This is a genomic window from Bartonella vinsonii subsp. berkhoffii ATCC 51672, from assembly GCF_902825225.1.
Classification (GTDB): domain Bacteria; phylum Pseudomonadota; class Alphaproteobacteria; order Rhizobiales; family Rhizobiaceae; genus Bartonella; species Bartonella berkhoffii.
The window spans coordinates 57,672-115,342 of record NZ_CADEAK010000002.1; the positions used below are offsets into that span (position 1 = coordinate 57,672).

The 57,671-nt window shown below is 40.7% G+C and carries 58 protein-coding genes and 5 pseudogenes (2 of these 63 cut by a window edge); 26 read left to right on the forward strand and 37 right to left on the reverse strand.

Annotated features, from left to right (window positions below):
• Positions 1–65, reverse strand: partial view of a DUF1013 domain-containing protein gene (locus tag J7R10_RS01185; protein WP_010705773.1) — the 5' portion only. Its footprint begins 649 nt before the window's first position; 65 of the gene's 714 nt are visible here — the first part of the coding sequence; it begins with the start codon at positions 63–65; its stop codon lies beyond the left edge, outside the window.
• A 394-nt stretch (positions 66–459) separates the two neighbouring features.
• Between J7R10_RS01185 and J7R10_RS01190 the strand changes: the two genes are divergently transcribed.
• Complete coding sequence (locus J7R10_RS01190; protein ID WP_010705774.1) at positions 460–1,206, forward strand: YebC/PmpR family DNA-binding transcriptional regulator; 747 nt, start codon at positions 460–462, stop codon at positions 1,204–1,206.
• Between the two features lie 406 nt (positions 1,207–1,612).
• Here the strand turns inward: J7R10_RS01190 and tolB are convergent, their stop codons facing one another.
• The 8 genes from tolB to ruvC form a co-directional block, all read right to left on the reverse strand.
• Positions 1,613–2,938, reverse strand: coding sequence for a Tol-Pal system beta propeller repeat protein TolB (tolB, locus tag J7R10_RS01195; protein WP_010705775.1), 1,326 nt, complete (start codon positions 2,936–2,938; stop codon positions 1,613–1,615).
• Positions 2,939–2,978: 40 nt separating this feature from the next.
• Complete coding sequence (locus tag J7R10_RS01200; protein WP_010705776.1) at positions 2,979–4,268, reverse strand: cell envelope integrity/translocation protein TolA; 1,290 nt, start codon at positions 4,266–4,268, stop codon at positions 2,979–2,981.
• Between the two features lie 88 nt (positions 4,269–4,356).
• Positions 4,357–4,806: a protein TolR gene (gene tolR, locus J7R10_RS01205; RefSeq protein ID WP_010705777.1), complete on the reverse strand. Its 450-nt coding sequence runs from the start codon at positions 4,804–4,806 to the stop codon at positions 4,357–4,359.
• A gap of 12 nt (positions 4,807–4,818) precedes the next feature.
• The gene (gene tolQ, locus J7R10_RS01210; protein WP_026501456.1) at positions 4,819–5,532 is read right to left on the reverse strand and encodes a protein TolQ; all 714 of its coding nucleotides are present in this window, start codon (positions 5,530–5,532) and stop codon (positions 4,819–4,821) included.
• A 139-nt stretch (positions 5,533–5,671) separates the two neighbouring features.
• Positions 5,672–6,106 carry a tol-pal system-associated acyl-CoA thioesterase gene (gene ybgC / locus J7R10_RS01215; RefSeq protein ID WP_010705779.1) on the reverse strand — a complete coding sequence of 145 codons (435 nt, stop codon included), beginning with the start codon at positions 6,104–6,106 and terminating at the stop codon, positions 5,672–5,674.
• Between the two features lie 217 nt (positions 6,107–6,323).
• A complete protein-coding gene (ruvB, locus tag J7R10_RS01220; protein ID WP_010705780.1) occupies positions 6,324–7,415 on the reverse strand; it encodes a Holliday junction branch migration DNA helicase RuvB in 1,092 nt (363 codons plus the stop codon).
• A gap of 13 nt (positions 7,416–7,428) precedes the next feature.
• Complete coding sequence (gene ruvA, locus J7R10_RS01225) at positions 7,429–8,046, reverse strand: Holliday junction branch migration protein RuvA (RefSeq protein WP_010705781.1); 618 nt, start codon at positions 8,044–8,046, stop codon at positions 7,429–7,431.
• Positions 8,043–8,552, reverse strand: coding sequence for a crossover junction endodeoxyribonuclease RuvC (gene ruvC / locus J7R10_RS01230; RefSeq protein ID WP_010705782.1), 510 nt, complete (start codon positions 8,550–8,552; stop codon positions 8,043–8,045). The genes ruvA and ruvC overlap by 4 nt, the downstream gene beginning before the upstream one ends.
• Before the next feature lie 567 nt (positions 8,553–9,119).
• Between ruvC and J7R10_RS01235 the strand changes: the two genes are divergently transcribed.
• On the forward strand, positions 9,120–9,479 hold the full coding sequence (locus J7R10_RS01235; protein ID WP_010705783.1) for a helix-turn-helix domain-containing protein: 360 nt from the start codon (positions 9,120–9,122) through the stop codon (positions 9,477–9,479).
• A gap of 107 nt (positions 9,480–9,586) precedes the next feature.
• Here the strand turns inward: J7R10_RS01235 and J7R10_RS01240 are convergent, their stop codons facing one another.
• Both J7R10_RS01240 and J7R10_RS01245 read right to left on the reverse strand, forming a co-directional pair.
• The gene (locus J7R10_RS01240) at positions 9,587–10,105 is read right to left on the reverse strand and encodes a DUF1465 family protein (protein ID WP_010705784.1); all 519 of its coding nucleotides are present in this window, start codon (positions 10,103–10,105) and stop codon (positions 9,587–9,589) included.
• A 165-nt stretch (positions 10,106–10,270) separates the two neighbouring features.
• The gene (locus J7R10_RS01245; protein ID WP_010705785.1) at positions 10,271–11,416 is read right to left on the reverse strand and encodes an OpgC family protein; all 1,146 of its coding nucleotides are present in this window, start codon (positions 11,414–11,416) and stop codon (positions 10,271–10,273) included.
• A 112-nt stretch (positions 11,417–11,528) separates the two neighbouring features.
• Here J7R10_RS01245 and J7R10_RS01250 point away from each other — a divergent pair, with 112 nt between their 5' ends.
• The 12 genes and pseudogenes from J7R10_RS01250 (at position 11,529) to J7R10_RS01305 (ending at position 20,107) form a co-directional block, all read left to right on the forward strand.
• Complete coding sequence (locus tag J7R10_RS01250; protein WP_010705786.1) at positions 11,529–12,239, forward strand: thiamine phosphate synthase; 711 nt, start codon at positions 11,529–11,531, stop codon at positions 12,237–12,239.
• 820 nt (positions 12,240–13,059) lie between these two features.
• Positions 13,060–13,374 carry a hypothetical protein gene (locus tag J7R10_RS01255; protein WP_010705787.1) on the forward strand — a complete coding sequence of 105 codons (315 nt, stop codon included), beginning with the start codon at positions 13,060–13,062 and terminating at the stop codon, positions 13,372–13,374.
• 342 nt (positions 13,375–13,716) lie between these two features.
• Complete coding sequence (gene relB, locus J7R10_RS01260; protein ID WP_010705788.1) at positions 13,717–13,908, forward strand: type II toxin-antitoxin system RelB family antitoxin; 192 nt, start codon at positions 13,717–13,719, stop codon at positions 13,906–13,908.
• Positions 13,908–14,081 (forward strand): type II toxin-antitoxin system RelE/ParE family toxin, encoded by a 174-nt coding sequence (locus J7R10_RS01265; RefSeq protein ID WP_208436374.1) that lies wholly within the window; start codon positions 13,908–13,910, stop codon positions 14,079–14,081. The genes relB and J7R10_RS01265 overlap by 1 nt, the downstream gene beginning before the upstream one ends.
• The gene (locus J7R10_RS10310) at positions 14,075–14,197 is read left to right on the forward strand and encodes a type II toxin-antitoxin system RelE/ParE family toxin (protein WP_210160690.1); all 123 of its coding nucleotides are present in this window, start codon (positions 14,075–14,077) and stop codon (positions 14,195–14,197) included. The genes J7R10_RS01265 and J7R10_RS10310 overlap by 7 nt, the downstream gene beginning before the upstream one ends.
• A gap of 319 nt (positions 14,198–14,516) precedes the next feature.
• On the forward strand, positions 14,517–14,873 hold the full coding sequence (locus J7R10_RS01275; protein ID WP_010705789.1) for a helix-turn-helix domain-containing protein: 357 nt from the start codon (positions 14,517–14,519) through the stop codon (positions 14,871–14,873).
• 145 nt (positions 14,874–15,018) lie between these two features.
• Positions 15,019–16,071: a tetratricopeptide repeat protein gene (locus tag J7R10_RS01280; protein ID WP_010705790.1), complete on the forward strand. Its 1,053-nt coding sequence runs from the start codon at positions 15,019–15,021 to the stop codon at positions 16,069–16,071.
• 176 nt (positions 16,072–16,247) lie between these two features.
• Positions 16,248–16,615: pseudogene (locus J7R10_RS01285) on the forward strand (helix-turn-helix domain-containing protein).
• 318 nt (positions 16,616–16,933) lie between these two features.
• Complete coding sequence (locus tag J7R10_RS01290; protein WP_155806780.1) at positions 16,934–17,110, forward strand: hypothetical protein; 177 nt, start codon at positions 16,934–16,936, stop codon at positions 17,108–17,110.
• A gap of 138 nt (positions 17,111–17,248) precedes the next feature.
• The gene (locus J7R10_RS01295) at positions 17,249–17,647 is read left to right on the forward strand and encodes a hypothetical protein (protein WP_010705792.1); all 399 of its coding nucleotides are present in this window, start codon (positions 17,249–17,251) and stop codon (positions 17,645–17,647) included.
• A 1,080-nt stretch (positions 17,648–18,727) separates the two neighbouring features.
• Positions 18,728–19,300, forward strand: coding sequence for an elongation factor P (gene efp / locus J7R10_RS01300; protein WP_010705793.1), 573 nt, complete (start codon positions 18,728–18,730; stop codon positions 19,298–19,300).
• Between the two features lie 15 nt (positions 19,301–19,315).
• Positions 19,316–20,107, forward strand: a complete 792-nt coding sequence (locus J7R10_RS01305) for an inositol monophosphatase family protein (protein WP_010705794.1) — start codon at positions 19,316–19,318, stop codon at positions 20,105–20,107.
• A gap of 207 nt (positions 20,108–20,314) precedes the next feature.
• Here the strand turns inward: J7R10_RS01305 and J7R10_RS01310 are convergent, their stop codons facing one another.
• The 4 genes from J7R10_RS01310 to J7R10_RS01320 form a co-directional block, all read right to left on the reverse strand.
• Positions 20,315–20,512, reverse strand: a complete 198-nt coding sequence (locus tag J7R10_RS01310; protein ID WP_026501453.1) for a hypothetical protein — start codon at positions 20,510–20,512, stop codon at positions 20,315–20,317.
• Between the two features lie 112 nt (positions 20,513–20,624).
• Positions 20,625–21,089: a hypothetical protein gene (locus tag J7R10_RS09770; protein WP_026501452.1), complete on the reverse strand. Its 465-nt coding sequence runs from the start codon at positions 21,087–21,089 to the stop codon at positions 20,625–20,627.
• Positions 21,090–21,499: 410 nt separating this feature from the next.
• Positions 21,500–21,955: a hypothetical protein gene (locus J7R10_RS09775; protein ID WP_244427527.1), complete on the reverse strand. Its 456-nt coding sequence runs from the start codon at positions 21,953–21,955 to the stop codon at positions 21,500–21,502.
• A gap of 419 nt (positions 21,956–22,374) precedes the next feature.
• A complete protein-coding gene (locus J7R10_RS01320) occupies positions 22,375–24,165 on the reverse strand; it encodes an ABC transporter transmembrane domain-containing protein (protein WP_010705795.1) in 1,791 nt (596 codons plus the stop codon).
• A 187-nt stretch (positions 24,166–24,352) separates the two neighbouring features.
• Between J7R10_RS01320 and rpmE the strand changes: the two genes are divergently transcribed.
• Positions 24,353–24,574: a 50S ribosomal protein L31 gene (gene rpmE / locus J7R10_RS01325; RefSeq protein ID WP_010705796.1), complete on the forward strand. Its 222-nt coding sequence runs from the start codon at positions 24,353–24,355 to the stop codon at positions 24,572–24,574.
• Positions 24,575–24,879: 305 nt separating this feature from the next.
• On the opposite strand, the gene J7R10_RS10205 is transcribed toward rpmE, so the two are convergent.
• The 5 genes from J7R10_RS10205 to tkt form a co-directional block, all read right to left on the reverse strand.
• Positions 24,880–25,005 (reverse strand): hypothetical protein, encoded by a 126-nt coding sequence (locus J7R10_RS10205; protein WP_275039555.1) that lies wholly within the window; start codon positions 25,003–25,005, stop codon positions 24,880–24,882.
• A 58-nt stretch (positions 25,006–25,063) separates the two neighbouring features.
• Complete coding sequence (locus J7R10_RS01330) at positions 25,064–26,095, reverse strand: class I fructose-bisphosphate aldolase (protein ID WP_010705797.1); 1,032 nt, start codon at positions 26,093–26,095, stop codon at positions 25,064–25,066.
• 121 nt (positions 26,096–26,216) lie between these two features.
• Positions 26,217–27,413: a phosphoglycerate kinase gene (locus J7R10_RS01335; RefSeq protein ID WP_010705798.1), complete on the reverse strand. Its 1,197-nt coding sequence runs from the start codon at positions 27,411–27,413 to the stop codon at positions 26,217–26,219.
• A gap of 342 nt (positions 27,414–27,755) precedes the next feature.
• On the reverse strand, positions 27,756–28,763 hold the full coding sequence (gene gap, locus J7R10_RS01340) for a type I glyceraldehyde-3-phosphate dehydrogenase (protein ID WP_010705799.1): 1,008 nt from the start codon (positions 28,761–28,763) through the stop codon (positions 27,756–27,758).
• 175 nt (positions 28,764–28,938) lie between these two features.
• A complete protein-coding gene (gene tkt, locus J7R10_RS01345; protein WP_010705800.1) occupies positions 28,939–30,945 on the reverse strand; it encodes a transketolase in 2,007 nt (668 codons plus the stop codon).
• A 328-nt stretch (positions 30,946–31,273) separates the two neighbouring features.
• Here tkt and J7R10_RS01350 point away from each other — a divergent pair, with 328 nt between their 5' ends.
• Positions 31,274–31,549 carry a DUF4164 domain-containing protein gene (locus tag J7R10_RS01350; protein ID WP_010705801.1) on the forward strand — a complete coding sequence of 92 codons (276 nt, stop codon included), beginning with the start codon at positions 31,274–31,276 and terminating at the stop codon, positions 31,547–31,549.
• 12 nt (positions 31,550–31,561) lie between these two features.
• Positions 31,562–31,939, forward strand: a complete 378-nt coding sequence (locus J7R10_RS01355; RefSeq protein ID WP_010705802.1) for a cell division protein ZapA — start codon at positions 31,562–31,564, stop codon at positions 31,937–31,939.
• A gap of 678 nt (positions 31,940–32,617) precedes the next feature.
• Here J7R10_RS01355 and J7R10_RS01360 read toward each other — a convergent pair.
• From J7R10_RS01360 to J7R10_RS01375, 4 genes and pseudogenes are all read right to left on the reverse strand, one after another.
• Positions 32,618–32,976, reverse strand: a pseudogene (locus J7R10_RS01360) (helix-turn-helix domain-containing protein).
• Between the two features lie 506 nt (positions 32,977–33,482).
• Positions 33,483–33,719 (reverse strand): annotated as a pseudogene (locus tag J7R10_RS01365) (pyruvate kinase alpha/beta domain-containing protein); the annotation flags it as partial.
• Positions 33,720–33,787: 68 nt separating this feature from the next.
• Positions 33,788–35,224 carry a pyruvate kinase gene (pyk, locus tag J7R10_RS01370; RefSeq protein WP_010705803.1) on the reverse strand — a complete coding sequence of 479 codons (1,437 nt, stop codon included), beginning with the start codon at positions 35,222–35,224 and terminating at the stop codon, positions 33,788–33,790.
• Complete coding sequence (locus J7R10_RS01375; protein WP_010705804.1) at positions 35,221–35,784, reverse strand: DUF1036 domain-containing protein; 564 nt, start codon at positions 35,782–35,784, stop codon at positions 35,221–35,223. The genes pyk and J7R10_RS01375 overlap by 4 nt, the downstream gene beginning before the upstream one ends.
• Positions 35,785–36,014: 230 nt before the next feature.
• On the opposite strand from J7R10_RS01375, the gene J7R10_RS01380 reads away from it, so the two are divergent.
• Both J7R10_RS01380 and J7R10_RS01385 read left to right on the forward strand, forming a co-directional pair.
• Positions 36,015–36,275, forward strand: a complete 261-nt coding sequence (locus J7R10_RS01380; RefSeq protein ID WP_004862771.1) for a DUF2312 domain-containing protein — start codon at positions 36,015–36,017, stop codon at positions 36,273–36,275.
• Positions 36,276–36,825: 550 nt separating this feature from the next.
• Positions 36,826–37,292: pseudogene (locus J7R10_RS01385) on the forward strand (GNAT family protein).
• Positions 37,293–37,572: 280 nt separating this feature from the next.
• On the opposite strand, the gene J7R10_RS01390 reads toward J7R10_RS01385, so the two are convergent.
• From J7R10_RS01390 to J7R10_RS01400, 3 genes are all read right to left on the reverse strand, one after another.
• Positions 37,573–39,432 (reverse strand): ABC-F family ATP-binding cassette domain-containing protein, encoded by a 1,860-nt coding sequence (locus tag J7R10_RS01390; RefSeq protein ID WP_010705805.1) that lies wholly within the window; start codon positions 39,430–39,432, stop codon positions 37,573–37,575.
• On the reverse strand, positions 39,432–39,851 hold the full coding sequence (locus J7R10_RS01395; RefSeq protein ID WP_010705806.1) for a membrane protein: 420 nt from the start codon (positions 39,849–39,851) through the stop codon (positions 39,432–39,434). The genes J7R10_RS01390 and J7R10_RS01395 overlap by 1 nt, the downstream gene beginning before the upstream one ends.
• A 102-nt stretch (positions 39,852–39,953) precedes the next feature.
• A complete protein-coding gene (locus J7R10_RS01400) occupies positions 39,954–40,589 on the reverse strand; it encodes a thiamine diphosphokinase (RefSeq protein ID WP_010705807.1) in 636 nt (211 codons plus the stop codon).
• Between the two features lie 135 nt (positions 40,590–40,724).
• Between J7R10_RS01400 and J7R10_RS01405 the strand changes: the two are divergent.
• Positions 40,725–42,268: pseudogene (locus J7R10_RS01405) on the forward strand (M48 family metalloprotease).
• A gap of 184 nt (positions 42,269–42,452) precedes the next feature.
• Here J7R10_RS01405 and J7R10_RS01410 read toward each other — a convergent pair.
• Complete coding sequence (locus J7R10_RS01410; RefSeq protein WP_010705808.1) at positions 42,453–43,364, reverse strand: RNA polymerase factor sigma-32; 912 nt, start codon at positions 43,362–43,364, stop codon at positions 42,453–42,455.
• 177 nt (positions 43,365–43,541) lie between these two features.
• On the opposite strand from J7R10_RS01410, the gene J7R10_RS01415 reads away from it, so the two are divergent.
• From J7R10_RS01415 to J7R10_RS01430, 4 genes are all read left to right on the forward strand, one after another.
• A complete protein-coding gene (locus tag J7R10_RS01415; protein ID WP_187287697.1) occupies positions 43,542–43,706 on the forward strand; it encodes a hypothetical protein in 165 nt (54 codons plus the stop codon).
• Positions 43,707–43,938: 232 nt separating this feature from the next.
• A complete protein-coding gene (locus J7R10_RS01420; RefSeq protein ID WP_026501447.1) occupies positions 43,939–45,501 on the forward strand; it encodes a hypothetical protein in 1,563 nt (520 codons plus the stop codon).
• An 18-nt stretch (positions 45,502–45,519) separates the two neighbouring features.
• A complete protein-coding gene (fdxA, locus tag J7R10_RS01425) occupies positions 45,520–45,858 on the forward strand; it encodes a ferredoxin FdxA (RefSeq protein ID WP_010705810.1) in 339 nt (112 codons plus the stop codon).
• 305 nt (positions 45,859–46,163) lie between these two features.
• Positions 46,164–46,745, forward strand: a complete 582-nt coding sequence (locus J7R10_RS01430) for a CarD family transcriptional regulator (RefSeq protein WP_010705811.1) — start codon at positions 46,164–46,166, stop codon at positions 46,743–46,745.
• Positions 46,746–47,340: 595 nt separating this feature from the next.
• Here the strand turns inward: J7R10_RS01430 and rpmF are convergent.
• Entirely contained in the window at positions 47,341–47,520 is a 180-nt protein-coding gene (gene rpmF / locus J7R10_RS01435; RefSeq protein WP_010705812.1) for a 50S ribosomal protein L32, read from the reverse strand.
• 380 nt (positions 47,521–47,900) lie between these two features.
• Between rpmF and J7R10_RS01440 the strand changes: the two genes are divergently transcribed.
• A complete protein-coding gene (locus J7R10_RS01440) occupies positions 47,901–48,803 on the forward strand; it encodes a polyprenyl synthetase family protein (protein ID WP_010705813.1) in 903 nt (300 codons plus the stop codon).
• 12 nt (positions 48,804–48,815) lie between these two features.
• On the opposite strand, the gene J7R10_RS01445 is transcribed toward J7R10_RS01440, so the two are convergent.
• Complete coding sequence (locus J7R10_RS01445; protein WP_035000850.1) at positions 48,816–48,998, reverse strand: hypothetical protein; 183 nt, start codon at positions 48,996–48,998, stop codon at positions 48,816–48,818.
• Positions 48,999–49,254: 256 nt separating this feature from the next.
• Positions 49,255–50,496: a flavodoxin-dependent (E)-4-hydroxy-3-methylbut-2-enyl-diphosphate synthase gene (gene ispG / locus J7R10_RS01450; RefSeq protein ID WP_010705814.1), complete on the reverse strand. Its 1,242-nt coding sequence runs from the start codon at positions 50,494–50,496 to the stop codon at positions 49,255–49,257.
• 238 nt (positions 50,497–50,734) lie between these two features.
• On the opposite strand from ispG, the gene J7R10_RS01455 reads away from it, so the two are divergent.
• Entirely contained in the window at positions 50,735–51,019 is a 285-nt protein-coding gene (locus J7R10_RS01455; protein ID WP_010705815.1) for a hypothetical protein, read from the forward strand.
• Positions 51,020–51,484: 465 nt separating this feature from the next.
• On the opposite strand, the gene J7R10_RS01460 is transcribed toward J7R10_RS01455, so the two are convergent.
• The 6 genes from J7R10_RS01460 to atpA all read right to left on the reverse strand — a co-directional run.
• Complete coding sequence (locus tag J7R10_RS01460; RefSeq protein ID WP_010705816.1) at positions 51,485–52,489, reverse strand: HlyD family secretion protein; 1,005 nt, start codon at positions 52,487–52,489, stop codon at positions 51,485–51,487.
• Between the two features lie 46 nt (positions 52,490–52,535).
• The gene (locus J7R10_RS01465; RefSeq protein WP_208436370.1) at positions 52,536–54,164 is read right to left on the reverse strand and encodes an MFS transporter; all 1,629 of its coding nucleotides are present in this window, start codon (positions 54,162–54,164) and stop codon (positions 52,536–52,538) included.
• 23 nt (positions 54,165–54,187) lie between these two features.
• Positions 54,188–54,601, reverse strand: coding sequence for a F0F1 ATP synthase subunit delta/epsilon (locus tag J7R10_RS01470; protein ID WP_010705818.1), 414 nt, complete (start codon positions 54,599–54,601; stop codon positions 54,188–54,190).
• A 72-nt stretch (positions 54,602–54,673) separates the two neighbouring features.
• Positions 54,674–56,290, reverse strand: a complete 1,617-nt coding sequence (gene atpD / locus J7R10_RS01475; protein ID WP_010705819.1) for a F0F1 ATP synthase subunit beta — start codon at positions 56,288–56,290, stop codon at positions 54,674–54,676.
• Between the two features lie 19 nt (positions 56,291–56,309).
• Complete coding sequence (locus J7R10_RS01480) at positions 56,310–57,221, reverse strand: F0F1 ATP synthase subunit gamma (protein ID WP_010705820.1); 912 nt, start codon at positions 57,219–57,221, stop codon at positions 56,310–56,312.
• A gap of 20 nt (positions 57,222–57,241) precedes the next feature.
• Positions 57,242–57,671 carry the 3' portion of a F0F1 ATP synthase subunit alpha gene (atpA, locus tag J7R10_RS01485; RefSeq protein WP_010705821.1) on the reverse strand. The gene runs 1,106 nt beyond the window's last position, so only the last 430 of its 1,536 coding nucleotides appear in the window; its start codon lies beyond the right edge, outside the window — the gene reads right to left on this strand; it ends in the stop codon at positions 57,242–57,244.

Below are 57,671 nucleotides of genomic sequence, written 5' to 3' on the forward strand. Positions count from 1 at the left end.
GAAAGAGCAGTGTTATCAACCAGCCAAACAGCTGTCGCTTTGGGCATCAAAAGTTGCGTTGCCATCTCTATAATATCCTCTCACTTTGCCTCTTTATAGCATTCTTGAGGCAGGTTATTGCTCCCTGTAGAGCATTAGAACTTTTTCTTACACGTCAGGCTTTTTCACCCACTCTTCAATTTAAAGCAAGATATGGAGTAAACCATTTTAGGAGTAAACCATTTTTGCCATGAAATTATATTCTTTATAGCCTGATTTTTCATGAACGACAAGACATCTGTCCTGTAATGATCCTCAACAGAGTGTCTTTACCTTTAAAGTGAATTTTCTTATAAAGGGTTTATTTGATCACTTATACCCTCTGTTGCGGCATATTTATTCTGAGAAAAGAAGTCTTTGATCACCTTAAATCAGGAGAAACCCAACAGGAAGACACGCCTTTAAACTGGAAAGAAAACTATGGCAGGCCATTCACAATTTAAAAATATTATGCACCGTAAGGGGCGTCAAGATGCGATGCGCTCGAAAATTTTTTCTAAACTTGCACGCGAAATTACAGTTGCAGCCAAACAAGGGGCACCTGATCCAGCCATGAACCCGCGTTTAAGGCTTGCCGTTCAGAATGCCAAGGCCCAGTCGATGCCGAAAGACAACATTGAGCGCGCTATTAAAAAAGCTTCAGGCAATGATGTGGAACACTATGATGAAGTGCGCTACGAAGGATATGGTCCAGGGGGTGTTGCCGTCATTGTCGAAGCTTTAACTGATAACCGCAACCGCACCGCTTCAAACGTGCGCGCGGCCTTCACGAAATCAGGCGGAGCCTTAGGAGAAACAGGTTCTGTAAGCTTCATGTTTCAGCGAATTGGTGAAATCATCTATAAGCCCGAAGCAGGAACAGCAGACAGCATCATGGATGCCGCAATAGAAGCTGGTGCAGAAGATGTGCAATTAGAAGAAACAGGACACCATATTACTTGTGCCTTTGAAGATATTGGCGAAGTTTCTAAAATGCTTGAAGCAAAACTTGGTGAAGCAGAATCGATCAAAACCATTTGGAAAGCCTCCACCCTTGCGCCAATAGATGAAGAAAAAGCTTTATCCGTTTTACGTCTTATTTCGACATTAGAAGAAGATGATGACGTACAAAATGTTTATGCTAATTTTGACGTCAGCGAAGAGATTTTAGCAAAACTCTCTGGTTAATCCCTCGACAATGATCCTCCATGCAATCATCCCGTATGCAACAATGATTGCGCGCGCTCTTGTGCAGAAAACATTCTACACTGCTTACAACACTGTCATTGGCCCTTCATTGTTGCTGCAACATAAACAAAGCCCCGCTTCAAGAGTGGGGTACTCTTATACAGACTCAAAAAAAAACTTTAAAAAAATACAAAAACTTCTATCAATTTTTTCAAGAGCCTCTTTATCTGAAAGCATTTTCCCCACGAAGCTCCACCACCATCAAACCACAGCAAATGAAGTGTAAAGCTTACAATGACTTCAGATCAACCACTTAATAAATGCAACAAATCACCATTCTTCAGCTTTAAAGATGATTATTGCATAGACTTTCGCATTGTTTTTTCTTCAACGGCTCCTTTTATTGTTATTGCATATTAAGCAATGGCGACCATGCTGGATCAGAAGCATCATTGGGCGTATCGACTTGGCGTTCATTGCGTCCAGTAATGTCAATGGTATAAAGCTTGGGACCCATGCCCGGATTTTTGCGAAAGAACATCAACACACGCCCATTAGGAGCCCAAGTTGGTCCCTCATTGTGAAACCCTGTCGTTAAAATCCGTTCTCCTTGTCCATCAGGGCGCATAACACCAATGGAAAATTGTCCCTCTGACTGTTTTGTAAAGGCGATATAATCACCCCGTGGTGACCAAATGGGCGTAGAATAGCTCCCTTCATTTGAGGAAATACGCTGAACATTGCTCCCATCCGCATTCATTGTATAGATTTGTGGCTTTCCGCTACGATCAGATGAAAAGACGATTTGTGTCCCATCGGGTGAATAAGAGGCTGATGTATCAATAGCCGAAGTTATTGTAAGCCGCGTCATTGTACGGGTACGTAAATCCATAGTATAAAGATTTGCACTCCCATCATTTTGCAACAAACTCATAATCACTTTTTGTCCATCAGAAGAAAAACGTGGAGCAATTGTCATATTGTCAAAGGTTCCTATCAACTCTCTTTGCCCCCTTTCAATTTGTTGAAGATAAACATGGGGCACTTGATTATGTGGATAAGCCATATAGGTAATTTCTTGTCGTTTGGGTGAAAAGCGCGGTGTGAGAACCAACTCACTCCCATCAGAAATATAGACAAAATTTGCTCCATCTTGATCCATAATCGCTAAGCGTTTAATACGTGCATTTTGGGGACCCGTTTCATCTATAAAAACAATTCGCGTATCAAAATAACCGCTTTCACCTGTCATCTCACTATAAATCTCATCGGCAATCATATGTGCAACACGCCGCCAATGTTCTATAGCAGTATAAAAACGCCGTCCTTTGAGTTGTCGTTGTCCAAAAACATCCCATAAACGAAACTCAACTCTCAACCGGCCATCAACTTCCCTTATCACTTGTCCGGTGACCAACCCCTGCGCTTTTATTTTTTTCCAATACGTAAAACGCGGTTGCCTGTTGGGATTAGTAATTTTTTTAAAAAAAGACGCCTTATCAAGCGATAAAAAAAGTCCTGATCGTTCAAGATCATCTTTCACCACAGCTGCTATTTTCAACCCTATCGAATCATTTGAAATAAAATCCGTGATAGCAATAGGAATAGGATTAAAGTCAGCACTAGAAATAGTGCCTTTCAGTTGTGCATGAACCGGTGAAAAACTCGAAAACCACAAACAACACGTGACGATAAGCCAAGAAAAAAAATTATGTCTCGTTATAGTTATCATGGAATGTATCCTTTCATTAAGAACAAAACATATCTGTATTTCATCGCGTTATTTCTTGAAGGGGATCAACATTAAAATCGAAACCTTGCCCCCACAAATCATATTGATCACGTGGAAGATCAGCATAAGGTTGACATGAAAAAACAGCTGCATACACCTGTCTTATCATAATGGCTTGCTGGCTCTCAGCACCGCTTAAAGGATCAATAATAGGATCTCCCATAACCATTCCTTGACGGTTTAGGTAAAACCGCAAACGCACAACCGGACGGTTTTTTAAATCACCTCCAAGCGCTACAAGTTTAAGCTTCTGTTGAATGCACCCCCCAGCAATACTGACCAATGTTTGTGCCATTTTTGTGGTGTCACCCATATTTTTTCTTGCTCCCAAAGCTTCTGGTGATCTAGAGCGTTTTGCCCCCCCTCTTTGCGTGCGTGCACGATTCAGCAGATTATTTTCCTCACTTGCCAAAATATCTTCAATTGTTTGGTCTTTTATTTGCTGGTTTTGTTTTTTTATTTCTTGTGCACTTTGAGATGTGGATTGTTTGGGTGATTTTGGTTTGGATTGTGGAAGAGGAAAATTATCTGGCAACGTTATGGGGGAAATTTGCTGGGGGGCTGGTTTTATAGATGTTTTGGATATCGTTGGAGCCGGCTCTTGTGGCAATGTTTTCTCTTTATTTTCAGATGTTTCTAAAGGTGCCTCTGGCTTTAACTTCTGAGCATCCTCTTGAGGCATCTCCAAAGGTGCCTCTGGCTTTAACTTCTGAGCACCCTCTTGAGGCATCTCCAAAGGTGCCTCTGGCTTTAACTTCTGAGCATCCTCTTGAGGCATCTCCAAAGGTGCCTCTGGCTTTAACTTCTGAGCATCCTCTTGAGGCGTCTCCAAAGGCACTTCTATTTTTGGAGGCGTTTGTGTATTTTCTTGTGATATTTCTTGCTCTGTAAATTCTGGTAAAGGCTTTTCCAACGGATTCTTTTCTCCTGATGGCGGAGGTGTTGCTTCAATAGGCCGTGGTTTTTCATCCTGTCTAAAGGGTGCGAGACTATCGAGCAGCCCTTCTCCAAAATGACGCGCAACTTCTTTCTCTTGTGGTTTAGTGGTTGGTTTCACTGCTGGAATTTCACGCACAGGAGCATTCACTGCTCCTTTTTGAGAAGACAGCTCTTGCGTTAAAGGAGCAAGAGTAATCGGAATTGCCTCCAATTGCTGTGGAAGGGAAACAGGACTGATGAAATGCCCCCCCGCCCAACTAAGCAAAACCACATGTCCTGCAAGGGATAAAGTCAAGCTTCGTTTCATGCTATGATAAGAGCCTTTGTTCATCTCCATACCTTGCGTTTTTTAAAAACTGTCTGTTTCTTTGCAGATAAGATGTATTTTAAAGACAACATGTGACATGTTCATCATCAGCTTATTGCGCCAAACTAGCCAAAGCCACTTGTGAAAAACCTGCTTTTTGAATATCGGCAAGCAGTTTTAACACTTGTTGATATTCAACAGTTTTAGCAGCACGTACAAAAAGACGCCTGTTTTTTTGTGCAGGCTCAGACTCCAATTTGGCTTTAAGTTGTGCAATGAGAACTTCCGCTGTCTCGTAATAGTCTTGATTAATGGCGAAGCGCCCTTGCGCATCAAGGGAAACCGTGAGAGGGGTATCTTGCGTTTGCACGGGTCCAGCTTGACTACGCGGCAAATCAAGAGGAACACCGTTGACCAAAAGAGGAGCAGAGACCATAAAAATAATCAACAACACCAGCATGACATCAACAAACGGTGTCACATTGATCTCACTCATCAATTGACGATGCGAATAATGCCGCCTGCGTGTATTTTTTGAAGAAGAAGCAACAGAAATTCCCATGGAGTATTCCTCTTATAATGGTGAATGCACTGTGAGGGTTTCATCAATACGCCGTGAGACAATGGTTGAGAATTCATCAGCAAAATTTTCTATTTGTGCAATAATCCGCGCACTTTCATGGACCAGTTTGTTATAGGCGATAACCGCTGGAATTGCTGCAAACAAACCGATGGCGGTAGCCAAAAGTGCTTCGGCAATACCTGGAGCAACAATGGCCAATGACGTGTTTTGAGAGGCAGAAATAGAAAGAAAGGAACTCATAATTCCAATGACTGTTCCAAAAAGACCAATAAAAGGTCCCGCCGATCCCAATGTCGCTAAAAAACCTAATTTTGATTCTATTTTTGCACTTTCACGCCCCAGCGTGAGATCCATAGCCTTATCAATTCTACTTTGTAGACTTATCGATGTATGAATTCCTTTTTCGAGGGATTTTTTCCATTCCACCATTGCTGCCATAAAGACCGCAGATATGCTATTGGTGCATTGACTTTTACATTCTGCATAAAGATCTTCTAGCGCCTTACCTGACCAAAATACGCGCTCAAATTGTTTTATTTCACGCCGTATTCTCCGATAGGTAAAGATTTTATCAAAAATAATTGCCCAACTCCATACAGAAGCGAGCAGCAGTGCAATCATAACAGCTTTAACAATCCAACTTGCTTGCATAAACAAATGCAATATTCCCATCATTTCTGGATTCGTTAGTTCTATATGTGGCATCATTTTTGTCCCCTTAAAGGTTCATTTATGAAAATTTAATAAAGCAGATTGTTTTATAGTTTCTAAATTTCAGAAAAAAATTTCAGTCCCTCTTTGGTTAAAGAGCCCATACAATCCCCCTTTTTGAACAGCAACCATTTTAAACAAGAATTGTTGAAAAAAGCCCTTTAGGTAAACGACGTGGTTTTCCTATCTCATTAATGAGGGCAATTTCAACTTTTGCTGTTACCAACATCACATCTCCCCGCATAATACATTGTTCCATAAAAAAGCGTGCTCCTTGAATGCGGTTAATTCGTGTTTTGACTGTTAAAAGATGATCGATTTGTGCTGATCGTAAAAAATTGATTTCCATATGGCGGACCACAAAAAACAGTTTTTCACCTTCAATACCTGATGCTAACATCTTGTTATTAAAACCTGTATCCCGTAAAAATTCTGACCGTCCCCGTTCAAAAAATTCGAGATAGCGTGCATGGTAAACCACGCCAGAAAAATCTGTATCAGCAACATAAACGCGCACTTGAAAATCATGAAACGGGTTTTCATGATCTTTTAAAAAAGATGTTTCCATCATCTGCTCCATCTCATAAAATTGTTTGGAAGGGTAAATTGTCTTCTATCAACGGGGAGTTGACCGCATTTTTGTGTTAAAATCGTGGAAGTAAAAGCATAAAATCCCGAATAGCCTAGCAGCCCTGCGCTTGTTTTATAAGCATTCTTTATAAGTATTCTCCCCCAAATAGTGTATCTTTTTATCTCTCAAAAACATTTATCACTTAAGAGATGTTTCAGTCATCTTCTTCATCCCATAAAGTTTTTTGGAGAGATGAAGTGTCTTGTATATCGAGCAAAGTGCGTTTTTGTGTTGCAGTTGTGGAAGCTGGAGCACAAAGTCCTAAATGGCTCCAAGCTTGTTCTGTAAGAATTCGCCCACGAGCTGTGCGCTGAATAAAGCCCTGTTGAAGAAGATAGGGTTCAATAATATCTTCAATGGCATCGCGCGGTTCTGAAAGAGCAGCAGCAATTGTTTCAATCCCCACGGGGCCTCCTAAAAAAGTTTCCGCAATGAGGAGCAAATAGCGACGATCAAGGGGATCAAGCCCAAGGTGATCAACTTCAAGACGCGAAAGGGCTTCATCGGCAACTTTACGGTCAATTTTCTCTGCTCTTTTGACCAGAGCAAAATCACAAACCCGTCGTAATAACCTCCCCGCAATGCGTGGCGTACCACGTGCACGGCGTGCAATTTCATGGGCGCCATCATTACTTATCTGGACCGAAAAAAGCCGCGCATTGCGTTGAACGATATATTCTAATTCCTCTATGGTATAAAAATTGAGACGGATTGGAATGCCAAAGCGGTCTCGTAATGGGGTGGTTAACAAGCCCAAACGCGTGGTTGCAGCCACCAAGGTAAATTTAGCAAGATCAATTTTTACGGAACGGGCTGCGGGACCTTCACCAATTATAAGATCCAGCTGATAATCTTCCATAGCTGGATAAAGAATTTCTTCAATTGCCGGACTTAAACGGTGAATTTCATCAATAAAAAGAACATCCCGTTCTTCTAGATTGGTCAACAGGGCAGCCAAGTCCCCTGCTTTAGCAATAACTGGTCCTGAAGTAGAGCGAAAATTCACCCCTAATTCTTTCGCCATAATCTGTGAAAGCGTTGTTTTTCCCAATCCAGGGGGACCAACAAACAAAACATGGTCGAGCGCTTCTTGGCGTGCTTTTGCTGCTTCAATAAATATTTTCAAATTTGCCCGTGCCGCTTCTTGACCAATAAAGTCATCAAGCACTTGTGGTCTTAAAGAACGATCTGGATCGTTAGGGAGAGGCATGGCACCCAAAAGGCGTTGATCTTCATCTTTATGCATTGTTACCTTTTACTCAAGTGGAAGGAGAAAGCAATTTGAGGCTATGGCGAATAAGCAGAGCAGAGGAAACGTTTTCTCCTTCAAGATCCTTCATAGCTAAAGCAAGCGCACGGGCTGCTTTATCACGTTCAAAACCAAGATTGATCAAAGCAGAAAGCGCCTCGTTGGTTGGTTGATGCGCCATTTCTATCTGAGGCATTGGAGCAGTATGGAAAGCATTGTCATTGAAGGGAAGTGCTTTGCTTTTGAGTTCACCAACAATTCTTTCACTGACTTTTTTACCAACGCCTGGAGCACGACTAATCATAGCAATATCGTTTAATGCAATGGCTTGTGCAAGTTCATCTGTTGATAAAGTCCCCAAAATTGCCAAAGCAACTTTAGCCCCCACACCAGGCACATTTTGCAGCAAGCAAAACCACTCTTGTTCTGCTCTTGTAGCAAAACCAAAAAGGCGAATAGCGTCTTCACGAACATGTGTTTCAATAAAGAGACTTATACTCTCACCAAGAGCGGGTAAAGAAGGACGCAGCCGATTTGACACAAAAACCACATAACCCACACCGTGAACATTTACAAGGATATGATCATCAAAGATATGTTCAAGAGTCCCTTTTAATTTACCAATCATGCTGTAATCCTTGAACGATGAGAAATGCTGCTGCGGTGCATGCTATGGCAAAGAGCAAGCGCAAGTGCATCAGCCGCATCATTATTGTCAAATTCAGCACGAGGAAGCAAAACTTTTACCATCATATGAATTTGTTCTTTAGCACCATGACCAACACCAATAACTGATTTTTTTACTTTATTTGGCGCATATTCAAAAACGGGAAGATTTGCTTGTGCTGGAACAAGCAGAGCAACAGCACGCGCTTGACCAAGTTTTAAAGTAGCCGTAGCATCTTTATTAACAAACACGTGCTCCACAGCCGCTTCATGGGGCATAAATTGATGCACGATCTCTGAAAGTCCCCTATAGAGCTGACAGAGTCTGGAAGCAAGGTCACAGCGTACGTTAGAAGAAACCGTCCCTGCTGCAATGAATTGAAGGCGATTTCCGGAGAGATCGATGACACCCCATCCTGTATGCCGTAGTCCGGGATCAATGCCTATAATACGAATCGTCTCTACCATAAATTCGAAGTCTATACACTTTTGCTATGTTTGAACAGATGCACTTAAAACAAAGAAAAAAGAGAAAAAATACGCCTTCTTTAGCGATGTGTAAACCTCATGGACACGTCTCGATGAAGCGAGACATCAGACTTCACGAGGCATTATCTGTCATAAGTTCTAAGTCTATAAACCTTCTCCACACGTAAACAAAGGAACATACCAATAAGACAGAGGGAAGAAAGAAAAGAGATTGAAATGCCTTGAGCCAAGCGTAGCGCTAAAGACAGAACCTCTCATGAAAAACTGTAAATTACAGAAACTTTTTTCATTTTTATTGTAAATCCCTTGAAATTCCTTTATGACTGTAAAGGTGATTTTGGTCGTATACGCAACGGCCTATAGGGACTTGAAAACCCGAAACCTAAACATTAAATGAGTCCGCTTTGCGGGTATCCCAGAATTCCGGGAGTTTTTGCTATGTCCAGGTGCGATAAGCACTAAAAGCAAAAAGCTGAGTTAGGTTCAGTGTTTTCAAGCTCCCGGAATACCAACGCGAGGGCGCTCGCAACCGGTGGGGGGCATGAAATGCAAGCCAAAAACCTTTTTCACGACATTTTTATAGGCAAAAAAATTCGTTTTAAGCGAAAAATGTTGAAAATGTCTCAGAAAGAATTAGGGAACCACTTGAGGATAAGCGCACAACAAATTCAAAAATATGAAACAGGATTAAATCGTATAAGCGCTGGACGTTTGAACGAAATTGCCAATATTCTCAATGTACCACTTTCCTTTTTTTACGCGGAGATCCTCACAAAACAACCGCCCCCATACCATCATGATGAAATCGTCTCGAACAAAGAAGAATATCTGCTTTTAAAAAGCTTTAGAGTTCTGAATTCTCTCAAACAAAGAGCAATTTTACAGTTAATCTCTGATCAAAAGTAAAACCTAAGCAAGATCAACACGCAAAAATGTTACCGCTTTTCTCACCAATTTTGATGGATGCGGATTTTGGTGTGATGTGGAAGACAAAAAACGCGGTACAAAATTCTCTAAGAACGCCGAAATGCTGTTTTCAGAAATTCGATTTGTCTTCCTACGGGATTTTCCTCTTCTAAGAGATGAGGCAGTCCGTCTTCTTTATTGGTGCGCATATATTGCATACGCGCTTCGAGACGAAGGGAACGTGCAACAAAATTGCGGAAGACTTCTGGTAATTCTTGCCAATGCGCACTTTCTAATTCCAGTGTTGGTGTATGAAGTGATACTTTTGCAATTTCTTTTTGTATTTGTTCTGGTGTCATTTCCCCTTCACGCTCTGCGCGAAGAAGGAGGAGTTGCGAAGCAATTTGCATCAGCCGTGTACTGAGAAACATAGCTTCTTTTGCATAAAGAGCAGAAATTTCTGCTGAAAGAGTTCGTGCAGCCAATTTTCCTTCGGTGTCGATATAGGTTGCAGTTTCTTCAATCAAAGTCATCGTCTCCTCATAGAGGCGATTAAAGGCATTTTCAAACGCACTATGTTCAATCATGATGATGGGCTCATCATCGGAATGTTTAGGTGCACTCACGCTTTATACTCCCAATATCCTCACAAAGACTATGATACTCAACGAAGTGAGAATTAAAAAGTTTCTTTACTTTCTATAATAAATCGTTTTTTTACTGAGTACCTCTTTTAAAACGCTTGCGCAATGTGCTTCTTAAGCTAAGGTTAACGCATCTTAAGAGCAGGACTACAAGCTAATAGGTTTCTTTGCAGAAAACCGCTGTAAAGAGCGACGTTTGTCACAATAATAAGCGACCCCAAATTGCGCTATAATACCACTTACAATAAGGAGAGTATCGGAAAAAAACGTTCCTGTCATCACTGTTTTTAAAACTTGTCCAAACATAGCAAATACTGTTCCGGTCACAAAGACTGGTAAACTATGTTTTCCTAAGATTGCTAAGGGATGTTGTGGTGAGACACGAAAGCACGCACTCAAGCGCGGCAAACAGAGGAACAGCGTTGCTAAAGCAATCACATGGAGCAGACGCGGCAAGCTTAAAAAAGTTTTATTAAAATTCATCAAAGGGGAAGAAGACCAGCCAAACCACTCTATAACACCCCACCAATTCAAGCGAACCCATAACAACGAAAGCAAAAGATAGCCAACAGCAAGCACAAGCCAAAAAGGCTGACAGACGATAGTTTTTCCTTGTTTAAGAGAAAAAGTGCTTATTAAGCCTATGACAAACAAAAATTGCCAAGACAAAGGATTCAAAAACCACTGTCCTGGTAAAGGATAAGAAGGTGGAGCAATCTCATAAACTCCACAGAGGAGATAGAGCATGAATGACCCCAAAAGCAGCAACCCTTTTTGTTTACAACTCCAATAAAGGAGAAGAGGTGCAAAAAACATCAGAGTAATATAAAGGGGAAGAATATTGTTATATCCCAATTGATGCCCAAAACTTAAGATGCTCAAAAAAGCAACAAAAGGTTGGGTATAAAAGAGGCCCACATTATTCATCATTAAAAGTTGCTCTGTACGCCATAATAAAAAGGCTCCTAAAAAAAGGCTAAGCGTTACAAAAGTTGTAAAAAGGTAAGCTCCATAAAGCTGTAAAGCTCTTTGCCAAAGTTTGCGGACAATAAAAACAAACGACTTCTGATAGAGGCGCGCATGAAAACTTAATCCAAGCGAAACACCTGAAAGCAAAACAAAAACTTCTGCTGAATCAGAAAAACCAAAGTTTTTATGTGTGATATGTTCGTATAAGGTTCCGGGAATATGGTTGATGAAAATCGTCAATAAGGCTAAAGAACGAAAAACATCAATGCCTGCATCACGATAAGAAGGATGTGTTTTATGCTTAACAACGGTTTGGACACTCATAAACGGACCTCCATACGCAACAAAAGAGATCATTCGCTTTTAGCAAAGCGCACTTATATGATGAAATTTTATTTTTAAAAGTCAAGTTTATTTTTTAAATCAAGGACTTTGCATGACAAAACAAAAAAATAAACCGCTTGAATCACATCCTCAAACGGAATCTTATCCTCAATTGGTTTTGACATTAGATGTTCGACGGTCTTTAGATCCTGAGCTTTTGCGCCAACTCTTAAAAACCCCAACTTCGCAAACCCAAAGCACACAAACCCAAAGTTTGCAAATAAAGTCTTTTGCATGCGTTATTCTCTATGATTCCCAAGATGATGAAGCTTTTCTACAAAAACGCGCTCAAATCTATGGAGAAGATATTCAAGGAAATGATATTGCTCTTCTCATTGCGGGTGACAGCCGCATTGCAAGACGAATAAAAACGGATGGCTTGCATGTAGAGGGTGATTTTAGCACTCTTGCAAACCTTGAAAATCAAAAAAAGGAGCAAAAAATCATAGGTTTTGGAAATGTGCGCAATCGCCATAGTGCCATGCTTGCTGGAGAAGCCGGCGTGGACTATCTGCTGTTTGGAAAACTTGGTGCTGATAAAAAACCACATGCACACCCGCGCAATGTGCAGTTAGGACAATGGTGGGCAGAAGTGATGGAAATCCCTGCCATTGTTCAAGCAGGAAGTGATTTTGCAAGTTTTGATGAAGTGCTCAAAACTGCTTGTGAATTTATCGCTGTCGAAGAAATCATTTTTACCCATGACAATCCCTTGATAATACTTGAAATGATGAAAGAAAAATGTAAAAATTTTCCCTTGTGATGCGGAGGAAGCATACATAAATAAAGCGTTTATAAAAATCCCACACGCTCATCCCTGCAATATCCAGTAAACACAGTGATAAGCAAAGGCTATAAAAATCCCTGCCATTGTTCAAGCAGGAAGTGATTTTCCACTCTTTGATAAAATCTTAAAAGCTACATATGAGTTCATTACTGGGGAAAAATCACTTTGGCATACGATAACCCCTTACCTTTACTTAAAAATGATAAAAATAAGGGAGAAACCAAAATACTTTCAAAAAACAGTACACTGCCTCAAATTAAATTAGATTTTTTAGTTAGAACTATACTTAATATAAATGATATAGAGTATTGAATATAAAAAATTTAATTAATTTACATTGTAAATGTCAAAAATCAGTAATTATATGACATTAGTCAGCATTAATATTATATAGGTCAAAATTTCTATATTGTAAAACTAGGGGGGACATAATGAATAAAATACAAACCAACAACGCATTTGCTGCAATAGAAGATCCTATCTATTTTCAAGTTCAATATAATAAAATTTTTTCTTTATTTGTTAGTAGATTTGATTGGAAATGTGATTTTTTTAAATGAATGCCTTTCTACATAGAAAAAAACCTTTTTATAGATGGTAAGTTAGGCCTCTTTAAAGAATGAAACACATGGTTACGTACTTTTACCATGTGAAGCTCAATCACAAAAAACAGATGCTGAATCAGAAGAATACAAATGTAGCGGTGTGGGGTATTCAAAAACAGTTAATAAAGAAGATATTGTCATTCTTAGAAATGATACATCTAATACTATTCCATCCTTGATAGCTAAAGAATATGCACATAGAATATGTCGATATAAATAAAGCTTGTATAGTTAAAATACAAGATGCAAATATAGTGATTAATAAGGGAAGTCTTGAACAAAATCTAAAAGCGTTGTCGTTGTATAGACAAGCTTTATTTAATGAAGTTTTTACAAGGTTAGGATTAAAACTTATAAAAGAAGCACAAAATTTAGAAAAAGAACTTAATTTTAAAAAATGTTTACAGGCAAGAAAAGATTTTGTAAAAAATTGTAAAGATCGCTTTAATTTTGAAATTAGTTTCAGTGATCAGAAATTATGTACATTTCTTTCAAGAATCATGTAAAAGACACAGTTTCCAAACTTACTCAACGATTAATAGACTCTGGTTTTACTATTAATAAAGATCAACTCCCTTATGCATTAGTTTAAATTTAAACAACGCCCACTGAGGGTTTGAAACAACTTCCTGAATATAAAGATGAGAGAGATTTTTTCGATTTTAAAAATGGAGAAAGAATTGGAGTATTCCAGCGGGGAATATTGAATCTCTTTCCGTGAAAGAGCAACTTATATAATAAGTTATCGTTTAAACCAAAAGAGTATTGAAAAATTTATGGACAACAGAGTGTGGATATATAATAATGATAGCATCTAAAATGGGGGAAAATGGAAAGGAAATACTATCATGAAAAGTACCCTTTCTCCGTTCTTCTCAGAGTTTGAAACCATTGAACAGGAAAACAGCTATACTACGTGGTTCCGTGAAAAAGCAGCAATGAGCCTTGCAAATCCATACCCTGCACTTGCACATGATGAAGTTATGGCTGAAATGGAAACTATCATAGAACAGCTTGAAGCTGAACAGAAGAAATTCTAATGCTACCAGTTGTCTGGTTGCCTTCGGCGCGCGATGATTTACCTCAAATTTTAACTTACATTGCGCAGGAAAATCCGCCTGCTGCTGCGCGGCAAATGAAAAAACTTCGGAAGCTTGTATCCTACCATTGTCCGAACATCCGTACCTGTATCGCCAAAATGAGAGGGTGCTAGGATTGCGAGAAATCATAGCGCATCCGAACTATCTCATATTGTACCGAGTAACGGCAAGGAAAATTGAAATTGTTACCGTAGCACACGCCCACCGTGAATTTCCACTCTCCTGTTGATTTAATTGCAAAACACATCACCTCTCCGTTTTAAGAAACTATAAATTACAGAAACTTTTTTCATTTTCATTGTGAATTTTCTGAAATTCCTTTATGACTGTAAAGGTGATTTTGGTCGTATACGCAACAACCAATAGGGAGCTAAAACCCCTAAGCTCTAGCGTAAAATGAACCCACTCTGTGGGTATCCCCGGATTCTCGGAGTTTTTGCTATGTCCAGGTTCTCTAAGCACTAAAAGCAAAAAACTGACTAGAGCTCAGTACTTGTTACTCCCGAAATACCAATACGAGGCCGCTCGCAACCGGTGGGGGGCATAAAATGCAAGCCAAAAATCTTTTTCACGATATTTTTAGGCAAAAAATTCGTTTTAAACGAAGAATGTTGAAAATGTCTCAAAAAGAATTAGGGAACCACTTGAGGGTAAGCGCGCAACAAATTCAAAAATATGAAACAGGATTAAATCATATAAGCGCTGGACGTTTGAACGAAATTGCCAATATTTTCCACGTGCCACTTTCCTTTTTTTACGTGGAGGTCATCACAAAACAACAGCCCCCATACCATCATGATGAAATCATCTGGAGCGAAGAAGAATACCTGCTTTTAAAAAGCTTTAGAGTTCTGAATTCTGTCAAACAAAAAGCAATTTTACAATTAATCTCTGATCAGAAGTGAAACTTCAAATAAGCATGGGAAAACACTCCCCTCTCCACTCATAAGCATTCCATAGAAGAAAGCATTTTTGCCCATCCTTTGATCATGCTTGAAATGACGAAGAAAAAATGTCAAAATCCCCACTCGTAATGGGGAGAGAGCATCTATGATAAAAAAAAGCACGATAAAAAGAAGCTTTTTCATCCTGATAGTGGTTTGGCTTGCAACCATTGTTGAAAGCTCTGCTAACCTCACCGAAGAATCCTCAAATCTTGAACATTCCCTCAATACCATCCAAGAATCTTCAGAGACAAAAGAACCGTTCCAGCCCCTACAAGCAGGACAATATGATCAAGCCTATGACTATTACATCCAAGGCTATTATTTGAAAGCTTTTCGTGAAGCATTAAGACGTGCGGAGCAAAATGATCCTTTTGCACAAACGCTTCTTGCGCGCATTTATATGGAAGGATGCGCTGTTCCTATTGATGGCGCGCGCGCCGCTTTGTGGTATGGACGTGCCGCAAAACAAGGGGAACCACAAGCGCAATTGCGTTATGGTCTTATGTTATTTGATGGTCATTTTATTGCACAAAATCAAGAACTTGGCGGACATTTTATTCAAAAAGCCGTAGAGGCTGGTGTAAAAGAAGCCTATTTTTATTATGGACAAATGCTTCTCTACAAAGCCTCTCGTGAAAAGCAGGCTCTTCCTGGTGTTTCCTCACAAAACCGTGAAAGTGAAGCAAATGAACAAGCTTTAAAATGGTTCTTAAAAGGCGCTGCCCTTGGTGATGCTAATGCTGCTTTTGCCGCCGCAAAAATACTTGCCACCGGCACATTAACACGGCCAAAGGATGACCGTAATGCACGCAAACTCATGGAAGCTGCTGCGCAAAACAAACATTTTGGAGCGCAAATTCTTTTGGCACAATGGCTTGTGCAAGGGCGTGGAGGAGAAACCGATTTTCAACGTGCTTTCCGTTTGCTTCTCAGTAATGCGCATGACATGATCCCTCCAGCACAGATTTCTCTTGCAAGGCTTTATCGGGATGGAATAGGCACAAAAGGCGATATCATCACGGCTGCCGCGTGGTATATACTTGCCAAGCAAGCGAAAATGGAAGCGCCTGACCTTGAAATGATGCTCCAAGGGATGAACAAGACACAATTGGAAAAAGCGCAAAAAGAAGCAATAAAGCTCCTTCCTATTTTTTAAGAAATCTCTAAGAACAATGCTGTTTTTTTACTTCCAAGAGATAAAATTTATAGAAATTCCGAGAGTTTTTGCTATGTTCAGGTGCTTTAAGCATTAAAAGCAAAAAAGCTGATTCGAATTCAGTATTTTCAAGCTCCCAGAATACGCATAAGAGGATGCTCGCAACCGGCGTGGAAATGCAAACACAAGATCTTTATAACGACATGTTCATAGGCAAAAAAATTCGTTTTAGGCAAAAAATGTTGAAAATGTTTCAGAAAGAATTAGGGCGCCATTTAGGTGTAAGCTCTCAACAAATTCAAAAATATGAAACAGGATTAAATCGTGTAAGTACTAAGCATTTGAAGGAAATTTCTGAGAGATTCGATACCCCACTTTCTTTTTTTACGCGAATATCCTCACAAAACAAGAACCTCCATACCATCATGATGAAATCATCTCGAGCAAACAAGAATATCTGCTTTTAAAAAGCTTTAGAGTTTTAAATGCTGTCAAAAAAAAAGCCATCCTACAGCTCATCGCTGATCAGAATGAGAACTTTTAACATCATGATATAGGGAGGCGCTACACTCTCTGTTCTTGACTTGCCTCACACACCTCAAAGGACAAAAATCCCTTCCCTATCCAGTTGGTAAACAATCCGTCTTCTCAGAACAGCACTCTTTTAGCTTCCCATTTCATGTGGTGCATTTTACAAAATTATCCAGCCAAGCTCCCCCTTAAATATTCACCACACATTCTCATAAAAACATCACATGTTCAAAGTCTTATGCCTTATAGTACCACACCTCAAACGATAGTATTTTACAATAAACAGGATAAGCATTCATGCGTATTTTAAAAAGGTAGCCTTCAAAAAGCAATGCTTGAAAATTTATTTGGTCGATCTGAAACAGCGCCTAAAGCATCATTTTATAATGGTGATGGAGGACGTGATCTTAACATGCAAACACAAAAATTGCTTTTTATCGCAATCATAAAAAGCAGCAGTTTATTAAACTATACACCGCAAGAAACATTTCAAGCAGCCTTAAATTAAAGCTGTGGCTATTATTCATTGATTAATTACCGCTTGATTGAAACCCGATATGTTGTTAGTGTAGTTATGAGTAGAGTTGCTCTTATTTCTGGAATAGAAACTTCTCAGAAGAGCCTAGCAAGAGTAAGGGGGATTAAGATGTTAAAATACTTATTACTGCCACCGGTTGTGTTGGTAGCGGGTTGCGCATCTTTAGGAGGTTATTCATCAAATTATGTTGATCAAAATCTTACGAAGCGTCAGGCAAAATTAGTCGCTAACGATTTTATTGGCAATATAAAAAGATCTTTACCACCAGCTACAACCACACTTCTTATAAAGAAAAATGATACAGTAGAAAATTTTACTCCTTTATTTATCAATCTGTTGCGACAAAATGGATATAATGTAATCTATATAGATCAACCTCAAAAGCAGAAAAACATGGGCGTAAATTTGAGTTATAGAATACGATTAAATAGTAGAGCTATAGTATCTCTTCTTCAGTATAATGTTGCCGGAGAGCCACGTGCTTATATAAGTACTCGTCCTAGATGAACCGGCTATTTAATGTGAACGTTATCTATATTTTAAACGTCAAGACTTAAAAGTTCTTGCGAAAAGCAAAAAGATTTGCACCTCAATAAAAACCCTCATTTTAGCCAGAGCGGATAAATTTTATTATATATTGTAACAATACAAAATAATGTAAATTACGGCTTTAAGACTTAAGGAAAGAAGAGTACTAAAAACAATGAAAAATGCTCCACACCCTAGCGAATTATTATGTGAAGATGTAGATGCAAAACTTGGCTTATCTGTGATTGAAGCAGCTGAATAGCTTTCTATTGTAGCATTTTCTAGGATATTGGTAAAATCCTCATAACGACATTTTCATTGACAAGTTCATTGGCAAAAAAATTACTTCAGATGAAAAAAGCTTAAATCGTGGCAGCGCAGGGCACTTAAAAGAAATTGCCTATATTTTGAATGTTCCGCTTGTCTTTTTTATGCTGGTCTCTTAACAAAACAATAACCTCCTGATGAAATCACATCAAGCATAAGGAATACCTGCTGCTCAAAAGATTTTAGAGTTCTAACCTCGATGAAACAAAGAGCCATTGTAACACTGATCTCTGATTAAAATGCAAGTTAACATTATACGATAGTACACACCAAGCTCTATCACATGAGACACTATAACAAACTCCGTCCTCAAATATTCATCACATATTCTCATAAAAACATCTCATGGTTTTACGGAACTTATATCATCTTCATCAATTATATCATTGCCATCAATTATGATATTTTACAACACAACGGGATAAATTCCCCCAAAAATTCTAAAAATTTTGTGCAAATTTTTAAAAAGCTTGCGTCTGAGCACTTTTTATGGTCTTGCAAAGAACTGAAAAGCAAAAATACATAAAGGTCCTTTTTACTTAAGCTTTTCTCTTTGCCAAAAACATGAGAAAGCCCATGAAGAGCACACAGGACCATGAGAGAGCTGCAAAGCTAATCAAAGGGATTTGAGCCTGAAAATAACAAAAGAGCTTACTGTTAAAGGCAGCAAAGAAAAGCGCCATAAAGACAACAAGAGAGTTCTTTTTGCAAGAATGGAATTGGATAGAAACGATGAAAATTAATGGCAATGAAATTCGTCCTGGCAATGTAATCGAGCACCAAGGAAGCTTATGGGTTGCTGTGAAATGCAATGCTGTAAAACCAGGAAAAGGTGGTGCCTTTAATCAAGTTGAAATGAAAAATTTGATTGATGGTACAAAACTCAATGAACGCTTTCGTGCTGCTGAAACAGTTGAACGCGTGCGCCTTGAACAAAAAGATTTTATTTTCCTTTATGAACAAGGGGATGCTTTAGTCTTTATGGATTCGCAATCCTATGAACAACTTGAATTGCAGAAAGACTTTGTTGGTGAGCGCGCTGCTTTTCTCCAAGATGGGATGACTGTTACCGTTGAACTTTATCAAGAAAAGCCCATTGGCATATCGCTTCCAGATCAAGTCACTGTAACGATTGCAGAAGCAGATCCTGCTATCAAAGGGCAAACGGTCACATCCTCTTATAAGCCTGCCATCCTTGAAAATGGTATGCGGATTCTTGTACCACCTTTTATTAATGCCGGTGAACGTATCATTGTCGACACCAACGAATTGATCTATTTGCGTCGTACGAATGAAAAAGGATAAATAAAGGAAGAACAGATGGCCCATTCTGCAATCATGAATGTCATGGTGCAAGCCGCAATGAAAGCTGGACGCTCTCTGGTGCGCGATTACGGTGAAGTGCAAAATTTGCAAGTGTCTTTGAAAGGACCAGCAGATTATGTAAGCCAAGCAGATCGCAAAGCAGAAAAAATTATCTTCAATGAATTAAGCAAAGCACGGCCCAAATTTGGTTTTCTGATGGAAGAATCTGAAGAAATTATTGGAGAAGATTCACAACATCGTTTTATTGTTGATCCATTGGATGGCACAACAAATTTTCTTCATGGCATTCCTTTTTTTGCTGTTTCCATTGCCTTAGAAAGTCAGGGGAAAATTGTTGCTTCTGTCATTTATAATCCCGTGAGTGATGAACTCTTTACCGCTGAACGCGGTGGTGGTGCTTTTTTTAATGACCGGCGCTGTCGTGTTTCCGCACGCCGCCGATTAGAAGATTGTGTCATTGCAACGGGCATGCCCCATTTTGGACGCTCAAATCATGGAGCATATCTTATTGAATTGCGCAATGTAATGGCGGAAGTTTCTGGACTTCGCCGTTTTGGCGCTTCTGCTCTTGATTTAGCGTATGTCGCTGCTGGTAGAACAGATGGATTTTGGGAAAACAATTTGCAAATTTGGGATATGGCTGCTGGAATATTATTGGTTCGCGAAGCAGGTGGTTTTGTTACCGATAAAGACGGAGGTGACGCTATCTTTCGCAAAAAAAATATCATCGCGGGCAATGAACGCATTCGCCTCAAATTGGAAGAAGCCCTCAAAAAAGGCATTTAAGCCTCAAAAGAAAAGTCTCCCTAAAGGCAATATTTGAGAACATCACTCTCCACTTTCTAAACCAGCATATTGCTAGTTCGCAAAGCTAGTGATTTTGAAACGGATAAAGCAGGCAAAAACACTCTATTTCGCAAAAAATATCATCACAGATAATAAATACATTCCCATGAAACGGGAAAAAAAACACCTCAACAAGGCATTTCTCTCTCAGATATTCGCCCCCTCTATCCTATACTGTCCATAATAATATTTCCCCCCCATTTCAATCCAAACAGTCTGGCACACCAGATTTGCAATCCTTTTAAAAGCCCCCAATTTTGCTAAAGCTATGATTGAAGCAACCAAGCCCGCTACCTTTCTCTCATCTTTCTGCAACACCATCAAAAAACCATCCCCCACGCACATCTTAAAGCCCCCCCTTGCGTTTTACTCTCAACATTCCTCAATATTTTTCACCAAAACACGCGAGAAACTCCAATAAATTACTGGATTTCTACGATCATTCCACACATTATAATCATTGAAAATACTTTATCAAATAGGAACGAGATTCGTGACAACGAAAATATTGATCGCTAAGAATCGCTGCTTCTATTTTACTCGCAAACTGTTCTTGTTCTTTTTTGATAGTTTCTTTCAGTGCCTCCACCTTTTCATCACCAAAAATAATTTTTAGCTTTTCTATTCCTACAAGACTCTCCCAAAAGCTTAACCGATCATAACATTCCTTATTTGCTACCTTCATCCATTCTATAACTCCCAATTTATAAGCTTCTTCAAATGTTGGAGACTCCTGATCAAAGCACAAACCTTTTTTATCCTCTTTATCTCTCTTTTTATACTCATTGAGTTTGTACTCAACTGTCCAATAACAACAATCAAAGTCAAAGGCAATATAGCCTTCTTTCATTGCATCAATAAGCCTTTTATAGTAAATAAAAGTTTCTCTTGCCGCTTTATAATCGTTGGAAATATCATACAATAATCATAAAAGCTCTCTTTTACAAATGCATAGTACCTCACAACTACTAGGCATAGAACCAAATCCTCCTATTATCTCTTTTAGCGTTTCATATTCTGTATATTTAGTTATATCTTCAAAGTAGATTTCTAAGGATGCTAAATCACGATAGTGCCCTGAAGCCTTATCTTTTTATTGCTGTTCGTACAGCGCCATAATCATATCATCAACCATATATAACCACCAATGAAGCAACAACATCGTAGGTTTGTGTTGTTTTTTTTCGTAAGCGGATCTATAAATCTTTTAACAATTATCCCATTCTTTTTCATCAATCCCACAACTTTACGATAAGTGGTCTTAAAAATTGGGCGCGTCATTAATTCGTTGAATCTTTCAATGTGCTCACCAGTGAGCTTTGCTTTCAGCGCCTACTCATAAAGAAAAAATGCATCTGCATATCCTTGTGCACAAATATCTTTTATCATGGGATGTCGCTGTCCACTAGCTTCAGAAATATGTCCAAGATTCTTTATCTTGAGTACACCTCTTTTCCACTGTTTTACTCCCTCATCCCATTGTTCAATCCATTCTCTTGGTATTTTTCGGGTTTGTTCAAAAAGTTTTTTCTCCCATTGTGCAATAATATCTTTATATATCTCACACTCGCGATTTTTGAGTGCCTTAGATTGCATCAATTGCTCAAGTGCCTCAATTAATTGCTTTTTATGTCTATTTGCGAATGCCAGCAGTAAACTTTCCACACAACACGCTATAACCGCCACACTTAACAAAATTTTCATTGAGAATTCAAAGTACCAAAACGCACCGATAATGATGATAAATAAAATCGTATCTCCGAACCCTGCATTCCAACTTTTTTCCACGCCCTTCCAAATGGAGTAGATTATACTCACCACTATAAGTATTCCAGCTATAAATATTATTTATCGTCCATTGCTGCTTTTTTATTAGTTAATCATTTGCGCAACTCTTTAATTGATTCTTTACCGTTGTATCAATATGTTTTATTGAAAACTTCAAAATACCATATAACCTAACATCAAAAGAACAACATACAAAATATAGATAATAACATAAGCAATTATGCAACAAATTGTATTTAATAATGCCGCTCTCTTTGCTTATAATCTCTCATAGGGTGCTGCGCGCTCAAAATCCGCAAAACGTGCGTTTTTATTATCGACAGATGCGTTTTTACCAACAACAGCCGCCCACAAAAAGCCGAAAGAGGACGTGCAATTGATAGTAAAACAATAAAAATACTAATCTTTATTGAGAGAACTTATTTGTGTGCAAATTGCAGTTTGGCTAGATGCGCATAAACCCCATTTTGGGCAACGAGTTGTGTATGTGTTCCTTCCTCAACAAGAGCCCCCTTATCCATAACAAGAATGCGATCTGCTTTCAAAATCGTTGCTAAGCGGTGCGCAATCACCAATGTTGTGCGATTTTGCATCAACCCTTCTAAAGCTTCTTGCACCAATTTTTCACTGTTTGCATCTAAGGCTGATGTTGCTTCATCAAGCAGTAACAAGGGAGCATTTTTTAAAATCGCCCGTGCAATACCAATACGTTGCTTTTGCCCACCAGAAAGCATGGTACCACGCTCCCCCACTTGCGTATCAAAACCGTTTGGTAAAGCTTCGATAAACTCGAGCGCGTTGGCGGTTTGAGCAGCAGCAATAATTTGCTCTTCATGAACATTTTCGCTCCCAAAAGCAATATTATCACGCAATGTGCCATCAAAAATAGCAACCTCCTGCGGAACATAAGAAATTGAGCTTCGCAAATCTTGAAGAGAAAGGCGGTTAATTTCCACGCCATCAAACCGGATTTGACCGCTTATTGGGTCATAAAAACGGAGAATCAAAGAAAAAAGTGTACTTTTTCCAGCCCCCGAAGCGCCAACAAAAGCAACCGTTTCTCCTGCTTTGACAGAAAAGGAAACAGAGCGCAAAATCTTTTCCTGTGGTCTGGAAGGATAACTAAAATCAACTTTGTCAAAAACAATGGCTCCTTGCACAGGTTGTGCCAAGGGAGCAGGAACTTTTGGTGCTGCAATGGTAGGTTGTTCTTGCAACAATTCGGCAAGCCGTTCAGCGGCCCCTGCCGCTTGCATGAGTTCTGCGCCAACTTCAGACAATTGTGCAAAGGTTGTGGCTCCAAAAACAGCATAGAGAACAAATTGCCCCAATGTCCCCCCCGTCATGGTGCCATCCAAAACATCGCGCGATCCAATCCATAAAACAGCAACCACGCTGCTAAAAACCAAAAAAATCGCAAAACCGGTAAAAAAGGAACGCAAGATTACCGAAGCACGCGCTGTCTGAAAGGCACGTTCAATCCACTGTGAAAAACGCGCAGAAACAAGTTTTTCAGCAGTAAAGGCTTGGACAGTGCGAATAGCACCAACCTGTTCGGTTGCCAAAGCGTTGGCATCTGCAAGCCGATCTTGTGCAGCGCGTGTACGTGTGCGAACTTTACGCCCAAAAACAACCAATGGAATAGCAACAAAAGGGATGGCAAGCAAAACCAGTGAGGAGAGTTTAGCATTGGTGATCACCATCATGACAACCGCTCCAATCACCACAATTATATGACGCAAAGCGATAGAGGCGGTTGAACCAACAGCTAATTTTATTTGTGTTGTGTCTGTCAACAGACGCGAAACAAGTTCACCAGAATGAGAACGGTCAAAAAAATCAGGGGAAAGTTGCGTAATATGGATAAAAACATCGCGCCGCAAATCGGCAACAATGCGTTCTCCCAAGGTGATAACACAATAATAACGGCAAGCAGAGGCAAGTGCGAGAAGCAAAGCTAAGACAAACAAAATAAAGAAGTAAAAATTGATATGCCCATGGCTTGAAGTGGAAAAACCATGATCAAACATTTGGCGAATAGCAACGGGCAAAGCTAGCGTAACAATGGCAGCAACGGTCAAAGCAAGAAAAGCAAAAATAAACAACCAACGATAGCGTACAAAATAAGGAACAAAAGTTGAAAGCGAAGACAATGAAGGCTTCGCATTGGAGGGTTTTACAGTTTTTTCTGAATGATTGAAAAAATTCATAGAATTTTGCTCACTTATAAGGTTGTCTATAACCGTTGATGCAATGATGCATCTTGAACACTTGTTTTTTGATGCGTGCTCAGTTATAGGAGTGGTACTTTAACCAATTTATCAAAAAGACAATAGAAAAGCACTTAAAAAAGTGAAAAAGTGCTATTTCATTTTAGAGATGCAAAAGGTTTGCCACATGAAAGCGAATATTCACCCCGACTATCACAGGATTACCGTTGTTATGACGGATGGCACCAAATATACAACGCGCTCCACTTGGGGAAAAGAAGGGGACGTCTTGAATTTAGATATTGATCCAACAACCCATCCAGCTTGGACAGGCGGCTCCCAGACATTGGTAGATCGTGGTGGTCGTGTTTCTAAATTCAAAAATCGTTTTGGGAATCTCGGACTATAAAAACCTCCTTCTGATTATAATAAGTGAAAAGATTCTTCAAAGCGTTGAGTGGTTGTTGCAACAGTCAATCTGCTCTAGCCCTTGAGAAAATACAGTTTTAGGACTTTTATAATTGAGCGTTTTGTCAATAAGCAAAGAAAGCTTAAACTGTCTAAATAGCAACTGAGAGAAAAAGAAACAGCTTAGAACACGAAGCGAACAACGCATTCACCAGACCAACAACCCGCAAACAAAGAAATTATAAACGCGGGTGGGGGTTATTTTCATTTTTTACATTCAAAAATTGTTCTGAGAAGCTTTAATCTTCAAATGTTGCCTGCTGCTCTACGCACATGCGGTCCACAAACCGCATGCGAAATTTCGCCATCCACCATCCGATCATGTTTTGACACATGACAAAAAAGAGTGCACAAAGAAAACACTCCCACCATCTCAGACTCTTTAAACAGCATGAAATTGAGGCGCTCGTGTTACCTTATGTGTGATTCTTCAAGCACAAGCTTTTTCGTGGTCTTTTGTCCATTGTCCCAAAGCAGCAAGATGGTTCATCCGTGCACGATGACAAAAAGCTTTTTGTGCAGCAGCAATATTTTCTGCTTTTCCACCCCATGCCTTTAAGGCAGCTGCTTGCAATGCCCGCCCATAAGAAAAGGTCAATTTCCAAGGCTGTTTTCCCAAAGCATTCATAGCAGACAAATGTGCAGTTGCTTCCTGATCAGACTGTCCTCCAGAGAGAAAAGCAATTCCAGGAACAGCCGCAGGAATAGTTTGTTTAAGAACCTGAAGCGTTTTTTCAGCCACTTCTTCAACAGAAGCGTTACGCGCATCTTTTCCATCAATCACCATATTGGGCTTTAAAATCATGCCTTCAAAAACAACACGTGCCTCAAACAATTCCTTAAACACAGTATTTAAAACAGCTTTTGTCACCTCAAAACAGCGCGCAATAGAATGTTGACGCGAAACCCCATCCATAAGCACTTCTGGTTCAACAATCGGCACAAGTCCAGCTTCCTGACATAAAGCAGCATAGCGCGCGAGAGCTTGTGCATTTTGCCTTAGTGCCCCTCTTGTTGGCAAAGTGTGTCCATCAATTGCAATCACCGCCCGCCATTTGGCAAAACGAGCTCCTAAAGCATAATAATCTCTTAAACGTTCACGAAGACCATCCAATCCTTCTGTAATCATTTCCTGAGGAAAAGCCGCCAAGGGTTTGGCACCGCTATCAACTTTAATACCAGGCAAAGCACCGGCATTACGAATCAGATCTGTCAACATTTGCCCAGATGATGCTTTTTGACGAATGGTTTCATCAAATAAGATGACACCAGAGATAGCGCTTTCCATGGCTTCTTTTGCGCTAAAAAGCATTTCACGATAAGCACGACGATTATCCTCGTTGCATTCAACACCAATGCTTTCAAAACGCTTGCCAATCGTTGCAGTACTTTCATCTGCGGCCAAAATACCTTTCCCTGCACAAACCAAAGCAAGTGCTATATCTTCGAAACGTTCATTCATTTAAAAAATCCTCTTTATTCTGTCTTAACTTCCAAAAGTGAGCAATTTACTCAAAAATGAGCAACACATTGGCATACTTTACACAATCCTATGGAATATAAATTCCCTTCACATCAGCTCTTTACGCCTGCATGAGAGCAAAAATACCAGGCAGAACTTTGCCTTCCATCCATTCTAAAAAAGCACCTCCTGCAGTTGAAAGATACGTAAAATCATGCGTAACACCAGCATGGTTGAGAGCAAAAACCGTATCTCCTCCTCCAGCAATGGAAACCAATTTCCCTGTCGAACTGCGTGCTGCTGCATAGCGTGCAACAGCGATTGTTCCTTGATCAAAGGGCGGCATCTCAAAAACACCAAGGGGTCCATTCCAAATAAGAGTAGCAGCCTTATCAATAACAGCATTGATAAAGGCAATGGAGCGTGTTCCAATATCCAAAATCATGCCCTCCTCAGGAATATCTCCAATATCATAGAGACGATGTGGAGTATTTTTTTCAAAGCGGAATCCCACAATTGCATCTACAGGAAGCAGAATTGTACATTGGCACTCTTGCGCTTTTTTAATAATTTTTTTAACCGTTTCCATGAGTGCATCTTCACAGAGAGACTTTCCAATATGAACACCCTGCGCTGCTAAAAAACTATTAGCCATGCCCCCACCAATGACCAAATGATCCACCTTTTCAACCAAATGATTGAGCACAAAAAGCTTACTAGAAACCTTTGCCCCTCCAACAATTGCGACCACAGGATGTTTTGGATTGCCAAGCCCTTTTTCTAATGCCTGCAATTCACACTGAAGCGAGCGCCCTGCATAGGAGGGCAACAAATGTGTTATTCCCTCCACAGAAGCATGCGCACGATGAGAGACTGAAAAAGCATCATTCACATAGAGATCGCCATGATGCGCTAAAGCTTCAGCAAAACAGCAATCATTTTTTTCTTCCCCAGAATGGAAACGCACATTTTCAAGCAGCAAAACACCACCATTTTGCAATGCCTCAACCGCTTTCTGCGCTGCAAGACCAATACAATCTGATGCAAAAACCACAGGTTGATTGATTATTTTTTCCAACACTGGCACAATGGGGCGCAGTGAGAATTCTGGTTCCACCTTTCCCTTGGGGCGCCCACAATGAGAAAGAAGGATAAGCTTAGCACCACGCTTTTGCAGTTCCACCAGTGTCTCTTTATGCCGTTTAAGACGCGTCTCATCACAAACCTTGCCTTGCGCCATTGGAACATTAAAATCGACCCGCACAAGAACACACTTTCGCGTAACATCAACATCATCAAGTGTCCGAAAACCCATCATTGCTCCCTCTTCACTTTCCGTTGTTTCAAACAAAAACGTACCAACTCAAACTTTCTCTCCATTCACTTCTTTGGCATAAGAGCAAAGAGACCCGCGCCTTCTATTTGACCCCAAGCTTTGTCTCCTTCAGGTGTTACTCTTGCAAATTTTGCTCATTGATGTGGTTAAAAACCAAGCCTACCAAAACAGAACACACCCTCACCCTTGAGACAACATTTTTTCTAGCGCATAAAAAACAATCTTCAACGAGGAACAGTCTCTCCTGCTTTTTTTCAAAAAACACGCTTCAATACTCTTACAGCAATTTGCCCTTTTATGAAAAAAGAGGACGAAAAGGTCCTCTTATATTGTTTTGGCAAAAGCTACAGCTGTATCACTCATACGGTTTGAAAAACCCCACTCATTATCATACCAAACCAAAACACGACAGAGCTGACCATCAATCACCTTCGTTTGATCATTGTGAAAAATGGCGGAATGTGGATTATGGTTAAAATCACAACTGACGAGCTTTTCCTCTGTCACATCCAAAATTCCTTTAAGCAGTCCCCGAGCAGCGGCGCAAAGAGCTGTATTAATTTCTTCAACCGTAGTCGAACGCTTAGCCGTAAATGTCAGATCAACAACGGAAACATTGGGGGTAGGAACACGAATCGACACACCGTCAAGCAAGCCCTTTAATTCTGGCAAAACAAGACCCACAGCTTTTGCTGCCCCTGTTGAGGTAGGGATCATAGAAAGAGCCGCCGCCCGCGCACGATAAAGATCCCGATGCATTGTATCCAACACAGGTTGATCACCGGTATAAGAATGAATTGTTGTCATAAAACCCTTTTCAATGCCAACAGTGTTGTGCAAAACTTGCGCCACAGGCGCCAAGCAATTGGTTGTACAAGAAGCATTTGAAACAACCCGATGCTCTTTATTTAAAGACTGATGATTAACCCCATAAACCACGGTAAGATCTGCGCCTTCAGAAGGAGCAGAAACAAGCACACGCTTTGCCCCAGCATCTAGGTGAACACTTGCTTTGTCATGCGCAGTAAAAATGCCGGTACATTCTAATGCAATATCGATATCCAAAGCTTTCCAAGGCAATTGTGCTGGATCACGTTCTGCGAACACTTTTATCAAACCACACCCGACATCAAGTGTGTCACCTACCACCTCAACGGGTCCCGGAAAACGTCCATGAACTGAATCATAGCGCAACAAATGGGCATTTGTTTCCACCGATCCCAAATCATTAAGAGCGACCACTTCAATATCTTTTCGCCCACTTTCCACAATGGCGCGCAAGATATTGCGCCCGATACGTCCAAACCCATTAATTGCAACGCGAACAGCCATTTTTCATTTTCCTTATCGATCTCTGAGAGTGCAACAAATGGACTTTTATTTTACCAGTCCCAAATCATGAACTCCAACAACCTTCACTATCTTGATCCGTTACTTTCCACAATGGTGGGCAAAACCAAAATATTGTGCCCAATACAACAAAACCCATTTATTGCAATGCGAAAAGTCATTTCGCATTTTCCTTATTGATCTTTTCAAGCTCTTTTTCAACAGTTGCAACAACATTCTCACAAGTGATGTTGAAATGCGCATAAAGCGCACCCATTGTCCCGCTTGCCCCGAAGCCCTCCATACCGATAAACACACCATCACCACCAATAAAGCGGTCCCATCCTTGCCGAATGGCAGCCTCAATGGCAATTTTAATGGGCGCATCCCCAATAAGAGCACGCTGATAGGAGAGAGATTGCTGCGCAAAAAGTTCAAAACAAGGAACAGAAACCACACGCGTTGGAATAGACTTTTCTTCTAAGAGCGCATGTGCTTTTACGGCAATTTGCAATTCTGAACCGGAGGCAAACAGCGTCACTTTCGCATCATCACTTGCGGTCAATAATTCATAAGCGCCTAGCATACAAAGATTTTCCTCTTCATGCTCTTGACGCAAAAGCGGTAAATTTTGTCGGCTCAACGCCAAAGTGGAAGGTGTGTTGCGTGCTTTTAAAGCCAATTGCCAGCACTCGACGGTTTCAACTGCATCTGCGGGGCGGAACACGAAATGATTGGGCAGTGCACGCAAAGAAGCCAAATGCTCCACGGGTTGGTGTGTAGGACCATCCTCACCAAGACCAATGGAATCATGAGTCATGACATAAATAACACGCAATCCCATCAGAGAAGACAAACGCATTGCAGGACGCATATAGTCAGAAAAGCATAGAAAGGTTCCGCCATAAGGAATAAGTCCTCCATAAAGGGCAAGACCATTCATCACCGCGCCCATAGCATGTTCGCGAATTCCATAATGCAGATAGCGCCCTGAAAAATCTTCAGCAGAAATACTTTTCATTTGACTGCTTTTAGTATTATTGGACCCCGTTAAGTCAGCCGAACCACCAATGGTTTCAGTAACCACTTCATTGATAACTTCAAGAGCCATTTCTGAAGCTTTCCGTGTAGCAACGCAAGGGCGTTCTTCAATAAGCTGCTGTTTATAAGTATCAATAGCGCCATCAAATCCACCCAACAGATCGCCCCGCATCAACCTTTCAAACTCCAACCGTTCTGAGACAGGTAGATTTTCCAATTTTGTTTCCCACTTCTGCCGTTTTTTAGCGGCATTGAGACCAGCCAAGCGCCAATTATCGAGAATATCGGCTGGAATAACAAAAGGCTCCGCCTCCCATCCCAAAGCGATACGGGTTTCAGCAATTTCCCGTGCCCCCAAAGGTGTTCCATGAACTTTATTGGTTCCTGCTTTATTTGGTGCTCCAAAACCAATAGTTGTTTTACACGCAATTAAAGTTGGTTTATCGGAATTTTGTGCTGCTTGAATGGCATGTGCAATGGCGGCTTGATCATGCCCATCGACTTTATGCGTATTCCAACCAGAAGCTTTAAAACGCGCAATTTGGTCTGTACTGTCAGCAAGGGCAATCTTTCCATCGATAGAAATATTATTATCGTCCCACAGCACGATAAGCTTCTTGAGTTTTAAATGACCCGCAAGAGAAAGCGCTTCTTGGGAAATTCCTTCCATGAGGCAACCATCACCCACCAACGCGTAGGTGTAATGACTGATGAGATCGCCAAAACGGGCATTTTGCAAGCGCTCCCCAAGAGCCATCCCCACAGCATTTGCCAACCCCTGTCCCAGAGGCCCCGTAGTTGTTTCAATTCCGGCAGCATGTCCATATTCTGGATGCCCAGCAAGCTTTGAGCTGAGTTGGCGGAAATTTTTGAGATCCTCAAGGGAAATATCTTCATAACCAGAAAGATAAAGTAAGGCATAAAGCAACATAGAGCCATGCCCAGCGGACAATACAAAACGATCACGATTGGGCCAATGAGGATTTTTAGGATCATGGGCAAAGAACTTTGTATAAAGAACGGTAGCAATATCAGCCGCCCCCATTGGCAATCCAGGATGACCAGAATTTGCTTTTTCAATTGCATCAATAGCAAGAAAACGGATAGCATTGGCCATCTGATTCTGTTGTTCAGTATTTGTCATGAATGATAAACCATTTCGTTAAATACGTTTGCAGGTTGCTTCCTTTGTATTCTCTTCGTTTTTTAAGAAATACTTTTCAATTTTTAAAACCATCAGCGCGAAATCTCTTGTTATTGCAAATAACATCCGCCTCACACTTCCTTTAATCTAATCATTTATGTCAATACTCTTAAAAAATCTAGCCTTTAATTCACATACCTCCCCTGCTTTGCTTGCTAAAATGTCCTACATATTGAAAAATAAAATTCGCGCAAGAAAAGAAAATAAGTGATTCGTTTTTGCATAAAAAACTAATAAGGGATACAATGAGCTAAAGGATAGAAGCATCATGAACCAAGAAAATACGGTTCTACCACAGGCTTTAGAGCGGTTGGAAAAAGCACTCAGAACTTTAGAGATTACCATTATAAACCGTAATGCCGTTATTGATAAAAACAACGAATGGGAAGAAGAAATTCAACGAATGAACGCTGATCGTAGTCATCTTGCCCAAGCACTTGACAAAGCCGAAGCCCAGGTTGAGCGGCTAGAGGGGGTGAACAAAGAAGTTTCTAGACGTTTAATTAAAGCAATGGAAACAATTCGTGTCGTAATTGATAGATAAAGGTTTGAATGTATGGAAACTGTTTCCGTCACCATTGATAGTAAAGTTTATCGCATGGCTTGCGATAAAGGACAAGAAGACTATCTCATTGCGCTTGCCGCTCAATTAGATCAGTATATCACACACCTCAAAAACAATTTTGGTGAAATGGGTGACCACCGTTTATCGGTTATGGCCGGTATTATGGTACTTGATGAAATGGAAGAGATAAAACGAGAAAATAAAAAACTAAAAGAAGATTATGAAGCTCTTTTACGACTCCACAATGAAAGAGGCCGCACCATGGACAAGATTATGCGTGACACAACAGAACGCATTGAAAAACTCACCAATCAATTGCTTAAAGATAACCAAAACAGTTTTAGTGTTCCAGAACAGGAAAATTCATAACGGCACATGCATTCTTAAATCAGCCGGCCATATCCCAATGACATCCCAGTGACATCATTGTAAAAGAATCCGAGCGCAAAGAACAACAACAAACAAAAGCCGCAAAATAAAAAATATGTTCTTCGAGAAACAAAGGACTCGTATTCCCCATAAACAGCTTTTTTCACATCGCATTTTCTCCATGAATGGATAAAAATCCATGAGATACCACCATCTCTTTATGCATACAGAAACAGCACTATCATTCTCTTATACAAACAACACATTGATTTATAATAATAATTTACTGTTCTGCCTATTGAATAAGCCCCCCGAATATTTTAAGATTTCTCTCATCTCAAATCCTCTCATATTGAATCAATTAAAATCACTTACTTGCACGTCACAAGCAGAGCTAGTGTGTGGGTAAAAAACTGCACAAGAAAGGAGTAAAAATGCCTGTTATGAATCGTCTTAAATGCCAAGGGCTGTGGCAACATTTCAGAGCTAGCAAATAAAATGATGGAACCGGCTTGCACGCGTCATAAGCATAAAGATAGTGGTGTTCAGTGGCTTTATCGTTATACCTACAAGCAATCTTACAACTGCTTTTGCATGGAAACAATTATTGAGAGATAAGCGAACATATTTCTCAAACTGTTTTCCTTCATACCTCAAGCTTTCTTGTGACAAAAAACTTCAACTCTGATCAGAAATTAACTGTAAAATTGCTTTCTGTTTGACAGTATTCAAAACTCTAAAGCTTTTTAAAAGCAGATATTCTTCTTCGCTCGAGATGATTTCATCATGATGGTATGGGGGTGGTTGTTTTTTTAAGATCTCAGCATAAAAAAGGAAAGTGGTACATTGAGAATATCGGCAATTTCTTTCAAGCGCCCAGCGCTTATACGATTTAATCCTGTTTCATATTTTTGAATTTGTTGCGCGCTTACCTTCAAGTGGTTCCCTAATTCTTTCTGAAACATTTTCAACATTCTTCGCTTAAAGCGAATTTTTTTGCCTATAAAAATATCGTGAAAAAGATTTTTGGCTTGCATTTCATGCCCCTCACCGGTTGCGAGCGCCCTCGCGTTGGTATTCCGGGAGTCTAAAATACTGAACTCGATCAGCCTTTTGCTTTTAGTGCTTAAAGCACCTGGACATAGCAAAATCTCCCGGAATGCCGGGATACCCGCACAGTGGGACAAATTTATATATCGAGTTTTCGGGTTTTAGCTCCCTATTGGTCGTTGCGTATACGACCAAAATCACCTTTTTAGTCATAAAGGAATTTCAGAAAATTCACAATAAAAATGAAAAAGTTTCTGTAACTTACAGTTTTTTTGTAAAACACAGCGTTTTTGAGTAAAAGGCACAGCTTTTTCAAGATAAAGACCAGATGCGGATTGAGCAGATAATATTACAGCATTATTCTCTCATCACATTGCTCTCAGTCTAAGCTGTTAAAGCACATCCAACAATGCTTTGCTGAAATAAAGTTTCACCCCAGAAATACTCTTACCAGAAAGGAACAAAACAAGAAGAAAGCATTACGTACAAATATTCAAATGCCTTTTGTCCCTGCTTTCAGAGACCGCGGTAATCCGCAACAAGTTCGTAGCACCAAACGTACCAAGAGGAACCCCTGCTGTCACAAGGAACCGGTCCCCTCCTTGGCAAAAACCTTCTTGAAAAGCAATGGCTGCCGTACGATCAACCATATCCTCCAAATCTCGTGCATCTTCTGTCACCACACAAATAGTAGCCCCCAAACCAAAGCCAAGCGCCGCGCTATATCCACGAGAAGGGATACAGATACAATCTTTCCAGAAAACAACAAAACAAGAAGAAAGCACTACGCACAAACATTCAAATGCCTTTTGTCCCATCTTGAGAGAGAGCAGCAATTCGCAACAAGTTCGTAGCACCAGGCGTACCAAGAGGAACCCCTGCTGTTACAAGGAATCGATCCCCTCTTTGGCAAAAACCTTCTTGAAAAGCAATGGCTGCCGCACGATCAACCATATCCTCCAAATCTCGTGCATCTTCTGTCACCACACAATGCAGCCCCCAAACCAAAGCCAAGCGCCGCGCTGTTTCCACGATAGGGGATAAAGCAATAATGGGTCTATTGGGACGCTCCCGTGATGCACGCACACCCGTTGTGCCTGAAGCCGTATAAGCAACAATCACTGCCAATTGAAGTGTTTCAGCAATTTGTCGTGCGGCAAGAGAAATCGCATCTGTTCCCGTTAATTGTGGTGCAGGATGCTGTACCTCCACCATAGCAGCGTAAGTGCGATCTTGTTCGATTTGCCGCGCAATTCGGTCCATCATAAGCACTGATTCTTCAGGATAACGGCCAGAAGCCGATTCAGCAGACAACATCACAGCATCACTTCCCGCATAAACCGCTGTAGCAACATCAGACACTTCTGCGCGCGTTGGAACAGGCGATGTGATCATTGATTCGAGCATTTGTGTTGCCACCACAACAGGTTTTCCTGCTAAACGACACGCTTTAATCAACTCCATCTGCAGAGCAGGTACCCTTTCTAAGGGCATTTCCACACCGAGATCTCCTCGTGCAATCATAATACCATCAGCAATATCAATAATTTTTTCTATGTGCTCTAAGGCTTGAGGTTTTTCGATTTTCGCCATCAAAGACACTTTGTTTTTTGTCAACCGGCGCACCGCCATAATATCTTCTGGACGCTGGATAAATGACAGTGCCACCCAATCAACAGGTTGTTGCAAAAGAGCCTGAAGATCAACTTTATCCTTCGATGTCATAGAACCAAACGGCAAAATCGTATCGGGAAAACTAACCCCCTTTCGGTCAGAAATATGGGTTCCAGCAGCCACACGACACTGAATAAAATTCGGATCACACACTTCAGCACGCAATTCCAGCCTTCCATCATCAATCAACAACCGTTCCCCAGGTTTAACAGCTGTAAAAACTTCCTCATGGGGGAAAAAAACACGTTGTGCATCACCAAGAACATCACGATGATCTAAGGTAAAGCTCTGCCCCACACGCAAATCCTCCTGCCCCTTAGCAAAACAGCCAAGACGCAATTTGGGTCCTTGGAGATCTACTAAAATACCAATGGGGCGACGAACAATTTTCTCAACTTCTCGTATACGCTTAACCAAATCAGCCATTGTTTCACGGTCCGTATGGCTCATATTAAGACGAAAAACATCCGCCCCCGCCACAAAAAGCTTTTCAATCATCGAAGAAGAAAAAGAAGAAGGACCAAGAGTCGCAATAATTTTTACTTTACGTGCGCGCTTCACGGTGAAGAATCTCCTGAAAAAGAGGGAGAATTAACAGCCGAATCATTAAACAAAGACTCTTCGGTCAACTGCACCATCCAACTGGTTTGATTGCCCGTATCAATTTCCTTAAACGCAGCCTTTTGATAACCTCGAGGAAAACAATCATGAACCCCTTGAATGGTAAATTGACTATCTTGCACACACATGGTGATAGAGCCCGCCCAACTGCCTTTTTTCTGCGCTCCCTCCGCATAAAAATAATAAAAACGCGAAGCAAGAGGCCCCTCGATTAAGGTTTTACACTCTGTCACCGGAATCGTCCACCATCCTTCGCTCACCCAGCCGGAAAGCGTACGATAACCAAGCGCAACACCAACAGACTGTTGTGTCGTATTACAAACCCTAAAGTCAGCTCTCGCAAAAACAACCAACGGAAACAACAGCAGAATACTTAAAAGAAAAACCTTCAGTCCTTTTCCTCTCAATCTCTTACCCCTCAGTCCTTTGCAAATCACCCCTTGCTGTTTTTGAGAAACCACAAAACCACTCATATAACATAAGCCTTTAAGACAAAACATACATTCCTTTTTTTCTCTTTTTCAAGAACCTTTCAAGTGTGTAGAGATATATTTTTATTTTTTCTGCTTCTTATAGCCTTTTTATTAAAACCCCTATTTTAAATTTTACAAAATATTTAAAGTCAATTTGTAAAAAAAGCGTACAGCTTGAGTCACTTTTTGTTTTTCAAGCTTTCCCAACCAAATTTATCGTCGAAAAACAGCTTAAATAAAGTATGGAGAAAAATGCAATGAATAATACAGTGACTGATCAAACACATGCTATATCTGTAAACCAATTACGTGCTTTTATCGAACGTATTGAACGGCTAGAAGAAGAGAAAAAAACCATTTCTGATGATATTAAAGATGTCTATACCGAACTTAAGGGCTCTGGTTTTGATAGCAAAGCTGTTCGAAGCATTATCAGATTACGCAAAAAAGAAGAACATGAACGCATGGAAGAAGAAGCCGTTATCCAGCTTTATAAAAATGCGCTTGGTATGAGTTAATGCCCTTCAAGCACACGAGACATTTTTTCAAAATAAAGAGAGGATGCAAAAAATAAACAATTCCTGTGTATTTCTGCCAGAAATCCTAGCAATTGATGCAATACGTCTTGTGATGAAAATATCTGCAAAACATTCTCGAATATGAGAACATTGCACAATTTAGCAATGAATCTCTTGAAAAGACAGAGAGGATCAAAAGCATAAAATCAAGGATATAAAAAACCGTACAATGTCTCTTACACCCAGAAATGTTCTCATATTTCAATCAATTATTGAGAGTAAGCAATTACTGAAAGATGAGATGAAGGAAACAAATGGGTGTAAAGACATTTACTATGCGGTATTTGTACAAATCAAAATGCTAAATACACTACCAACACAGCATTCCCAATTCATTTGCATTGGCAACGGTCTCATGCTCTCATTCCTATAACTCTCTAATGAACAAATACATCAAGCATAAAGAAAGCCTATAGTAGAAAGAAGATCATTGACACACATAGAATGAACCTCTTCATTAAAAAATCAAACAAGATATATAGAGGGAACTATGGCAATCAAAACGAAACGAACAATTTCCACATTGATCAGTGGTAAAGATGCTGAAGAACTGTCTTCCTATAGCCTGCGCAATGCGGATTTTCTCCGTCCTTTAGAACCAGTAAAATTTGATGACTATAACACCTTAGTAGCGTGAAAAACGCGAGCAAATGCATTCGCTTGTGAAAGCAGATAAGATCAAGCCTACCGATACGCCGTACAACTGAAAAATGAGAGCACAATCATCTCCGCCGTTCATTTTACAAATATCGTTCGTGGTGTTTTTCAAGCTTATCATCTTGTTTTTTCTCTGGATGAAAAACAACAAAGCAAAGGCTTAATGTTCGAGATTTGATCTACTCTGATACCCCATATCTTTCATGTGACTCACCTACATAGAGTGATGGCAAATAGAGGAACCATATTCTCACTTCACGAATAAATGATTCGTATGAACCTTCCAAGAAACCAAAATAAAGCATACGAAGGCATTTTTTACCGGATATTAAAATGTAATACCCTAATTTTATGGAAACTCAAAAAATTCACTGTCTTCGCACATTCAGTATTGTTCACTGCCCACACGTAAAAATTCAAACTCCAAATATTCTTCTCACCTTTACGCACATATTTTCTTCTCCCACATACGCTCATCCTATAAAGAATGATGCAAAAAACAAATAGAATATGAAAGTGAAAGAAAAACACACATCCAAATCTATAAAAATCTTATTGAGAAGAATAACGCTATAGCGTTTTATGATTTCACACACTCTATATCTTCGCGCAACAATTCAAGTTCCAGCCATTCTTCTTCTTTTTGTGCGCAAGCATTTTTCTTCTCTTCTAGCGCTGCTGATAAACGCTCGAAGCGCTCTTTATCATTGCAATAGAGTGCTGGATCAGAGAGCTCTTGTTCAATTTTTTTGATTTCATCTTGCAAAACAGCGATTTGTTCCGGTAATTTTTCCAGTGCATAAACCTGCTTATAAGACAATTTGCGCGGTGTTGCTTTCTCCCGCCCCCCAAAACCCTGATTTGTTGACGAAACCTGTTTTTCCTGCCCCCGCGCACGAAGATTTGACAACACTTTACGCTGTAATTCTTTATCTTTGCGTTGCACCAGTACAGCTTGCTTGTTTTGTGCGATCATATCACTATAACCGCCAGCGTATAAAACCCAATGACCATCCCCTTGAGGCGCCAACATATGCGTTACAGTTCGATCTAAAAAATCCCTGTCATGGCTCACCAACAACACTGTTCCAGCAAAATCGGCGATAAATTCTTGCAACAAATCTAATGTTTCAATATCCAAATCATTGGTTGGTTCATCAAGAATCAAAAAGTTTGCTGGACGTGAAAAAAGGCGCGCAAGCATGAGGCGCGCTCTTTCTCCCCCTGAAAATTCTTTGAGCGGTGTGCGTGCTTGTTCGGGTAAAAACAAAAAATCTTTCATATAAGAAACAACATGGCGTTCTTGCCCATTGATCAAAAGAGTATCGCCCCTCCCACCGGTCAGATACTGCGCTAATGTTTCTTCTTCATTTAAAATACGCTGTTGATCAAGCAGTGCCATGGAAAGGTTATATCCATGCTTCACGGTTCCACCATCGACCGCTTCCTTACCGATCAGAGTGGAAAGCAATGTTGTCTTTCCAATCCCATTGGGACCAACCAAACCGATTCGGTCTCCACGCTGAATACGCAAAGAGAAATCTTTCACCAGAGTACGATCACCATAAGATTTTGAAATACACTTTGCTTCGAGCACCAATTGACCAGAATGATGGCTTTTAACCGCTGTGAAAAGTGCACTTCCCGGTTGCCCTTTATAGGTTTGGTGAGTCTGTCTCAGTTCTTTTAACTCTCCCAAACGGCGCATATTCCGTTTACGCCGTGCCGTTATCCCATAGCGCAACCATTGTTCCTCACGCACAATTTGGCGCTCCAATTTATGTTGCTCTAGCGCTTCTTCTTCAAGCATCTTATCACGCCAATTTTCAAACTGCGAAAAACGCATTTCCAATCTTTTTGTCACACCGCGATCAAGCCAGAGCGTTGAACGTGTGACATTTTCTAAAAAGCGCCTGTCATGGGAAATCACCACAACAGCTGAACGCAAAGCACCTAAAGCGGCTTCAAGCCATTCAATAGTAGGTAAATCAAGATGATTGGTTGGTTCATCTAAGAGAAGAATTTCTGGTTTGGCAGCAAGAGCGCGTAACAAAGAAACGCGCCGCTTTTCTCCACCAGAAAGCGTTGCTAATTTTTCGGTTCCTGAAAAACCAAGATTTGTGCGGAGGGTATTTACCCACTGTACATCAGGAGTATTGCCCAAACCAGCTTCTAGAAAAGCGTGAACATTTTCAAAGCCTGAACAATCAGGATTTTGCGAGACATAACATACAGTCACTCGAGGGTGGCGAAAAATTTCGCCACCATTGGGCTCTCTTATTCCCGCGGCAATTTTTAATAGCGTTGATTTCCCACAGCCATTACGGCCCACCAGCGCGATACGCGCCCCTTGCTCAACCGATAAACAAGCTTGGTTGAGCAAGGGAGTTGTTCCAAAGGTTAGGAAAATGCGGTCAAGCCGCAGCAGCGGCACCACCATTAACGCCCATAACGATGACGACAAGGCGCCTTATACATCACACCTTTTCCATCATGATAAACGCACAAACGTGGTGAATGTGCTTTATGGGGTGTGCGGGCTCTTTGAGGACAAGGTGCTTGATAAACTTGTCCTCTATAATCACGATATGCGCACAATGTTGACTGATAAGCAGCCATCTGTCTTTGCTGTTTTCTCTGATTAGCAGCAACCCCTGTTACTGTTCCTGCAAGTGCACCAAATGCTGCACCTGTCAAAGCTGCTTCAGGTGTGCTTCCAGCAATTGCTGTTCCTGCCAAAGCGCCTATTGCTGCTCCCCCGACACCATAACGCGCGACTCTTTCATCAGTTGTCGTACATGCCACTGTACTTAAACCAATGGCTGAAACAACTGCTACTTTTAAAATTGATTTCAACATATGAAAACCTTTCCTTCTCAAGATCAATACATAAACATATTTTATGCCAGCACTTCCTCACTATACCCCCCTCTGCCTTAATTTAAATATACTGGAAGAGCTTCATGGAATAGGTACAGACGCCAACAATATAGCTTTTCCAGAACCTAAATGGCAAGAAAAGGTTCCACAAGTACGATTAGAAAGTGTTAAAGATGACCCAAAAGACACATTCTTACCACAAAGTGGCCATTTCACCCCTGTGAGCGTTAATTCTCGTAAGTCAGAAAAACCGATAATACTAAACAAGCAGCCTTCAGGCAAATCACCTGAAAAAGGCTTTGGCAAAAGCGGCCACCCTTCTTCAAGACCACTGGTTAATAATACTGAAATGCCTTTTTCTTCCATCATCACAGCTTGTGTCATATGCGAAAGGCTATGATCACTTCTTTCCCCTCCCAAAGCCCCACATAAAATAAGCTTTTTGGCACCATTTTGCAGAGCTCTCTCACATGCCAAAGCACAATCCGTCATATCTTTATCAGAGGAAAAAACCTCACAGGGAACATGACGATATTTGTCTCTTAAAGCCTGATCAGAGGAATCGAAATCCCCCAACCACAACTCAGGCATCACATTCAGCGCTGCGGCATGACGCATTCCACCATCAGCAGCAATCACGCGACTGTTGCCAATTTGATGAAACAAACGATCCGTGACACAAAGATCTCCATTTAACAATATTGTAAATGTTGTCATGCCATACTCTGCCTTTCGTACTATTTCCCTTTATTATAAAAATAGCCGTTTTTTATAGATAATAACCGTGATATAGGCAAAAGAGTCCTTTTCAAAAGCTTCTCTATTGTAAAATAACACATACTAAAGACACCAATGAACATCGCCAAAATACACGCAGAAAACAAGGGGCAAAAGAGTCAAAAATACCAGATCTTTCTGCACGGCCTTCTTCAACGCGCTTTTTCTTTTCGCCGCAAAATCTATAAAGCAACTCTCCTAAGCTTCATGCTTCTCCTTTCTGCTTGTCATACACATTTTTCCAAAAACGATACGCTTTCTTCTTTAGATTCTTCTGAAACGATCAAACCTACCAGCAACAACAATATGTATGTCACCTTAAGCACGATACAACACCCGCGTATTTTGCAATTCTATGGCGGCGCCTATTATGATGCAAAACTTGATCGCTTATTAACAAAGATTGTGCGGAAACTTACCGCTGTGTCACACAATCCTCAACAAAACTATTCTGTAACAATTTTAAACTCCGAAAGTGTTAATGCCTTTGCACTCCCAGGAGGTTTTATTTACATCACACGTGGTATGCTGGCATTAGCCAATGATTCTTCAGAAGTTGCGGCCATTTTAGCCCATGAAATAGCCCATATTACCGCAAAACATGGTATTTTACGCCTACAAAAAGCAGCCGAATTGAAGAAGACAAATCACACGCCAGCGCAGCTTTTTTCTCACGCAGAAAAGAAAACTCCCATTGAAAACAAGCAACAAATTGCGCAATTTTCACGCAATCAGGAATTACAAGCCGACTCACTTGCACTCGATATGCTCCAACAAGCAGGATATGATCCCTTTGCTTCCTCGCGTTTTCTCCAAACAATGGAAGCATATAGAGTTTTTCGTAAATCGCAGGCGCGCGAAATGCCTCCTTAGACTTTTTAGCAACCCATCCAACCACTCCACAACGGATTCGCCTTGCAACAAAAAAAGCACGCAAAATCAGTACATCTCTCATGGAAATCACTGATCGTGATTCTTTTCTGAAAAGCCTTGATGGCATGATTTTTGGCGGCAGTTTTCATACGGGCTTTATGCGAGAAAACCAATTTATTCACCCGAAACTGCGCATCACTTTTTCCGTTCCAAACAATTTTACAATAGAAAATTCAGCACACACAGCTTGGGCAAGTGAACCAGATAAAATTGCCATTCGCTTTGATGCTCTCCCGCGCCCCAATGAAATGTCTGCGTGTGATTATCTGAAAAGTGGATGGATTGCAGGACTCGATGAATCGTCTGTCCAGCCAATTACAATTCAAGGATTCCTTGGCGCGCATGCCCGCGCCACCAATGAGCAATGGCAATTTGATGTCACTGTTATTCTACGCAACAAGCACGTGTTTCGTTTTTTGACAGCTGCTCCGCATCATTCTCAAAACTTTAAAGAAGTTGCTGAAAAAACAGTACAAATTTTTCATGTCCTTTCCTCATCACAGTTAAAAAAATTGAAACCCTTAAAGATCCGTATTGTGCGCGTTAAACAGGGAGAAACTGTTGCAAGCCTCGCAAATCAAATGCAAAACACACCAGATAAAGAAAAATTCTTTCGTATTCTCAATGGCCTCTCTCCAACCCAAACTTTACAGAGAGGGTCAAATGTTAAAATTATCACACAATAGCTTCAGCTTTCTCCATAACTTTCTGCATTCTTGATTCCCTCCTCCCCCCCCTCTTATCCCTTGGCACGGTGAGGCATTCTCTACAAAAAATCTACTTAACCTTTAAAACCAACCTCCCGCGTGCACTTTTCTCCCTCCAATGTCCCATACCCAATCCAGAATTTCTCAAGAAACTCTCCAATATTTACACATCATAAGCATCTGCTGGATTAACGGTAAGCAAAGCGGAGCGTAATTTTTGCAAAGCCCTTGCTTCAATTTGGCGCACCCGCTCTTTTGAGATTCCCAACTTTTCACCCAAAACTTCTAAAGTAGCTCCCTCTTCATTCAGGCGACGGAAACGAATAATTTCAAGCTCACGTTCATTGAGAATTTGCAATGCATCATAAAGCCATTGTGCACGCCGTTGACCATCAATCGCTTGCTCAATTAACACATCAGGAAGAGGACTATCATCCACAAGAGCATCCATTTTAGCAACGGGATTATCGCTGTTTTCAGAAACAGAAACACTCAAAGAATTATCAGAACTCGAAAAACGAAAATCCATGGTTTCCACATCACGCACTGAAACACCAAGTTTTTCAGCGATTGTGCGAAAGATATCTTGTTTTGAAAGAGCACTATCATCCTGTACCAATTTGGCCCGCAAACGCCGAAGATTAAAGAAAAGCGCTTTTTGCGAAGAACTGGTTCCCCCTCGAACAATAGACCAATTGCGTAAAATATAATCTTGAATAGAAGCGCGTATCCACCATGTTGCATAAGTCGAAAAACGCACCTCCCGATCAGGCTCGAAACGTGCAGCAGCTTCTAGCAGCCCCACATACCCCTCTTGCACCAGATCCCCCAATGGCATTTTGAAACGTTTAAAACGATTAGCAATCGCAATCACCAAACGCATATGCGCTGCTGCAATTTGATGCATAGCTTCATCATCGCGCTTGTCTTTCCATCGCAGAGCCAAATCATGTTCTTTTTCTCGTTCAAGATAAGGCGCCTGCATAGCAGAACGCATCATATTACGTCCCAAGCTTTTGTCTGCGTCGCTATAATTTTTGCTGCTTTTATAAACAACATTTGAAAGATTACCCATAATAACCCCTTGCGATTAAAAATATCAAAATTGATTTGGCAACGACATCATTATTCTTTCTTAAAAAGAACGCAAAGGTTGTTTGCTTGCATTTCCAACTACTTTAGCGTGTAAATTTATAATCGCAATTGTTTTTTTATGGTAATTGTAAAACTTCTCGTGAAAAGGCTGCGATTCATGAACAAAAAACGCTCTGCTCTACGCCTCTCACCGGTAAGAAATGCGCGCATGTACGAAAAAAACATTCCTTACATCGTGATAACAGAACAGCAAAAAACAAAAGGTTCAGCCGAACCAAAGACTGTTTTGTTTACATTTCGACTCATCTTGCCTTTTTCATAAAGAAGTTATTTTACGCTTCCAGTATGGCAATACAACCAAAAGATGTAGTGCGTATAAAGCATATCGAATGAATGAAACATGAATGAAAAAGGAAATAGCGCAAATTAAAGCATCAAAAAACGACAAGAATGATTGAAGCAAACGTAACAAACGTGTTAAAGGAGCAACACAATGATAGGATTGTAGAGAATAAGCTTTTTACCAGTGTGTTGCACTGAGAAAGAAATTGATCATGGATAGCAAGATTGTTCCGCACAATGATATTCTTCAGGATGATATTCTTATTGAAAAACATGGAAATGGTAAGTTTGAAGGTTTTCGTTTTTATGCTAACAAAAACCAGACTGATCAAACCCCTGAGAGACAAAATTTAGCCGATAATGAAAATTTAGTTCTTGCTTTTTCCAAACGTGCAGCGCGTTTTTGTGCTTGTGCTAATGGAGATTTTACACTCAATTCTGATGGAATTGTGCGCTGGATTGGCCAACCTGTAGGGCAGCTTGTTGCAACGGAAGATTTTTTAAAACCCAAACTTATTGTTTTAGCAGATACGCAATTAATGGGAGAAGCGCGAGATAATGTGATAAAACGGTTAGAGCGTTTTGTTACTTTTCATTTTGAGACAGCTTTAAAGCCCCTGTTTGATTTGCGCAATGCTGAGAGCTTGACGGATTCAACAAGCAATCTTGCCTTACAACTTGTCAACGCTTTAGGAATATTACCGCGTCGAGAAGTTGCCGCCGTTGTCAAAAATCTTGACCAAGAATCGCGTGCAGTTCTGCGGCAACTTGGTGTTCGTTTTGGCGCTTTTCACATCTATATTGCAGCAATGCTTAAACCAGCACCGGTCCAAGCAATTACGCTGTTGTGGAATCTTCAAAATGAGGGGCATGATCAAACGGGTATGGGTGAAATTTTTTCCGCATTGGCTGCTGGACGAACCTCTTTGGCTGTTGATCCTAGCTATAATCGGCAATTTTATCAATTAGCCGGTTATCGAATCTTAGGGCGACGTGCTGTACGCATTGATATTTTAGAACGCCTTGCCAACCTGATCCGCCCCACGCTTCATTGGAAACAAGGAAGTGAACCAAAGCCCGAAGGTGCTTATGATGGCAAAAGTTTTTTTGTCACATCGGCAATGATGTCCATTCTTGGAGCCAATGGAACCGATATGGAAGAAATTCTTAAAGGGCTTGGCTATCAATCGCAACCCATAAGCAGTACTGTTCTTGAACAACACCTTCTTGTACAGCAAAGCTCTGCTCATACAAATATAAGTGTACAAGATATTCCAGCAGCAGAATGTGTTGGCGATCAATGGCAAACAATGAAAGCCTCAAAAACAGCAGGAGAAAAAGAAGCTTTGTCTTCTTGTGTCCAAACACAGCAAAGGAGCACAAATTGCCTACCGGCGGCTGAACCCGTTGGTGATTTTGCCAAACAAAAACGTGTGACAGCAGAAGAGAAAGTTATTTTATTGTGGCGTTATCATCCTCAATTTCACCACTCTGCACACAAAAATCGTGATAAATCGAGGCACAGAGGACAACACAAACCGAAAAAGGCTTTCAAGAAAGGAGGAAATGCAAATGAAAACGCCTCCCAAGCAACCATATCACAGGCAAAACATTCTTATAAGTCTCATAAACCCCTTACCAAACGTGCCAATCATAAATCCTTTCAAAAAGAAAAACGCCCTAACCCTGATTCTCCTTTTGCAAAATTAGCTGCGCTACGCGATCAACTCACAAAGGATAAAGATACCCATACAGTTTCGTCCAAGGATCATTAAAAATGATGGAGTTCAATCTTGGCTTATGTAGTAACTGACAACTGCATTCATTGCAAATATACAGATTGTGTTGAAGTTTGCCCTGTTGATTGTTTTTATGAAGGTGAAAATATGCTTGTCATTCATCCCGATGAATGTATCGATTGCGGTGTCTGCGAGCCAGAATGCCCAGCGGAAGCTATTAAACCTGATACAGAACCAGGTCTAGAGAAATGGTTAGAGCTTAATCTTCATTATGCAAACAAATGGCCTAACTTAACCACCCGAAAAGATCCTCTTCCCCAAGCAAAAGAAATGGATGGCGTTGCCAATAAATTAGAAAAGTATTTTTCAGAAAATCCAGGAAGTGGCGAATAACCCTATAAACCCTCTCATGCTCCTTCAAAAAGTTGAGAACATTCTTTTTTAAAAAGAAAAATTCTTAAGCGAAATGATTGATTCTTTTAAAGTTTGGTGTTAATGTTGCTTTAACATGATCATCTTTCTAAGTATTGTTTTTTGCTTTATTCTTATAAAGCAATGTATTTTTGTTGGATTTAAAAGTAATCAGCTTTTATGCTCATTCAATTAGTATAATATACTTAGTTAAAGAGCGCTCAACCCTCAGGTTTATAGCCTGTTTTCCGGTACATTTATTGGTCATAAAGGGAGTAAACTAAGATATGGCATCCCAGTACGGAACGTCCTCCAATGCTAAAGGATTTGCAACCTCTGAATATATCGTCTACCCTAGCCATGGAGTAGGGCAAATTATTGCGATTGAAGATCAAGAAGTTGCAGGACACAAATTAAAACTCTTTGTCATTCATTTTGCAAAAGATAAAATGGATGTCAAAGTGCCAATTGCTAAAGCCATTTCCGTTGGAATGCGCAAACTATCCGCTGGTGATTCCGTTGAACGCGCCTTAAAAATCTTACACGGAAAAGCACGCGTTAAACGAACCATGTGGTCACGCCGTGCACAAGAATATGATGCAAAAATCAATTCGGGAGATCTTCTTTGTATCGCTGAAGTGGTACGTGATCTTTTTCGCTCGAACGTGCAGCCTGAACAATCTTATTCTGAGCGTCAACTTTATACCGCTGCCCTTGAGCGGATGGCGCGTGAAATAGCTGTTATTAATAATCTTTCTGAAACAGAAGCCGTAAATCTTATAGAGATGCATCTCTCAAACAAACCAAAGCGTGAATTTAAAGCTGAGAGAGATGAAACAAATGCAAACGGTAATGTTTACGCTGCGTAATCATTAAACGAAGATATTTTTATCACAACAAAACCAGCGCTCTGCTGGTTTTGTTTTATGATTCACATATTTTTCGTGACAAAAGAAGTTGGAAGCCTGCCAAGCGTTGTGATTCAATACTTTATTGTTGGTGGAATGAGCATGATATAACTGGTATCACAGCCTTACATCTCATAGTAAAATTGATATTCCGATTGCCCTTTTGGAACTCTCAATGCATATGCGTGATGGAGAGAAATACACCCCCAGAGCCTATCGAGGCGGGAGCTTTCACCACACTCCCTCAGCACACGCCATAGCGCACAAAAATCCTTTAAGTCCTTTATCAGATAATAAAAAGAAGCTCTCTAACAAGCGAGAAGAGAAAGAAAGCTCTTACTATCCTCCCAGTACACGGATTAAAAAAAACGCATGCATAACGCTTCAAATGATCACTTAAGAAAACAAAGAAGCCATAAAATTCACCGCATGACCAAAAAGAAAACCTTTCTTTTCGAATCCTCATTGAAAAGAATATCGAACAGCACACCCATGGTCATGAATATAACTTACTTGTGGAATCAAATAAACCTTACCACTAATAGAGAGAAGAATCTCAATCTTTAGCAGGTAAAATCTGACGCCCGCGATACATCCCAGTCTTCAAATCGATATGATGGGGACGACGCAATTCACCAGAATTTTTATCCTCGATATAAGTCGGCGCCTTAAGGGCATCAGCCGAACGGCGCATACCTCGCTTTGATGGAGAGGTTTTTCGTTTAGGTACAGCCATAAAGAGACACTCCAAATCCACTAAAAAAGAACAGGCAGTATCAAAAATGATACAGCCTTTCCATAACATCAGAAAATCTAGCAGCCTTATACACTGATAAGAAAGAAGAGGCAATGTCAAAATGACCGCACCTTCATGAAAAAATACAAACATGATAAAGTTATTATCAAAACCGACTATTTTATACTTTGATGAAAAGCTTTTAATGAAACTTTCACATCATTTTTTATTTGGCTTTAAGATAGTGCCCGCATACAGTATGTTTTAAAGGTCAAAAAAGAAATTGATTTTTTAATAAAAAACGACGCAGATTGTTTAAAAGAAGAAAAAACGACACTTTTCTCTTTTTCCCTCATTTTGCAAAAATAAAGGAAGCAAGAATGCACGCATTTACCACCCTTCTTGCACAACATGGTCGTAGCGTTGAAAAGCGACTTGATGCGTTATTAAGCAACAAAATCGAAAGTGGTGAAATTGCCCGCCCTGAGATTCTCCTCAAAGCCATGCGTTATGGTGTCTTGAATGGTGGAAAACGCTTACGTCCTTTTTTGGTCATTCAAAGTGGAGCACTTTTTGATATCCCTCCTGAACACTCTCTTGATGTAGCCTGTGCCTTAGAATGTGTACACTGTTACTCACTCATTCATGATGATCTCCCCGCCATGGATAACGACACCCTTCGTCGTGGAAAACCCACCGTCCACAAAGCATTTGATGAAGCAACAGCAATTCTAGCGGGCAATGCTCTTTTGACATTTGCCTTTGAAATCATTGCCCATAAAGCTTGCGCACTCCCCTTTGAAACGAGAATAAAACTGATGACAGCTCTTGCGCAATCCGCAGGACTTGGTGGTATGATAGGCGGTCAAATGCTTGACATTGAAGCAGAAAAAACACCGCAAGAGAGCATCAATATTATGACTCTCCAACGCATGAAAACAGCCGCCCTTATAAGCTTTGCCTGCCAAGCAGGAGCAATCATAGGCAATGCACCTCAAGAATTAATGGAAAAACTTGCTGCTTTTGGAACATATCTTGGTTTAGCCTTTCAATTAACAGATGATCTTCTGGATGTGACCGCCAACAGTGAAGTTTTAGGCAAAACTGCTGGTAAAGATGAAACGGCTCAAAAAGCGACCTTTGTTCGTCTTTATGGCATTCAAGAAACGCAAAAAAAACGAGACGAACTGATTGCTAAAGCAGAATCACTGCTACGCCCATTTGGTGAAAAAGCAAAACCACTCCACCAAGCAGCCCATTTTAGTGCAACGCGCAAAAATTAACAGCTCCCTGTTTTACCAACAGCAAAACACCAGCAGAAGGATTTGCAAAACAAAAGCTTTTTTCTGTTCCCATACATGTACTTTTCTTAAGGTACAAAAGCCCATCTCACGATGGCGCCCACGAATGCTATAACCAAAGCCTTCTATAACCGTAAAACCATTGCCCATCACCATCTGACCTTTGTGAAGAAACAAGCTGCCACCATCATTTCATTTTCTAGCGCTCAATGTTACAGCAACCCTTGCATGAAGGGAGACCATGAGAGGTCATTTACTTCTTTTTCAGTGTTTTACCTCCCACAAAAACTCCGTTTATGGCGTGCAAGCAAGTGATTTTAAAGGATTCAAGATAAGACAATCTTCGTCTATTCGGCGTTATAATTCAAACATGAAAAACGAGGAGTTCTCATGATAAATCAACAGCATGCTAATGATAAACAGCGATTTTGTTTCACTCTTTTCCAAAGCGTTTATGAATATAGTCACTTAAAAGAGCTTCAAATTCCTCTGCAATATGATTACCACGCAAAGTCTTTACCTTTTGTCCCTCAATAAAAACAGGTGCTGCTGGACTTTCCCCCATTCCAGGCAATGAAATTCCAATATCGGCATGTTTTGATTCTCCCGGTCCATTGACGATACACCCCATCACTGCAACCTTTAAACTTTCAACCCCCGGGTATTTTTCACGCCAGAGGGGCATATTTTTGTATAAATCCATTTCAATTTTTTCTGCCAATTGCTGAAACACTGTGGAAGTTGTACGTCCACATCCAGGACAAGCGGCCACAACGGGCAAGAATTGCCGAAACCCCATCACTTGCAAAAGTTCTTGCCCCACCCTCACTTCTCGTGTCCGATCTCCACCGGGTTCAGGTGTTAATGAAATACGAATTGTATCGCCAATTCCTTGCTGTAACAAAATTCCCAAAGCCACGGAAGAAGCAACCACCCCCTTTGTTCCCATCCCTGCTTCTGTCAATCCCAAATGGAGTGCATAATCACAACGCTCTGCTAAAGAGCAATAAACAGCAATGAGATCTTGAACATCACTCACTTTAGCAGAAAGAATAATGCGATCACGTCCCAAACCCAACTCTTCAGCGAAAGTAGCGGAATGCAAAGCCGACTGAACAACAGTTTCCCGCATAACCTCAACAACAGATAAGGGATTTTCCTGTTGTGCATTTTCATCCATAAGCCGTGTCAATAATACATTATCAAGAGAACCCCAATTCACACCAATGCGAATAGGTTTTCGATACCGACAGGCAATTTCGATAATTTCTGCAAATTGCCGATCCTTTTTCACACCAAAACCAACATTTCCAGGATTAATGCGATATTTTGCAAGCGCCTCAGCACAAGAAGGATGATCTGATAAGAGCTTGTGACCAATATAATGAAAGTCCCCTATCAAGGGTACAAACAAGCCTAACCGCTCCAAACGTTCTCGTATTTTTGGCACAGCAGCAGCAGCTTCGTCACGATCAACGGTAATCCGAACCAATTGCGAACCTGCTTGCCAAAGAGCAGCAACTTGGGCAACCGTTGCATCAACATCAGCAGTGTCAGTATTTGTCATTGACTGCACAACGATCGGGCTCGAACCACCCACCACCACATCACCAACTGCAACCGCAACAGACCGGCGGCGCTCAAGAGGTTTAGAGAAAGAATAGGTTGTACTCATCAAATCCTCAAATTTTCAAAAAAAGCGCTCTTGATCATCATTACGGCAACACCCGTCATAGTACAATTTTAAAAAGGAATAAAAGAAAATGCCTCATTGTGCCAAAACTTTCGCCTGCTCTCACATGCCAACAAGCAACGCAATCAACGCAACCTTTCTATCATAAAGCCGTTATACAAAAACCCTGAACATCATTTCAACTGTCGTAAAACATTATAAAATATGAAGGAGTCAACAGATGTGTCTATTTTCGACCCATTCCAAAAATGCTAAAATTAAAAAATCTATTGCACAATTAAAAAATAAACTGAGCTCCGCGAGCCTATGGCTTTCCAATAACAGCAGCTTTGAGACCATTTCTGATATGTTTGACACATGGAAACAAAAAAGCCAGCATGCACTTTACCACCTTAATGAACATGCTACACAATGGAAGAAAAAAGCCAAAGAAAATCCTAAAAAAACCATTGCATTAACCGCAAGCATCCTTTTAGCAAGCTTCTTGCTAATGGGAAAAAATTAACAACGCAACCAACAATCAGACTTTTAATCCCGCCCAGCCTCTTAATGACCGACTCAAAGCGGGCATTTTTCTATAGCTTTAAACAGCGTAACAAAACACCATCATCATTTTGTCTAAAATAGATCTCCTTCCCATTCTAAAAGATGAGAATATTTAATACCAATCTGATGACCAATTGGCTTCTCCCCGTGGATTCCACACATTCCTGAGTGAATTGACTTCACAAGCACATAAGACAAATTCAGTCCATGCATCTCCTCTTCAACTTTACATTTCTGCATAGAGTGGATACAAAAAAACACTGCCTTTAAGATGCCTCTAAAGATCCTAAAGGACAATATTTTACAGCACAGCAGATAAGAATTTAAAGAGATGAAGCATAATATACCAAACAAAATCTTCTAAAGTGAAAGCCCACTTACTATAATTAAAGGGGATAAAAATCAAAGTTAAAAAGCCCAAAATCTAACCTCCAGAAGCGCGCTGTGAAGTATCCACATAGGTGACGACGGACATTCCAGGAATAAGTTTTTCAATCCCCTCTTGTCCAGGATCTAAAGCAATACGCACCGAAATACGTTGCGCAATTTTAATGAAATTTCCAATTGTTGTATCTGTTTTTAAGAGAGAAAATTCTGAACCTGTCGCAGGAGCGAAACGTACCACACGCCCTGTTAGTTTTTTATTATCCAACGCATCAACAGAGAAAATAACCGGTTGTCCCACACGCATTTGAGAAAGCTGTGTTTCCTTATAATTGGCGATAACCCAAACATCATTAGAAATGACCGACACCAATTGCGTACCAGGCAAAACATACTGTCCTACTCGTGCACCAACCAATCCAACAGTTCCTGTTCTAGGAGATAAAATCTTCGTATGCTCCAAATTGAGCTTCGCCAATTCAACACCAATCTTTGCTTCTGCAACCTCTGACTCTAAATTTTTTCGTTCAAGATCTAATTGTTTTTGCAATTGCCGTTTTGTTTCAAGTGCAGCCAACAATTGGGAAAGAGGACGAGAAACGGTATTGCCAGTATCACCAAAACCGAGCTTTTTGCTTTCAGGAAGAAGATTGGAGAATGCACGCGACCGCGCCAATTCTGCTTCTGCTGCATTAATTTCTCCCTGCAAAAGCTTATCCTGAAAGACAATGCTTTCAAGTTTTGCATTTTTGGCATCCAGAACAGCCTGTGCCCTTGCAAACTGTTGACGAAAGAGAGAATCATCGAGTTCAAAAAGAAGCATTCCCTTTTCAACGCGTTGATAATCTTGCACATAAATGCGTGAAATCACCCCAGAGGTCCGTGAACTCACCAAGATCACATTCCCTTTAATGGAAGCATTATCGGTTATTTGTATGGTACTAACAAAGGGAGGAAGTTTCCAAGCCCATAAAATCAACAAAACACCAGTAATCCCAGAAAAGAATGCAATAAGCGTCGCTTTTGACCGGAGTAATTTTATCATTTTTGCATCCCTCTCTTTTATGGCACTACCCTATCATGGCATTACCCTACTTTTTGCATCCACGCAAAGAGCATGACTTGACAAATATTTTGACAAGGAAAACAGCAAATACACCCATTGCAATATAAAAATAAAGTCGAAAAACATCACCATAAGCAAAAATATTTGCTGTTAACTTAAACTTTTCAATCAATTTAGATGCATCTTGCTCTTTTCCCAGCAGATGAGGAAAGGAAACACCGTAAGAGGGCGAAAATAAGGTATTAACCTCTCCTGAAATAATCGGATCCGCAACAACAATATTTTGTGTTAAGGACTCAAAGTTTTTATGAGCAAAAAAGAACTGCAGGCTGCCAAAAAAAGCTGACCCCATCAATCCGCCTGTAACTTGTGTCAGCAGAAAAACAGCAATAAAACTCAAAACATAGCGCGGTCCTCGCGCACCGGCTATCACAAACCCCTTCGACAGAGCAGGAGGTAAAAAAAGCGCGTAACTAAAACCCACCAACCCTTGACTCAACATCATATCTTGCGGGCGTGTTAAATGATTGACATAACTATCTAAATAAGCCCCAAGCGCCAAACAACCCAAAGATAACAGATAAAAATAATCCTCACGTCCCTCACGTAAACAAAGGACACAAACGGCTCCCCCCAAAAGGACACCCCCTATAACTGCAAGATACATGGGAGCCATCTCACGATTCAACAAACCAAAAAGGCTAAAAAAGCCTGCTGCTAAATTTGATCGCTCCAATAAGAATACGTGAAAAACAAATAAAATGAGAACAGATTGGAGCATTTCTTTACTGAAAAGCCAGCGTAAATCAATCAACGGTTTTTCTCTATTCAGTTCAATAATAATCGCAACCACCAAAGAGGAAACAGCAAGCGCAAGTCCCCAACCAATCCATGGTGCCTCATACCACCAATATAATATACCAACAGACATAATCACTGCATTAAGCCCCAGACCGAATGCAATCAAACTGTAGCTTAACCAATCTAATTTCTGAATAACCTTATTACGAACAACAGGGGTCAGTGGAAGAGAAAAAATACAGCCCAAACTGATAAGAACCAATCCCATTTCAAGTGCGGAAAGACTAGAAAACCCACCATTTTCCAATAAATCAGGTGAAATTAAACGCGAGAGAGGAACAGCTAAAGCCGCATTCATATAATTCAAACTCAGAGCAATAGTAAACTTTTTTGCTGGTGCAAAAGCTTCCATCATATAAAGAAGCGCAAGTGAAGCCAAAGGTGCAGCAGCAATACCAGCAAAAAAGCGAATAATCAGTGCAGAACGCAAATCCGTCACAAAGAGTTGCAACACACAAACTAAAACGAAACCAAGAATTGATAATTCGGCAAAAGCACGAAGCCCAAATTGGTAGCGAATTTTGATCAACATGATCGCAACACTGACATTTGGCGCCATATAAGCAGCAACCAACCATGTGGTTTCTGTCAGAGTTGCATGGAAATCGCCGGTAAGTTGGACAATGTTAGATTGAACAACATTGGCTCCCAAACCACAAGCCCACTGCAAAATAAGAGAGGCAAAAATATAAACAAAACATTTTGGCAAGGGCCCTGCAAAAACACGACCTGGATGAGGAAAAGGCTTTCCTCCCTTTTTAGCAGACATAACCGTACTTTTTTTTCCGCTCATGTCACCTTTTCCTGTATAATCTCTTACGCCTCTATCACCCCAGCACCAGCCGCCAGTTGATGAAAAAACTCTTCTACCTTACGATTTTCCTCATCACTTGTCTCCCCTTTTAATGTTGCTCGAACCTGCAAAATCTGCTGTTCCAAAGCATCAAAAGAAAGATGCTCAACAGCAACCACTTTTTCTACCAAAAGTGAACACCCCGAAAAGGTAATATTCGCAACACCTCCACAAACAGCAAACAGCTTTTCCCCTGAAGAGGTGAGAACACAAACACTCCCCAAAACAATGCTTGCTACCAAAGGCGCATGATGTGCCATCACTGTTAGAGCCCCTGATGCTGAAGGAAGAACAACAGAGACCACTTGTTCTGAAAAGACAAGTTTTTCAGGGGACACAAGCTCAAATAAAAAACACTCTACTCTATTGTTTTCCACAGTAACCTCCACGAAGCTCGATACAAAGACCTCTTGTCCTTTCTACAACAAGCATTCGTTACAGACTTCTTCTTAAGAAGAAGCTTCTGCAATGAGACGCTTTCCTTTTTCAATGGCTTCATCAATTGCCCCCACCATATAAAAAGCAGCTTCTGGCAAATCGTCATAGTCACCAGCACAAAGCCCTTTAAAGCCTTTGATTGTCTCTTCTAAAGAAACAAGTTTTCCAGGTGAACCAGTAAAGGCTTCCGCGACATGGAAAGGTTGAGAAAGGAAACGTTCAATTTTACGTGCTCGCCCTACCAGCAGCTTATCATCTTCAGAAAGTTCATCCATTCCAAGAATAGCAATAATATCCTGTAGCGCTCTATAACGTTGTAAAATGGTTTGCACTTGGCAAGCCACCATATAATGCTCTTCACCGACAATCAATGGATCTAACATACGTGAGAAAGAATCGAGCGGATCAACCGCTGGATAGATTCCTTTTTCGGCAATAGAGCGCGAAAGAACTGTTGTTGCATCCAAATGGGCAAAAGACGTTGCGGGGGCGGGATCTGTCAAATCATCTGCTGGAACATAAATAGCCTGCACAGAAGTAATAGAGCCTGTTTTGGTACTGGTAATACGCTCTTGCAAAGCGCCCATATCGGTTGCCAAAGTTGGCTGATATCCCACAGCAGAAGGGATACGTCCCAACAGAGCAGACACTTCAGCACCTGCTTGCGTAAAACGGAAAATATTATCGACGAAGAAAAGGACATCTTGCCCTTCATCACGGAAACTTTCTGCAATAGTCAATCCGGAAAGAGCAACACGTGCACGCGCTCCTGGTGGTTCATTCATTTGCCCATAAACGAGCGCACACTTCGACTCTTCGGTTGACCCATTATTCTCTTTGGGATTCACATTGACGCGGCTTTCGATCATTTCATAATAAAGATCATTTCCCTCACGGGTGCGTTCTCCCACACCAGCAAAAACGGAATAGCCTCCATGTGCTTTAGCAATATTGTTGATAAGCTCCATAATGAGAACGGTTTTGCCAACCCCAGCACCCCCAAATAGGCCGATCTTTCCACCCTTAGAATAAGGTGCTAACAAATCAACGACCTTAATCCCGGTGACAAGAATTTCTGATACGGTTGACTGCTCCACATATTCAGGAGCGTCTTGGTGAATAGAGCGCATTTTCGTTGTTGCAATTGGTCCAACATTATCAACGGGCTCTCCAATCACATTCATAATACGACCAAGCGTTGCTTCTCCAACAGGCACACAAATCTGTGTTCCCGTATCAAAGACCTTTTGCCCACGCGTTAATCCATCTGTGGTATCCATAGCAATTGTGCGCACCGTATTTTCACCCAAATGCTGTGCAACTTCTAAAACCAACCGATTCCCTAAATTGTCTGTTTCCAATGCATTGAGAATATTTGGCAATGCACCTTCGAACTGCACGTCAACAACAGCGCCAATCACCTGTTTAATCTCACCAACAGCGCCTTTTTCACGCACATCTTTAGAACTTGCACGCGTAGCTTTTTGAGAAGAAGCAGATACAGAACCAGAAGTGTCCTTCATGCTCGTTTGAGATTTTGAGGCGGCTTTTTTTACGCCTGAACGAGCAGATGATTTTTTTTCTGTAACTTTTTCTGCTCCCTTGCTTGACGTCACTGCTTTTACCATCAATTCTTACCTTTTCCGTTTAAAGCGCTTCTGCGCCCGCAATAATTTCGATCAACTCTGTCGTGATTTGTGCCTGACGCTGACGATTATAAGCCACCGTCAATTTATTAATCATTTCACCCGCATTACGGGACGCATTATCCATAGCCGTCATCTTTGCGCCCATTTCACCCGCAACATTTTCAAGCAGAGCCCGAAAGATTTGCACAGAAAGATTGCGTGGCACAAGCGTATCCAAAAGAGAAGCAGCATCAGACTCATATTCATAAACAATCGATTGTAGATCTGCGTTTTTATCATTTTTCCTAACAAGCTCTTTTGTCTCAAGAGGCTCTTTTGGAGAAATCATGGGGATCAAGCCAAAAGCGGTGGGACGTTGATTGATCACCGAAACGAACTCAGAGTAAAGCAGCGTACACACATCGAATGCGCCCTCACTGAATAAATCAACAACCCGCTGGCTAATCATCACTGCTTCCGCAAAACCAATACGTTTTACAGAATGCAAATCAATGTGATCAATCATCAACGCTTTGTAATCGCGTGATAAAATATCTGCTCCCTTTTTACCCACAGTCAAAATTTTGACGATTTTACCAGCCGCAAGGAGTGCCTTAATCTTTTCGCGCGCACAACGTGCAATTTGCACATTAAAAGCACCACACAATCCGCGCTCAGCGGTACAGACCACCAAAAGATGCACATCATCTCGACCAGTCCCACGCATAAGAGGGGGCGCATCAATCCCATCAACATCAGCAGCAACATTGGCCAAAATAGCAGCCATCCGCGTAGCATAAGGGCGTGCAGATTCAGCTGCCTCTTGCGCACGGTGCAACCTTGCTGCTGCAACCATTTGCATAGCTTTGGTAATCTTCTGGGTTGCCTTAACCGAGGCGATACGGTCTCTCAGATCCTTCAACGAGGCCATTCAAGCATTCCATCAATTCATTACGAAAAATTCTTCGCATAACTTTTAAGGACAGTAATCAACTTCTCCTTAAGTTCATCGGTTATCTGCTTTTGATCTGCAATTGCCTTCAAAAGATCTTGGTGATCACTCCGGAAGAGAGTCAACAGCCCCTGCTCAAATCGAGAAACATCAGAAACCGCCAAGGAATCAAGATAACCATTCACACCAGCAAAAATAACAACCACCTGTTCTTCCGTTTTGAGTGGAGAAAATTGCGGCTGCTTCAACAATTCTGTCAAACGCGCTCCACGATTTAAAAGACGCTGCGTTGAGGCATCCAAATCGGAACCAAATTGCGCAAAAGCTGCCATTTCGCGATATTGTGCCAATTCACCTTTGATTGAACCAGCAACCTGCTTCATCGCCTTAATCTGTGCAGCAGAACCAACACGCGAGACAGAAAGACCA

Excerpts from the sequence above, each read along its gene's own strand:
- J7R10_RS01190 (WP_010705774.1), top strand. The coding sequence starts at position 460 with ATGGCAGGCCATTCACAATTTAAAAATATTATGCACCGTAAGGGGCGT.
- tolB (WP_010705775.1), bottom strand. The coding sequence starts at position 2,938 with ATGATAACTATAACGAGACATAATTTTTTTTCTTGGCTTATCGTCACG.
- J7R10_RS01200 (WP_010705776.1), bottom strand. The coding sequence starts at position 4,268 with ATGAACAAAGGCTCTTATCATAGCATGAAACGAAGCTTGACTTTATCC.
- tolR (WP_010705777.1), bottom strand. The coding sequence starts at position 4,806 with ATGGGAATTTCTGTTGCTTCTTCTTCAAAAAATACACGCAGGCGGCAT.
- tolQ (WP_026501456.1), bottom strand. The coding sequence starts at position 5,532 with ATGCCACATATAGAACTAACGAATCCAGAAATGATGGGAATATTGCAT.
- ybgC (WP_010705779.1), bottom strand. The coding sequence starts at position 6,106 with ATGGAAACATCTTTTTTAAAAGATCATGAAAACCCGTTTCATGATTTT.
- ruvB (WP_010705780.1), bottom strand. The coding sequence starts at position 7,415 with ATGCATAAAGATGAAGATCAACGCCTTTTGGGTGCCATGCCTCTCCCT.
- ruvA (WP_010705781.1), bottom strand. The coding sequence starts at position 8,046 with ATGATTGGTAAATTAAAAGGGACTCTTGAACATATCTTTGATGATCAT.
- ruvC (WP_010705782.1), bottom strand. The coding sequence starts at position 8,552 with ATGGTAGAGACGATTCGTATTATAGGCATTGATCCCGGACTACGGCAT.
- J7R10_RS01235 (WP_010705783.1), top strand. The coding sequence starts at position 9,120 with ATGCAAGCCAAAAACCTTTTTCACGACATTTTTATAGGCAAAAAAATT.
- J7R10_RS01245 (WP_010705785.1), bottom strand. The coding sequence starts at position 11,416 with ATGAGTGTCCAAACCGTTGTTAAGCATAAAACACATCCTTCTTATCGT.
- J7R10_RS01250 (WP_010705786.1), top strand. The coding sequence starts at position 11,529 with ATGACAAAACAAAAAAATAAACCGCTTGAATCACATCCTCAAACGGAA.
- J7R10_RS01255 (WP_010705787.1), top strand. The coding sequence starts at position 13,060 with ATGCACATAGAATATGTCGATATAAATAAAGCTTGTATAGTTAAAATA.
- relB (WP_010705788.1), top strand. The coding sequence starts at position 13,717 with ATGAAAAGTACCCTTTCTCCGTTCTTCTCAGAGTTTGAAACCATTGAA.
- J7R10_RS01265 (WP_208436374.1), top strand. The coding sequence starts at position 13,908 with ATGCTACCAGTTGTCTGGTTGCCTTCGGCGCGCGATGATTTACCTCAA.
- J7R10_RS01275 (WP_010705789.1), top strand. The coding sequence starts at position 14,517 with ATGCAAGCCAAAAATCTTTTTCACGATATTTTTAGGCAAAAAATTCGT.
- J7R10_RS01280 (WP_010705790.1), top strand. The coding sequence starts at position 15,019 with ATGATAAAAAAAAGCACGATAAAAAGAAGCTTTTTCATCCTGATAGTG.
- J7R10_RS01290 (WP_155806780.1), top strand. The coding sequence starts at position 16,934 with ATGCTTGAAAATTTATTTGGTCGATCTGAAACAGCGCCTAAAGCATCA.
- J7R10_RS01295 (WP_010705792.1), top strand. The coding sequence starts at position 17,249 with ATGTTAAAATACTTATTACTGCCACCGGTTGTGTTGGTAGCGGGTTGC.
- efp (WP_010705793.1), top strand. The coding sequence starts at position 18,728 with ATGAAAATTAATGGCAATGAAATTCGTCCTGGCAATGTAATCGAGCAC.
- J7R10_RS01305 (WP_010705794.1), top strand. The coding sequence starts at position 19,316 with ATGGCCCATTCTGCAATCATGAATGTCATGGTGCAAGCCGCAATGAAA.
- J7R10_RS01310 (WP_026501453.1), bottom strand. The coding sequence starts at position 20,512 with ATGTGCGTGGGGGATGGTTTTTTGATGGTGTTGCAGAAAGATGAGAGA.
- J7R10_RS01320 (WP_010705795.1), bottom strand. The coding sequence starts at position 24,165 with ATGAATTTTTTCAATCATTCAGAAAAAACTGTAAAACCCTCCAATGCG.
- rpmE (WP_010705796.1), top strand. The coding sequence starts at position 24,353 with ATGAAAGCGAATATTCACCCCGACTATCACAGGATTACCGTTGTTATG.
- J7R10_RS10205 (WP_275039555.1), bottom strand. The coding sequence starts at position 25,005 with ATGGTGGGAGTGTTTTCTTTGTGCACTCTTTTTTGTCATGTGTCAAAA.
- J7R10_RS01330 (WP_010705797.1), bottom strand. The coding sequence starts at position 26,095 with ATGAATGAACGTTTCGAAGATATAGCACTTGCTTTGGTTTGTGCAGGG.
- J7R10_RS01335 (WP_010705798.1), bottom strand. The coding sequence starts at position 27,413 with ATGATGGGTTTTCGGACACTTGATGATGTTGATGTTACGCGAAAGTGT.
- gap (WP_010705799.1), bottom strand. The coding sequence starts at position 28,763 with ATGGCTGTTCGCGTTGCAATTAATGGGTTTGGACGTATCGGGCGCAAT.
- tkt (WP_010705800.1), bottom strand. The coding sequence starts at position 30,945 with ATGACAAATACTGAACAACAGAATCAGATGGCCAATGCTATCCGTTTT.
- J7R10_RS01350 (WP_010705801.1), top strand. The coding sequence starts at position 31,274 with ATGAACCAAGAAAATACGGTTCTACCACAGGCTTTAGAGCGGTTGGAA.
- J7R10_RS01355 (WP_010705802.1), top strand. The coding sequence starts at position 31,562 with ATGGAAACTGTTTCCGTCACCATTGATAGTAAAGTTTATCGCATGGCT.
- J7R10_RS01375 (WP_010705804.1), bottom strand. The coding sequence starts at position 35,784 with ATGTTTTGTCTTAAAGGCTTATGTTATATGAGTGGTTTTGTGGTTTCT.
- J7R10_RS01380 (WP_004862771.1), top strand. The coding sequence starts at position 36,015 with ATGAATAATACAGTGACTGATCAAACACATGCTATATCTGTAAACCAA.
- J7R10_RS01390 (WP_010705805.1), bottom strand. The coding sequence starts at position 39,432 with ATGGTGGTGCCGCTGCTGCGGCTTGACCGCATTTTCCTAACCTTTGGA.
- J7R10_RS01395 (WP_010705806.1), bottom strand. The coding sequence starts at position 39,851 with ATGTTGAAATCAATTTTAAAAGTAGCAGTTGTTTCAGCCATTGGTTTA.
- J7R10_RS01400 (WP_010705807.1), bottom strand. The coding sequence starts at position 40,589 with ATGACAACATTTACAATATTGTTAAATGGAGATCTTTGTGTCACGGAT.
- J7R10_RS01410 (WP_010705808.1), bottom strand. The coding sequence starts at position 43,364 with ATGGGTAATCTTTCAAATGTTGTTTATAAAAGCAGCAAAAATTATAGC.
- J7R10_RS01415 (WP_187287697.1), top strand. The coding sequence starts at position 43,542 with ATGAACAAAAAACGCTCTGCTCTACGCCTCTCACCGGTAAGAAATGCG.
- J7R10_RS01420 (WP_026501447.1), top strand. The coding sequence starts at position 43,939 with ATGGATAGCAAGATTGTTCCGCACAATGATATTCTTCAGGATGATATT.
- J7R10_RS01430 (WP_010705811.1), top strand. The coding sequence starts at position 46,164 with ATGGCATCCCAGTACGGAACGTCCTCCAATGCTAAAGGATTTGCAACC.
- rpmF (WP_010705812.1), bottom strand. The coding sequence starts at position 47,520 with ATGGCTGTACCTAAACGAAAAACCTCTCCATCAAAGCGAGGTATGCGC.
- J7R10_RS01440 (WP_010705813.1), top strand. The coding sequence starts at position 47,901 with ATGCACGCATTTACCACCCTTCTTGCACAACATGGTCGTAGCGTTGAA.
- ispG (WP_010705814.1), bottom strand. The coding sequence starts at position 50,496 with ATGAGTACAACCTATTCTTTCTCTAAACCTCTTGAGCGCCGCCGGTCT.
- J7R10_RS01455 (WP_010705815.1), top strand. The coding sequence starts at position 50,735 with ATGTGTCTATTTTCGACCCATTCCAAAAATGCTAAAATTAAAAAATCT.
- J7R10_RS01460 (WP_010705816.1), bottom strand. The coding sequence starts at position 52,489 with ATGATAAAATTACTCCGGTCAAAAGCGACGCTTATTGCATTCTTTTCT.
- J7R10_RS01465 (WP_208436370.1), bottom strand. The coding sequence starts at position 54,164 with ATGAGCGGAAAAAAAAGTACGGTTATGTCTGCTAAAAAGGGAGGAAAG.
- atpD (WP_010705819.1), bottom strand. The coding sequence starts at position 56,290 with ATGGTAAAAGCAGTGACGTCAAGCAAGGGAGCAGAAAAAGTTACAGAA.
- J7R10_RS01480 (WP_010705820.1), bottom strand. The coding sequence starts at position 57,221 with ATGGCCTCGTTGAAGGATCTGAGAGACCGTATCGCCTCGGTTAAGGCA.